Below are 57671 nucleotides of genomic sequence, written 5' to 3'. Positions count from 1 at the left end.
AGATGAAGGTCTTAAGTCTGGATGACAAGATTGAAAATATGATCATGTCATCGGTGAAGAAGGTGGATACAGGGTCCTATCTGGCCCTGGAACCGTCGGCTATTCAGAATATTGTGACATCGGCCACCGGCGAGATTAACAAGATTAAGGATCTGGTCAATGTGCCGATCGTGCTTACGTCCCCGGTGGTACGGATTTATTTTAAGAAGCTGATCGACCAGTTTTACCCCAATGTGACGGTGGTGTCGTTCAGTGAGATCGATAATAACATACAGATACAGGCTTTGGGGAATATTGCCCTGGGCCAGAGGTAACGGTTTATGCAGATGGAACAGATGAGCAGAGAAGAAGGAAAGACGGTACTTTCGGTTTACTTAAAAAACGGAAGCCAGGAGCTGCGGAATAAGCTTATCGTCCATTTCCTCCCCATCGTCCGTTCCGCGGCGGCGCAGCTTCGCGGCATGGCGGGCAGCTTTACGGAAGAGGAGGATTTGATCGACCAGGGAGTTCTGGCGCTGATGGAGTGCCTCGACCGGTACGATGCGTCGAAGGGAGCCCAGTTTGAGACATACGCATTTATCCGTGTGCGCGGGGCGATGATTGATTATATCAGAAGTCAGGACTGGGTGCCTCACCGGGCCCGCAGTTTTCAGAAAAAGGTGGACGAGGCGTATTCCATGCTGGCCCACGAGAAGATGCGGGAACCGGAGGCGGATGAAGTCGCGGACTTCCTGGATATTCCCGTGGAAAAGGTGGAGAAGCACTTAACGTATATGAACCATGCGGCGGTTCTCTCCTTTGAGGCAGTGCTGCAGGATATGACAGGTGTGATTGCAAAAGACGAACTGGAAGCCACGGACATTGGCACGAAGCCGGAGGAAAGCCTGTTTTACAGGGACCTTCAGAGAACGCTGGCGGAGGCGGTGGAAGCGCTGGGAGATAAGGAACGGCTCGTCGTTTCACTCTATTACTATGAGGAACTGAAGTATTCGGAGATTGCCGAAATTATGGGGATCGGCCAGTCAAGAGTGTGCCAGATTCACACAAAAGCAATGAAAAAATTAAAGAGCAGTCTGGAAGAATATGTGAGAGGATAGGAAACCATATGTTTTCAGGATTTTATACGGCCGCCTCGGGCGTGCTGATGAACCAGAGGGCGCTTAACATTTCAGCCAATAATATCGCAAATGTAAAGACCAGCGGATACCGGAGCAAACGGCTGGTGAAGACCACCTTTGACGAGCAGCTGGTGCGTCAGATGAATGGACAGACCACAGCGATCGGCGGCGGATCCACCATTTCCCTGGCAGAGCGGGAGATGACGACCCACAGGCAGGGAGCGCTGGTGGATACCGGAAAGAATTTCGATATGGCCATTAGCGGCGACGGCCTCTTCGTGATTCAGGGCGAGGACCGGCAGTATCTGACACGCAACGGTCATTTTACTCAGGATGAGGACGGTTATCTGGTCTTAAAGGGCGTTGGCCAGGTCATGGGAGACGGCGGTCCGATCCAGGTGGAAGAGGGCGGTTTCCGTGTGGGAGAGAATGGAATTATTTACGATAATGAGAATGGCGAACTGGAGCAGATTCAGATCGTGGTTCCTGACAATTACGATAATCTGACCTTTTACGATAACGGTACATACGGTGCGGAAAACGGTGTGGCATTGACCCAGGTGTATCCGGAGGTCTTTCAGGGGAAGCTGGAGGAATCCGGCGTGAATTTAAACTCCGAGATGACGCGCGCCATGGAAGTCCAGAGGGCATTTCAGTCCTGCAGCCGGGCGCTTACGATTATCGATCAGATGAACCAGAAGTCGGCTTCAGAAATCGGGAAGCTGTAGGAGGAAATAACGGATGAACATATCTTATTATACTGCAGTATCAGCGATGAATGCATTTCAGTCGGAGCTTGATGTGACTGCCAATAATATGGCAAATGTCAGTACTCCGGGCTACAAGGTACTGCGCAGCTCCTTTGATGACCTGCTTTATACGCAGATGGATACGAAAAATGCAAATCAGATGGTGGGCCACGGCGTGAAGACCAATGGTGCGGAGACCGTGTTTGAACAGGGGATCTTTGAAAAGACAGAGCGGGAACTGGACTTTGCTATTCTTGGCAAAGCGTATTTTGCAGTGGAATCCGAGAATGAAGATGCAGAGGAACCATACTATACCAGAGATGGCTCGTTCCAGATATCAGCAACGGATGAAGGCAACTATCTCACAACGAGAGACGGGCATTATGTGCTGAGCCGTGACGGGGACCGGATCGAGCTGGAATATAAGACGGTCGAGGGAAGTAATGGAAAGAAGCAGTTTACCAATGAACTGGATTTGAGCGGTCTCAGTGAGGTGATCGGTTTGTATACGTGTGAGAATCCGGATGGCCTCGTCCCGGTAGGGAAAAATTTATACAGTACGGGAGCCGCTTCCGGAGAATGGATTCCTATTGAAGACATGGATGAGACTCAGGCGGGAAGCAGGCTGCTTACGGGAACGCTGGAGCTGTCCAGTACGTATGTCCCCACGGAAATGATCAATCTGCTGCAGGCGCAGAGGGCGTTTCAGCTGAACAGCCGGATCGTCAGCGCCGCGGACCAGATGGAGGAAATGATTAATAATCTTCGCTAATCGTAACTTGCAGTATTTACTTAAAAGGGGGGAATCCCATGAGCGAAAAGAGCCTGATTTTTAGCATGTTTTCAAAATTCCTCGACAATGGAGAGGAAGACGAGACAAAAGAGCGTGAAGTCCGGCCATATACGGAGGATCAAAAACCGAAGGCGGAGACGGATCAGCGTATCGAGACGGTGGAAGACTGGAATGATGCGGAAAGAACGCGCAGAGAACGGCTGGAAAGAGAGCTGGCAGGCGAAAACGGCTCTGAGGAGGCGGATCATGCGGAAGACGCGGAGGCGGAAGAAGACGTGGAAGCCGGAGAAGACGTGGAAGCCGGAACAGACCGTGATGGCGGCGGTAAAAGTTCCGGTGAGGAAGAATGCCGTGACGCCGGGATTGAACTGACAGTGTCCGATGACCGTATGGCTGTCTCCGTAATGCTGATCGAGCCGTCAGGCGGCGGCAGGGATATCACCCGGGAACAGATTGAACAGGAACTGGAAGCCCATCGAATCATTCATGGAATCGATGAGGAAAAGATAAGCACCATTGCGGCTGAACATTTATACCGCCAGATGTTTATCATTGCCAGAGGTACTCCGGCGGTCGATGGAAATGACGGTCGCATTAAGGATTATTTTCCGCGGGAGGCTAAAATAAAGTATGCGTCTAAAGGGAATGGCGGCATTGATTTTAAGAGTATGAACCTGATTCACAATGTAGGAAAGGGGGAACTCGTCTGCGAACTGACGATGCCTACCGAACCTCAGGACGGGATGGATGTCTTCGGACAGCCAGTCAGGGGAAAGAACGGCACCATGCCTCCGATACCACAGGGAAAAAATGTTGTCTATTCGCCGGAGCGCGACAGGCTTCTGACTGCCTGCGAAGGCAACTTAACCTTCCGGAACGGCAGATTTCAGGTGGAAAATGTCTTTGTTGTATCGGGAAATGTGGATAACTCCATAGGAAATATTGATTTTACCGGAAGCGTCACCATCCATGGCGATGTTTTCGAAGGATATACTGTTAAGGCCAAGGGCGACATCACGGTCATGGGAATTGTGGAAGGAGCGGCCCTGCAGGCGGGCGGAAGTATTCTGCTCCATAAGGGGATGCGGGGAATGAAGAGCGGCATTCTGGAAGCCGGAGTGGATATTACTGCAAAATTTCTGGAAGACTGCACCATTTATGCGCAGCACAATATTCAGGCTGAGTATATTATCAACTCGGAGGTCTCCTGCGGCCATGATCTTACGCTGATCGGGAAGCGAGGGGCATTTATCGCCGGAAGCTGCGCGGTTCATAACTGCATGAATGTAAAGACCGTGGGAGCCTCCAGCCATGTTTCAACGGTGGTGACGCTGGGGGTGACGCCTCAGTTGATGGAGGAAGTGGAGAAAATCAGTGCTGACCTGGTGGCCGTCTCCAGGAAGCAGGCGGAGACAGCAAAGGACATCAGTTATCTGAATGGAAAGCTGAAAGACGGCAGTATAACGCCGAGACAGAAGGAGCGTCTGGCAAAGCTCAAGCTGGAGGCTCCGATCCACAATTTAAAGGAAAAACGGTTAAAGACGCAGGCGGCTGATCTGGCGCGCCAGCTGCGGGAGGTCGGCAAATGCCGGCTGACGGCGGGCGAGGTCCATCCGGGAACCGTGATCAACATCGGGGACTGCAGAATGACCATAGTAAAACGGGAAGAAAGCTGTTCTTTCTATTATCTTGACGGAGAAATCAGGAAAGGAATCAGGTAATGGCAGATATTTTACGGGTGACGTCCCCTGTGATTAATAAGAATATCATTCAGCCCGACAGGGCGCAGAAAGACCCATCCGTGCCATTCGATATGCAGGAGATCCGGCATATCACAAAGAACCCGTCGGGAAGCGGGCTGCTGGGCCAGCACAACGTGTTCCAGAAGGAGGCCGGAGCTGCGACGCTCATGAACCTTTTGAAGGATCCGGCGGTAACGGTCAACTATCTAAAGAATATCTATATGCTGGAGGAGATTATCAGCCTTCTTCCAGTGAATAACAACACCATGACTCAGGAAATCAGACAGCTGTTTAACGCGCTTCTCATCAAACCCGATGATATTGTGGGAGAACTGGTGGATCAGGAGTATGCGTCAACGCTGTTTAAAGGGCCGCTGTTTGATTTTCTGAGGAATTTGCTGAATGAGAAGCCGGAACTGCGGCTGGAAATGGCTGATTTTCTGAAAGCGGTGAATGGAAGCGTGTCGAGAAATGATGTGCTTGATTCCGTGGCCAACAGCCTGGAATTTCTGTCCGGTCAGCTGGCAGGAAGCCGGAATTTATCCGGAACGTTTGGAATGCTGTCGGACCGGATCCGGGCCATGATCGGAGGGGACGGCGGAGCAGAGCCAAACAGCGGTGTGTTAGACCGCGGATCGGGACTTAAGAACCGCCTGACGGAATGGGAGGCAGCCAAGGCGGATATTTTAGATGCGCTGAAGGAACTGGAGAACAGTGTTTTATTCTCTCCCCAGACGGAACGGATGATACCCAACCTCCTTTATAATATGTCGCGGTATCAGGATAACGAGTCTTATCTGCAGGAGGCACTGTTAAACCTGCTGATTCATGTAAACAGCCGGGAGGATAAGGACCAGCTGAAAGATTTGCTGCAGGATTATGTAAATCAGTTTGGCAGCCCTGAACACAGGGAGAACCGTTCCCGAATCATGGATACCCTGGCAGAGATCATCAGTAAGCAGGACCGGGAGACACCCATGAACAGTTTAAACGGCGAGAAGATTGAGAAGATTATCACAAGCCTTCTCTCGTCCCCCTGCAACTATACGCCTCTGCTTCATTTTGTCATACCGGTGGAGTATCAGGGGATGAAGGCATTTTCCGAATTGTGGATCGACCCGAAGGAGGAAGGCGGCGGCCAGGAACAGGAACGTGACCGTGACGACCATGTCCATGTACTGATCACCTTTGATATTCCGGGAATCGGTCAGATGGAGGCGGAATTTAAGGTGGCCGGCAGGGAAATGCAGTTTTATCTGTACTGTCCGGAATCATATACATCCGTGTTCGGGCGGCTGGCGCCGGATTTTAGAAAGATTATGGAGGAGTACGGCTACCATGCGGCGGAAGTGGAGGTCAGCGGACTGGACCACGTGCGTTCGCTGATGGACGTATTTAAAAATCTTCCATACAGAAGGACGGGTGTGGATGTCAAAATATAAGAAAAACAAGGCGGTTGCTTTAAAATATAACGCAGAAGAAGACGCTTCCCCGGTTGTTATCGCTTCCGGTTATGGAACTGTGGCGGAGCATATCATAGATATTGCAGAGAAAAAGGGAATTCCGGTATTTAAGGATGACAGTGCGGCCTCTCTTCTCTGTATGCTGGAGGTTGGGAGCAATATACCGGTGGAACTATATGAGGTGGTGGCGGCCATTTACTGTAAGCTGATCGAAACCTCGGCGTCGATCCGGGGATCGGAGACGGCGGCAGAGGCGGCTGCACAGGTTCGCGGTAAGGAGAGCGGGGCAGGCGAAAGACTCCGCAGAAACCTGGCCTCTGGTAAGAAAAATGAAGAATCTGCAAAATAGCGCTATAGTATGACAGAATGGAAACAAAGAGACTGATGTGACAGATAAACGGGGGTACGCGATATGGTTGACTTGTCAGACGGATATGTTGGATCTTCCTGTGTGATAAAGGCTAAAAACAACGACTTAATCACCATGGGGGTTATGCACCGGATCGGAAAGAATTTTATAGATATCGGCAGTTCGAGAAATGAGCTCCCTTCCATACCGTATAATTTGCTGGTAAAGATCGAGATTTATAACACACAGATCGGTTTTAAGGTGCTGATTGGGCGTGTCTATTTATCGTCCCCAAAGCTGGCCCGCGTGATTGACTTGAACGAGGCGACCAATGATGAGCGCCGGGAGTATTTTCGTATCAGTACCAGGGATACGGGAGTGATCTATAACTGTATGCGGGGGGATGACATCCTCGACATGGAAGAGGAATCCACAGACTATAATGGTTTAAAGGTTCATCTGGTGGACATCAGCCTGGGCGGACTCATGTTCCGAAGCCGGGAAATATTCAAGATAAAAGACCGTTTTAATATTGTGATTCCCGCCATGGGAGATTCCATGCTCTTTACCTGTGAGGTACGCAGAAGCGTTGACCGGCCGGATGGAGAGTTTGGGTATGGCTGTGAGTTTATGGAGATGGCGACGAAGCAGGAGGATCTGCTGTATCGGTATATCTTGAAGAGGCAGAGTGATCAGTTGAGAAGGATTCGGTAGGCGAATCGGATACGGCTGGCAGGAGGAAACGTTACAGATGGGAAAAAAGAAGCCGGAGAACCGGAAGGTGATTAGAAACCGGCGGGTTATGATATATACATTTTTACTTATTTTTATGCTTCTTTATATTTCTGCGCATTTTACGGTGCAGGAGCGAAAGGCAGCGGAGGCAGAACGGCGTGCAGAGGCTGTGACTGCGGCAGCTGTGGAGATCAGGGAAGAGAAACTGATGCAGGAAAGTTCGGACTGGAATGCTCCGGCAGGGGAATTAAAGGAAGGCGGTTCGATGGAGGAGACTGCTGACGGAGGAAGTGCTGAATCAAAAGGGCTGGTAATCAATCCGGAAGATATGTGGTGCCTGATTCTGACCAATGCGGAGTATCCGGTACCGGAAGATTATACGGTAACGCTGAAGGATGTGCCGGGAACGGATCAAACAGTGGATGAGAGGATTTACGAACCGCTGATGAAGATGTTGGAGGCCATGAAGGAGGAAGGTCTGTCGCCTGTAGTATGTTCTGGTTACCGGACCCTGGATAAACAGGAGAAACTGTTTAACAGAAAGGTTTCGTCGTATGTGAAAAAAGGGCATTCAAAGGAAGAAGCAAATGCGCTGGCCCGTCAGACACTGTCTATACCAGGCTCGGGTGAACACTGCCTCGGACTGGCCGTGGATTTTTATACACGATCCTACCATCAGCTGGAACGGGCGTTTGAGAGGACTCCCGAAGGGAAATGGCTGCGGGAACATGCGCAGGATTATGGATTTACTCTGCGTTATGAGGAAGGAAAAGAGGAAATCACGGGGATTGGATATGAGCCGTGGCATTTCCGGTATGTGGGCGTTGAGGTGGCGCAGTATTTGAAGGAACATAATTTGTCGCTGGAAGAGTTTTATATTGAAGAAAGTCTTTATGGATAGAGTGCACAAAAATCGAAGCGATTTTTGTGCACTTTTACGATGAAGGAAAAAGTAAAATCGTACGATATATATTACAGAGTGGAAAAGATGGTATGTTTTGGAAACTCGGTCCGGTGTCAGACAGGGCCCGTCCGACATTGGAGGCACTTATTTATTATGAGGGACAGGGAAGTCCCGGTGAAAAACAATTACATGGAGGTAATTATTATGAGGATTCAGCACAACATTATGGCACTTAATTCCAACAGGCAGTTGGGGATTAACAACAGTGCAGTAGCAAGATCACTGGAGAAGTTATCATCTGGTTACAGGATTAACCGAGCAGGCGATGATGCGGCAGGCTTGGCAATTTCTGAGAAGATGAGAGCACAGATTAAAGGGTTGGAAGCAGCTACCGATAACTCACAGGATGCGATCTCATTAGTACAGACGGCTGAAGGCGGATTGCAGGAAGTTCATTCTATGTTAAACCGTATGACAGAACTGGCTACGAAGTCTGCAAATGGTACTTATACGGATGATGTTGACAGAAAGGCTTTGCAGGATGAAATCTCGGCATTGAAGGATGAGATTAACCGTATTGCTGATGGAACGGATTTTAATGGGATTAAACTTTTAGATGGAACAATGGGGGTTGGTACCACTGGTGGTGTGGCTACTGTAGCAGCAGCTAATGTACATGCATCTAATAAGAATACAATAACCTCAGCAGTTAAGTTTACGGTATCTGCACCAGAAGGTTATACAGTAAATATTCAATTGGGGGATGACGGTGGCGCTGTCAGTAAAGCAACTTGGAATGATAAGATCCTTACAATTAATTTAAAAGGTACGGCAGGCGCTGTTTATACACAGGCGGATATTGACAAGATGATTGCTGAAGCGTCTGGAGCACCAGCAGGTGCGGCAGGAAAGGTTAGCGTTAAATTATCTGAAAATGTTCAAGTATCAACCACCGCAGCTGATACGGATACCAGGTTGGCATCCGTTGTATCTGAAGTTGCAAAACAGGCAAGTGCAGTTAAGGGAACAGCAAAACCAATTACAGTAACAGCGGATAAAGCGGGTGAAGTAGATACTGCTAGAACATTCCAAATAACATCAGCTACAGGAGCCACAGGAGTTTCCGTAGATGGCGGAAATGGTAAGGTTAGTGTGAACCTTGAGACAGGCAAAAAGTATACTGCAGCAGCTATTAATTCCATGCTTGCAGATGCTGGAGCAGGTATGAGCATTAAATTTGAAGGCGAAATGACTGCAGCGGAGTTATCTGATACCACTAACGGTTTTGGTACCGCAACTGCTTTAACAGGAGGTTCAGGACTTCCTGTAGATGGTGGATTGACTCTTCAGATTGGTGATACTAATGATTCTTACAATCAGTTAGAATTGAGCATAGGTGATATGCATGTGAATGCACTGGATTTGTCTTCTGTAGACATTAGTACTCGAGATGGTGCTTCTGCGGCCATGAGCAAAATCAAAACAGCCATCAACACCGTATCTACCAGCCGTGGCAAACTTGGTGCTATCCAGAACCGTCTTGAGCACACTATCAACAACTTAGGTGTAACCACAGAGAACATCACTTCCGCAGAGTCTCGTATTCGTGACGTAGACATGGCGAAAGAAATGATGAACTACACAAAGAACAGTGTACTGGTTCAGTCTGCACAGGCTATGCTTGCCCAGGCAAATCAGCAGCCACAGTCCGTATTACAGTTATTACAGTAATATATATAAAGTATTTTACATTATATAATATAACCGTAATTCTCAAGAAGGGGAGAGTTTGTTTAAGACAAACTCCCCCTTTTTTCTAAATGCTATATAGTTTATAAGGCACCATTTATCAAAACTGGTATGACCATAAAACGCCTGTTAAATCTAGTTACTACAATTCTAAATTTTACTGTTTTATCAGCGTTTCGCCTATCTGCAAGTCTGTCCAGTCTGGATAAGTATTAATTAAGTCGATCACTTCCTTAACATAGGAGTAATCCAGTTCTAATTCATCGGAGATAATCAGTAAATTCTTCTTTTTATCATATTTCCGCCGAATCATTGCTACAATTTTGGCCTCGCCTTTCACTTCGCCTTCAGTCCGCCCTTCCACTCTGCCAGCCTCGATCATTCCCAGAATTGCTTCACACATATTGATCTTCCCCCTTTCATCCTGATACTCATTTTTCAGAAGTTCCAGCTCCTTTGAGTTGGTTACCGTTGTAATGACATCAAAGGCATCTTCGTCCAGTTCCTGGAATTTTTCTCTGTTTTCGAAAGTGAATTTGCGCTCTTCATCAGGGCTGCCGGATCGCTGAATAAATCCAAATACCTCACGTAAATCCGTTTGAAAGCAGTCGATATCGTGGAAACGTTTGATTTCCAGGACATGGATTTTGTAATTGTTTAGGAACGGCTTAAGTTTGTCCGGCAAAGTTTCGTATTCCATGATTTGGTAGAGTTCTGTTGCTCCGTTATAAGGCTTGTCACCGTAGTAAATGCAGATGGTAATGACCGGATAAACTTTATCGTGGATGGTGAAGCCGCTTAAAAATTCTTCTTTCTGCAAATCTCTTTTATTACGGTGATGCTTCTGGATTTGACGCATTTGTTTATCGTATCCGGCGGCGTCTTCCAGCATGATCCGAATGGGCATGGCATAATGGACACGGTCCTGATTTTCAAGACCTATAATGGCAAATCCAAGGCCTAATACTACTTTTCTTACAGAATCACGGTATTTCTGAACCTTAAATCCCTTTTTTATCTTTGACATAAGTCCGGTTACGCGGGAATCAAGGTCCTGAATATCATTGCCTGAAACAACCTGCTTTCCACCAAATATAAAACCGTTAATTAAATCAGCATACCGGCTTTCGTCTTCAAAGTAACGAGCCAGAGAGATGTCTTTCTGTCCCATAGAATTTCCCCTTTCCTGTTATGTCGGGAAAGAGAGCTATAGCTTCCCGGCACAGGGCGGGTGAAAGAAAGGCACTTTCGGGTTATATAGAATCATGAATCCTATAAAATCATGAATCCTATAAAATGCAGCTATCAGCGGGTCTTTTCCCAATTACCAAATTTGAAAATTCCCGGCGAAACTGCCGGTATGTGAATTAGCATGATATGACGTGTGCGGCAAAAGAAATACATAAGTAAAATATATGCAAGTAAATTATACTATAAATATATGTGAAATGCAATGATATTTTTACTGTTTTCTCTTTCTTTTTCAGCATGCGTTAATCGCACGATTCGCACATGGTAATCACACTATACACACTATAACTGGACTGGTTATTTTTGATGATTCTGGGTATTTATGACCAGTCCAATATTTGCTATACTTCACAGTAACAAGAATACGTTTAAGGAGGATTTAATGCATGAAACGAATCGTTACACTTCAGGATATATCCTGTGTTGGCTGCTGTTCCATTACAGTCGCACTTCCTGTTATTTCCGCCATGGGAGTGGAATGCGGAATTCTGCCGACGGCGGTGCTGTCTACGCATACGATGTTTAAAACTTTTACCTGTAAGGACTTATCTGACCAGATTGCGCCGATCTCCCAGGCATGGAAGGCGGAACAGATTTCGTTTGACGGTATTTATACAGGTTATCTGGCATCTGCAGAGCAATGCGAACAAATCTGTGATTTCTTCGATCAGTTTGCCACAGGGGAAAATCTGGTATTGGTTGATCCGGCCATGGCTGACAACGGGAAGCTGTATCCAGCATTCGATGAGAATTTCCCGGCTGCGATGGCGAAAGTATGTGCGAAAGCGGACGTGATTCTGCCGAATATTACAGAGGCCGCTCTTCTTACCGGTATGCCTTATCGAACGGATTATGATGAGTCTTATATCAGGGAAATGCTGGAACGGTTGCTGGCGCTTGGGTGTAAAACGGCTGCCCTGACCGGCGTCAGCTTTGAACCTAACAAATTGGGTGTGGCTTATCTGGATCGTGAGGGGGAGAGCTTTTCCTATTTTACGCACCGCTGTCCACAGAGCTACCATGGAACCGGCGATCTCTACTCCTCGGTAGTCCTGGGAGGTATGATGCGGGGCTTAAGTCTCGGAAGCGCGCTGACGCTGGCCGCGGATTTCGTTGTTCTCTGTATTGAGGGAACCGCCGCAGCCGGCAGTTCCCGATGGTATGGCGTCGAGTTCGAATCCCAGATTCCGAGGCTGTGCGAAATGCTCGAGAAATGCCTTTGACCGGAAGAAAAATCCAATTGTATGTTTCCCGGATTCTTGCTATAATAACAATAATGTCATATTGTGTGGAAAATTGTAAGTTATGGGGGAATTCTTATGGCAGCTACTGTTGTGTTGTCAAATCAAAAGGGCGGTGTTGGAAAAACGACATCGGCATACGTACTGGCCTCGGTTTTTAAATCCAAAGGTTACCGGGTGCTGGCTGTGGACATGGATCCACAGGGAAATTTAAGCTTCAGTATGGGTGCTGAAACGGATGGCTGTGCGACGATCTACGATGTTCTGAAGGGGGAATTAAAACCCAAGTATGCAGTTCAGAAATCATCTCTGGTGGATTTGATTCCGTCCAATATTTTGCTCAGCAGTATTGAACTTGAATTTACAGGAGCAAGACGAGAGTTCCTTTTAAAGATGGCTCTGGATTCGCTGAAGCCCTATTATGATTACATATTCATTGATTCCCCGCCGGCATTGGGGATTTTGACGGTGAATGCATTTACAGCGGCCGACTATATTCTGGTGCCGATGCTGTCTGATATTTTCAGCCTGCAGGGAATTATGCAGTTAAACGAGACCATCGAGCGGGTGAGAAGCTACTGTAATCCGGATATTAAGGTTCTGGGGGCGTTTTTAACGAAGCATAATCCGAGAACCCGGTTCAGCAGGGAAGTCGAAGGGACGCTGAATATGGTGGCGGCTGATTTGGATTTTTCGGTTATGAACACTTATATCCGGGAAAGCGTGGCGCTCCGTGAAGCCCAGTCGCTGCAGAAATCGGTGTTGGAATATGCACCCGGATGCAACGCGGTGAAGGACTACGAAAAGCTGGCGGACGAACTCTTCCAAAGGGGGCTTGAAGCAAATGGCTAAAAGCAGATCAGAGATTGATAAAGAGATGATGTACCGGAAGATTATGCCTTCCGCGGCAAAGAAGAGCGGGAACACTGTTTCCGGACCAGATGAAAGCGCTGTTACCGTGGACATGGGGGCTGCCGGACTTATGGGGAGTACGGCAGCGGTTCCGACGGCTGCCAGTATGGCGAAGGCCATTCGGCGGCCTGCCGTATCCTTACCGGTAAAGGAAGAACAGAATATGGTTCTGATCAACCTGATGGAGGAACTGGTCTTATCAAAACTGGATGCCACTCTGGATCGTTTTAACTGCTGTAAATGCGATAAGTGTAAAAAAGACATTGCAGCCCTGGCGCTGAATCGCTTAAAACCACATTATGTGGTGATGAGTGAACAGGACGAGGATCACAGAAGAAAGAATGAGGAGATGTATGCCTCTGAGGTGACCAGTGCGCTGATCCAGGCAATTTTGATGGTGAAGAAGGAGCCTCGTCATTAAAAACTGCAGAGAACAGTTTCAAATCTGACGGGCTGATTGAAACGGAATAAGTAATTGAAAAACGGACCAGACAGATGGTGAAGGCTTCGGGAAACAGCCCTGGAGCAAACACTGCGGGATCAGGTTCGTTTTTTGTTTGTGAAATATAAAAAAAATTCCTGCAAACTGTAAAGTATTTACGGTAACGTACGATAAATACTATAAGAGTTAGCAGATCAAGCAGTGAGAGAAAGGAAGTCGGGGATATGGATGTGAAGGTTACGAGGAATTATTCCGTTTATCAAAACGCGGTAAACAGTGGCAGGCATGCAGAAAAATCCGTTTCTGTCCCGGCATCGGCCGATAAAAAAGTGCGTGGTGACGCCATCTGCATCAGCAGTGACGGCGCGAAAAAGAGCGAGGCGTCGTCATTTGCGGCAGCGCTCAGGAAGTCCATGGACGAGGGCGCCCCGGCGGATCGAATCGCGGCGTTAAAACAGCAGGTGTCCGAAGGTACGTATCAGGTGTCGGCGGAACAGATTGCGAAAAGGCTGATGAGCGGTTTATAGAGAGGGAAAAACATTGGAAGAATTAATTCGTTTTCTGACGGAATATACAGAAATGTTTGAAAAAATGGAACAGAAGCAGGTGGAAAAGCTGGGACTTCTGATGACAAAGGAGCTCGACAAGATCGAGGAATCCATTATGATGCAGCAGGCTATGGATAAGCAGCTTCAGAACATGGAGCAGCGGCGCCAGGAACTGTTTGCGAAAGCAGGTCTTAACGGTAAGACACTGCAGGAGGTTGCGGAACTGTGCGGGGGAGAGGAACGGAAACAGCTGACAGACTTATACAGGCGTCTGGATGGGGCTATCGGAAATATCCGTTTTTACAATGAAAAGGCAGAGAGTCTGGCAAAGTCAGAGCTGGAAAAGATGGGACTGGATGCGAGGCTGGTGGGAAATCCAACCGGAATTTACGGGAAATCCATAGGCCCCAAGGGCCAGCGGTTCGAGAAAAAGGTCTGATGCGGGACCGGTATAGGAGAGTGAAGAATTGAGACCGACATTTATGGGGCTGGAGACGGCCAAACGCGGACTGATGGTAAACCAGAAGGCGCTCGATATCATTGGCAACAATATCAGCAATATCAATACAAAGGGCTATACGAGACAGCGGCTCGATACGGTTTCTGTGCAGGTTTACGGCAGTGACAGGTTCCAGTACAGTTCCATACCGCTGGCGGGACAGGGTGTGGATGCAAGAGGCGTAAGTCAGATCAGAAATCCGTATCTCGACACGAAATTCCGGGAACAGTATTCCGACGTGGGATATTTTGACCAGAAGGCTGCTATTATGGAGCAGATGGAAGGTATTTTGAGTGATCCCGAGGTGGAGGGAACCGGTATCAAAGATGCGCTGACCGTGCTTTCCCAGGCGCTGGCAGATTTCAGCCAGCATCCATATCAGGAGACTAACGCCAATATTGTGCTGAATGCATTTAAAGGCGTGACTCAGGTGCTGAATGAATATGATACCAATTTAAAGAGTCTGGAGGAACAGACGAAAAATGATCTTTCGATCGCGGTGGATGACATTAACACGAAGCTGCAGCAGCTTAGTGAACTGAATCAGACCATTGCCCATGAGATCTTTGTCAACGCCGATTATGACGGTGTAAATTATGGTCCCAATGATCTGCTGGATCAGAGAAATACCATCCTTGATGATTTATCGCGATATGGAAAGCTGGAGGTCATTTCTCTCGATCAGGGAAGAATTCAGGTGAAATTAGGCGGCAAGCTGGTGGTAGACGCCAACGGCGGAAGCTGCAGCAATGAATCAATAAGGATTGGACTGGATGGCACGACGCTTTCCTGGGGAGACGGAACGGCGGCCAACTTAGGAGCCGGAGCGATCAGGGGATTTGAAGATATGCTGACCGGCAGCAATTCACTGAATGCGGGAATCCCCTATTATGAACGCAAGCTGGATGAGTTCGCGCAGACCATGGCAAATGTGTTCAACAGTATGGTTCACGAGGATGATCCGGATAAACCCGGCCCATTTAAGACTCTGATACAGGGGGATTTTAACGGGAAGGTCAGCGCCGGCAGCATCCGGATCAGCGATCTGTGGACAAAGGATTCATCCTACATAATCCGAAAAAAGAATCCGGACGGAGATCTGGACAACGAAGATATTCTTGCCATGAAGGCGGCGCTGGAGAAGGATTTTGAATTCGGTGACGGCAGCGACAAATTTACCGGAACATTCAGCGAATTTATTACGGGATACACCAATACACTGGGAACCGATAAAAAGACGAATGATTCCAGACTGAAGGCGTCTCTTGCAATTGCGGAGAGCGTGGAATCAGACCGCATGGGCGTATCGGGAGTGTCACTGAACGAAGAAGGCATTAACATGATGACGTATAACAAGGCATACTCGGCGCTGGGCAGACTGATGACAACCATGGATGAACAGCTGGATATGATAATCAACCAGATGGGGCTGGTAGGAAGGTAAAGAGGGGCGTATGAGAATTACAGAAAATATGATGACGGCAATGTATAACAGGAATCTTCAGAGAAATGTAGCGAATCTGGCGTCCTCAAACCTGAAGCTGACCTCTCAGAGACAGTACAATCACGTTTCCGAGGACCCGGCGGCGGCTGCCAAGGCATTTACCGTGCGTGATCAGATCGCCAGGAGCGAGGAACATATCAACACCGTGAAAAATGCGGTGGGAGAGCTGGATACTGCAGATTCCAATATTGCAACGATTAATTCGATTCTGGAGACTGTCTTTGAGAAGGCGACCAGGGCGGGCGGCGCCAGCAGTCAGGACAACCTGGACGCGATCGCCGAGGAGCTTGGCGGACTCAAGGAAGAGATTCTTCAGACCATGAATGCCAGATATGGAGATAAATTTTTATTTTCCGGTTCAGCGAACGGCGAGGCACCGTTTACACTGGATGCGGAGGGGAATCTGCTGTTTAACGGCAAGGCGGTAGATGCCTATAATCCGGATGATCCGGCTACCCATTTCAATGAAAATAAACCGGTGTATCTGGACATCGGTTTCGGAACCTACGCCAGCGGTACAAATACGGCGGGAACCGGAATCCGGATATCCACATCCGGTGTCGATGTATTGGGCTATGGCACCGATGATCAGGGAATTCCCAATAACATCTACAGTCTGATCGGGAAGATAGAAAGCCAGTTAAAGGATGGAGATAAGAGCGGTGCCATGGATACGCTCTCACAGCTTAAGAAGAAACAGAGCAATATTTCGATAGCGACCTCTGAAATCGGTACCAGAGAAAAACTCTTAGACCGCACCAAGGACCGGTTAGAGAGCGGTCTTGTCAATCTCAAAGAGACACAGAAGAATCTGGAAGCGGTAAGCGTGGAGACGGAGGCCGTTAACAACAAGTCTTATGAGACTGCCTGGATGGTAACACTGCAGCTGGGGTCCAGCATCATACCACCCTCGATTTTTGATTTTATGAAATAATATCAGGAGAAGAGGTGTCATTACATGAATGTATTGAAAATTACGACTACACCCATCAAGTTGTCCATGACGTCACAGCGAGCCAGGCTGGACAGCCAGATTCCGGATCCGGAAATCGGCATTATCCAGAACCCGGGACGCCTGAATATGAAATCCGAAACGATTAAAGTAAACATCGATACCTCACGCTCCAGAGACAGCATGGGATTTAAGACGGCCCGGGGTCTGATGAGCGATGCGGCCCAGGCGGGGATCAAAGCCGCTGCCGATGCAACTGCCCAGTATTCGCGGGTTGGCAATCAGATGATGCAGATTCAGGATGGAGTCACTGTGGCGGATATCATGAAAAACCAGATGCTTGCCCAGACCAGTGTGACAACGGGAATCGGTTTTATCCCCTCCGTGGGAGCAGATATTTCCTGGACTCCAGCGGATCTGGCCGTTGATTTTACACCGGCCTCCGTGGATTTTAAGCCGGTGGTACAGAAGACGGAAGCGGTCTACGTACCCGGCGAGCTGAATGTAAATGTGGAGCAGTATCCCAAAGTGGATATCGAGTACATAGGTGAGCCCATGTATGTTCCGCCGAGTGCAAACCCGGCTTACGAGGAATAACAGGGGTTAAAAAGGCGGAGGGAAAAACTTGAAGATTGAGACAAGGGATTTTGGAATCCTCGAAATAGAAGAGAAAAATATCATAACGTTTAAGCAGCCGATCTTTGGCTTTGAGGAGTTCACCCAGTTCGTCCTGGTCAATGATTCCAATATGGGAAATGGGATCTGCTGGCTGCAGTCAATTGAACAGAAAAACGTCTGTTTTATCATGCTGAATCCGCTGGAGGTGAGGCGGGATTATGCACCGGTGGTCATGCAGGACGTTCTGATTATGCTTCAGGCGGTACCCGAGGATGATCTGGACTGCTGGGTCCTTATGGTCATAGGGGAAACCTTCCGTAAATCTACAGTCAATTTAAAGAGTCCGATTATCATCAATCATAAGACAAATCTGGCAGTACAGGTGATTCTGGAACAGGACTATGCCATACGGCAGCCCATTTTCGATGAGGAAGCGGAGGATGACGTATGCTGATACTAACCAGAAAAAAGGGTGAGTCCATCAAAATCGGTGATGATATCGAGATATTTGTAACCGAGGTAAAGGGAGACAAGGTACGTCTGGGGATATCGGCTCCCGAGGACATGAAGATCTGCCGTACAGAGTTGTATTTAACGGTTGAAAATAATAAAGAAGCTTCGGATAAGGTCGACTTGTTAAAGGTGTTCCAGCTGTCCAGAAATTTACGGGCCATGTCATCTGAGGAAGAGGAAGAGAAGCAGCAGGAGGAAAATCATGGAGATGATTGATGAGATGCGGAAACTGCTCCATGAGAAGAAAGCCTGCTTTCTTCAGTATGAGGAGGAGACACGCCGGATTGCCTCACAGGAGTGCAGAGAGGCGGAAGAGTTTGAGGCCGGAATTGCTGCAAGACAGTGGCTGATCGAAGAGATAGACGGGATTGATGAGCGGCTGAAGGCAATGAAGAACTTTTCGGAGGAGGGAGAACGGCTCTTTGAGATTTCAAAAAACAGGTGGGATTTCAGGAAGCTAAGTGAAGAGGAGCAGGCACTTTTTTCGGAAGGGCAGGAAATTTTTACGGTTATGACCCGAATCCGGGAGCTGGAGCCCGGAGCCCTGGCTGAGATGGAACGAGTCAGAAACCTGCTTCAGGATAAAATCAGGAAAAACAACACAAATACCAGATTCACCGGTTATTTAAAGCAGATGGACCAGGGAACGAAGGGCATGCTCTATAATCAGAAAAGATAGGGGGAGGCGTGATGTCATCGACGTCATCAATTAATACAGTCAGCAACAGCGGCAATAAAAACTATATAGCGGGGCTTGCTTCCGGCATGGATACGGAAAGCATGGTACAGAGCATGCTGTCTGGAACCCAGTCCAAGATCGACAAACAGACGGGACTAAAACAGCAGCTGGAGTGGAAACAGGATATCTACCGAAGCCTTATTACGAAGATCAACACGTTCAGTGACAAATACTTTTCCTATTATGGAAGCGGCGATACGAATCTGCTGAGCAGCAGCTTATATAATACGATGACTGGTGTCAGCAGTTCTTCGAATATTAAGGTTACATCGGTTTCAGGGAATGCAGTCAGCAGTATGAAGATTGATTCGATTGAGCGTCTGGCTACGGCGTGTACAGTGAAAACGGCAGGAACGGTGACGGGAACGCCAGTGGGAAGCGGCGCTGATATGAGCCAGTTTACCAATGGAGATACGTACTCATTCTCCGCGACACTTGACGGGGTGAACCGGACGATCACATTTACTGCAGGTGCAAATGATGCGGATACAATAAAGAATATTAACCAGGCGCTGTACCGGAATTTTGGTACGGCAGTCGGTATGAAATATACGGCTGGAACGGGAAGTGATAAAGGAACGATGGAGCTGGTGCAGCTGGATGCGGCTGGAAACCCAACCGATGTTCCCGTGGACTCTTCAAGAAGAGTCATTATTCAGTCCTCCGGGGATGCCGGTACGGTGGAGAATCTCGGATTCGGGACTGGATTTTCCAATAAACTGGACTATGGCACCTCCCTGAAAAACATGAACTTTGCCAATAAACCGCAGGGCGGCAGATACGAATTTGAGATTAATGGTGTAACCATTAAAGGATTGACTGAGGATTCTACTCTGAGTGATGTGATCAGTGCCATCAATAACAGCGGAGCGGGAGTAAAGGTGTCGTATTCTTCGGCGGCGGATAAGTTTATTATGGAATCGACTTCGACCGGGTCCATATCCAATATTACCATGAAGCAGACCTATGGAACGCTGCTCACTTCCATGTTTGGTGTGGAGGCTGCAGGAGTTCAGTCATCACTGTTTTCAAAGGAACTGACAGGAGACACTGCAATCGGTTTAGAGGATGTCAGGAGAGTTTTAAACAGCGGAAATGATGAAAAGCTGGTGTTTCAGGTTGACGGAAAAGATGTAGAGATCACACTGGAAGGGAAAACCGGTAACAGTAAATACGAGTCTTCTCAGAGCGTTCTGGATGCCATCAACTCTCAACTGGATCGAAAATTTGGTACCGAGGCAGTACGATTTTCCATGAAGGAGAATCCTGCTGTACCCGGGACAGATATGGTAGTTTTGACATCTAAGGAACATAAGGTAGGCTTTACTTCGGATAACCTGACAAAAGGATTTGCTTCTGGCCTTGGATTTGTAGCGGGTGATAACCTGTTAACAGGATCTGATCTGACGGGCTTGCAGGGTGAAATTACAGTAACGGGAGCAGCAGGAGATGTTACCATTGATTTAAACACAAGTATCGATATGCTGGTTCAGAATCTGAATGCAGTGGCAGGAGTCAGTGCCTCCTTCCAGGACGGCAGACTTAATATTACCGGAACTTCCGGATCTCTGGAAATGAAAGCACGTGTGGATTCGACGGGAACGGACAGTGCGGGAAAAGAAGCAATTAAAAAGTTGTTTGGTACAGACAGCATTTTATTGGAGCATAAGGACCGTAAAGTTCAGTCCAATGTTGTATCTTCCAGACCAAATTCCGGTGAGCTTCACATAACGTCTCCTGACGGTACGTTAAAAGTTGTAAATCTGGCAGACTCAGATGCAGAGACAAAAATTGTGGATGCAATTCATGACGCTTCTGGAGCCAGTGTGACATTTTCCAATGGAAAACTGGAGATTACCGGAGGCGGGAAAAGTGTCTCAATATCCGGAACAGATGATGCAGTTAACCAGTATATCAAAGACCTTTTTGATACACCTGTTTACACCTACGATCCCCAAATGACCGCCCAAATCACCGCCGGCCAGAACGCAAAACTTACCGTTGACGGCGTCACCATGGAGCGTAATACCAACACATTTGAGCTGGATGGAATTACCATGGAATTAACGGGCACAACCGGTGCCGGAGACCCCCCAATTAGCTTGACTACCTCCCGGGATACTGATAAAATAATAGATAGTTTAAAGAGTTTTGTAGAGGATTATAATACTCTGATTGAAGAACTGAACAGTTATGTATCGGAGGAGGCGACTTACAAGAAGTACGCTCCGCTTACAGACGCCCAGAAGAAAGAGATGAGCGACCGGGAGATCGAACTCTGGGAGGAAAAATCGAAGAAGGGACTCCTTCATAACGATTCCAACGTCTCCAGCTTTTTGAGTGATATGAGAATGGTGCTTTACAGCAGTGTAGAGGACGCGGGGCTTGCGCTTTACGATATCGGGATCGAGACTTCGGACAACTGGCGCGACAACGGAAAACTGGTTATTGACGAAGATACGTTAAAGTCCATGGTGGCTACCAATGCGGATAATATCCGGAAGCTGTTTACGGACAAGGAGCAGGGCGTGGCGGTAAAGCTGCAGCAGGCTATCAGGGATGCGGCGAATGTCAGCAGCGGAAGTCCGGGAAGTATGGTTCGTTACGCGGGTACCAAGGATGTACTGATTACCAGCAACACGATCTATGATGAGATGAAGCGCATATCCGAGACACTGTCCAAGTTAAATACCAAGTATGAACTGGAGCGGACCCGTTACTGGAAGCAGTTTAATGCCATGGAGCAGGCCATTTCCAACATGAACAGCCAGAGTTCCTGGCTGACCCAGCAGTTCTCTTCATAATAAAGGAGTATAATTATGCAAAACCCATATGCAAGATATAAAGAGCAGTCTGTCATGACCATGACGCAGGGCGATATGATCAATCTGCTGTTTGACGAGGTGATCAACCGGTTAAACAAAGGGCTTGTGAGCCTGGAGCAGAATGATTATGAGGGAAGCAATGCGCATTTTAAGAAGGCGCAGGCCATCGTTGCCCACCTGTCCTCCACGCTGGATCACCAGTATGAGGTGGCGGGAGGACTGGCCTCCCTTTATGAATATTTTAACTATCAGATTCTTCAGGCGAATATTAAGAAGAGCCCGGAACCGGTGGAAGAAGTGCTCCCCATGATTGCCGAGCTGAAGGAAGCGTTTTCCCAGGCGGATAAGCAGGTTCGAATGGGACACACAGGATGAGATAAGGAGTGTATCTATGCCATTATTTGAGGATGCGGCGTTTCGGGCGCTGCAGAGCGGACTGGACGCCATGTGGCTGAAGCAGCAGGTTGCCGGCCATAATATCGCCAATGTCGAGACGCCGGGATTTAAAGCGAAAAAAGTAGAATTTAAACAGGTGTTAAAAGAGGCGGCGGACGGAAGCGGTCCTGTCTATAAGGCGGTTGTCGGAACGGATAACGATACGGAGGCCAGGCCGGACGGGAACAATGTACAGGTGGAAAAAGAGGAGCTGGACTTATGGAAGGCGTATACCGAGTATTCGGCCATGACGTCCCGGATGTCGGGAAAGCTTTCCACACTTAGATATGTGATTAACAATACGGGTAAATAAAAGGAGCGGCTTATGGGGTATTTGGATTCTCTCAATATAACGGGTTCGGCCCTGACAGCGGAACGGTTCCGCACGGACATTATCCTGCAGAACCTGGCGAACCAGAATACGACAAGAACGGCAGAGGGAGGCCCCTACCGTAGAAAACAGGTGGTGCTGCGGGAAAATCAGCTGGATTTCAAGTCCGAGCTGGGCAAAGCCATGACAAAGGCAGACCGCGGCGGAGTCTATGTGGAGGAAGTGGTGGAGAGCCAGAATCCTCTCGTACCGGTCTACGATCCGGATCATCCCGACGCCAATGAGGACGGGTATGTTATGATGCCGAACGTGAACAGTGCCGAGGAGATGGTGGATTTGATGGCCGCCACCCGTGCCTATGAGGCCAATGTGACAGCACTGAACATTGCAAAAAGCATGGCATTAAAAGCCCTGGAGATTGGGAAATAACATGAAGAAACGAAGAGAAGAAGGAGGAGGTCAGGAGTGGTTAAATACCTACGCGGATATGATAACCCTTGTCCTGACCTTCTTTGTACTGCTATACAGTATTTCCAATGTAAATATCAGCAAGCTGGAAGAGATCGCGGCGGCGATGCAGCGCCAGCTGGGAATTGAATCGACCAATGACCTGGAGGATGTGCCGCAGGATCTGAAATATCCCAGTATCAGTGAGGGAGCCAGTGCTCCGGAGGGAGAAGGATCCCAGTTTAACACCGGAACCGGCGGCGGAGCGCGGTCTGCCTCCTCTCTTGCCATGGCCGATATGGCGAAGGATATCCAGTCGTATTTCCAGATGGAAAACCTGGATGCGGTTGTTTCCGACAGTGAGAACGCGGTCTATATCCGGTTTAAGAATGATCTGCTGTTTGCACCTGACAGCGCGGTCTTACAGGAGAACAGCAAATCCATGCTGGATGCCCTTGGGATCATGCTGAAGGACAGGCAGGATGAGATTATGGCGATCTATATTAACGGACACACCGCCCAGGCGGCCAATTCTCTGATCAATGACCGGCTGCTTTCTTCTGAGCGAGCCGACAATGTGGCAATCTATCTGGAGGATCACGTCGGTCTGGAGCCGAAAAAGCTGATTTGCCGCGGTTACGGCAAGTATTATCCCATCGCGGATAACAGCACGAAGGAGGGCCGTGAACTGAACCGCAGGGTGGACATGATCATTCTGGGCAACGATTATGAGGTCTCCCAGGATAACCTGGATGGGATAGAGACGATGGATCCGCTGTTTCCGGTTGACATGCCGGCGGACATGAGCGGGGGACAGGAAGGTACAGCGCAGTGATAAAGACATACGATTTTAAATCGCCCAAGAAATTTACGAAAGAGCGCATGAGCACGGTGGAAAACTTATATGACAGTTTTGCACGTGCGCTTGCACCGTATCTGACGGGATTGATGCAGTCCTACTGTGAGATAAGTGTGACGGGGATCGTGGAGAGACGGTATCAGGAATTCAGCAATTCTGTTCCTGACCGGTCTCTTTTTGGCATGATTACCCTGATCCCGGACAACAAGGATTACAATGAGGCTCCTCTGGTACTGGAAGTGGATACCAGACTGGCCTTTTTCATGATTGAACGCCTGCTCGGCGGCGCTGGCACCGAATATGAACTGAGCCGTGATTTTACGGATATCGAAAAAGCGATTCTGCAGTATTTACTTGGGAAGATAACGGAATTTATCGGCGACTCCTGGAAGGAATATCTGGATGTAGATGCGGCGCTGACCGGCCTTCAAACGAATCCTCATCTGCTTCAGGTGAGCGCCCCCGAGGACGTGGTGATACAGGTGGAGCTGGAGGTGCGGATCGATCAGCTTTCGGCAGTGTTAAATCTGGTGATGCCTGCACCTAATGTGGAGGAACTGACTTCGAAGTTCGGTTACACATACGCGGTCAGCCAGAAGAAGGATGAGGCGAAGCAGCTGGCAAAGAGAGGCTATATTGAACAGCATCTGCTGGAATCTGAGGTGGAACTGCGGGCTGTTTTCCATGAATTTTCACTGGATGCCCAGGACATTCTCCAGCTGCAGCCGGGGGATGTGGTGCCTCTCAATAAAAAAGTGGACAGCAGCATTGATATTTACGTCGAGGATATAGCCTGCTTCGAGGCCAGGCTGGGGCACACGAAGCTGCGCAAAGCGGTTGAGATTAATAAGGTATTATAGCCGGGAGGAAGAGTATGGGATATTTGGATCAGGAAGCGTTGACAGAGCTTCTGGATATGGAGGCGGTGCCTGTCTGCAATACGCTGGCTTCTCTTCTTGGCAGAAATGCCAGGGCGGCGGTGACAGAGCTTGGCGAGACAGATATGGAGACCCTGACGGAATATCTGCCCCATTTTAATGTGGTGATCGAGGCGGAGCGGACGGCTGAAGGGCTGCGGGTTCCGCAGCTGTACGTATTTGACCGGGCGGATATGTTAAAGATTTCGAATTTTATTATGGGTCTGCCGGTGAATACGGAGAGTCCCCTTGATGAGATCGCTTTAAGCACCTTAAAAGAAGTCGCGTCCCAGTGCATGGGTGCGGCCATGGAGAATCTGGGTGATTTTCTGGGGCGTGAGATGGGGGAAGTATTGACACGCGTTACGGCGTTTGACAGTGCGGAACGGATTCTGGATACGATTAGCCTGTGGGATAAAGTGCCTCATCTGCTGCTGATCCGCTTCCACCTGGAGATTGAGGGTGTTTTGTCAGCGGAGGTATTGGGCATCGCCACGGAAGAGCTTCAGGAGATTTTCGGGATTCCGGTCATGGGACAGGAGCCGGCGGCAGAGGAAGCGGTACATACGGAGGAGCTGCCTTTCAGGAAAAAAGAGAAGACGGTTGCGTTCCGGGAGGTGTCATTTCCGGAATTTAAGTATGTCCCTTTGGATAATCAGGTGGATCATATCGGTGAGGAGAGGAAAAAACTCCGGGATATTACACTTGATGTGTCGGTCAGGATTGGCGGAACGGTATGCAGTGTGAAAGATATTCTGGCGCTGCAGAAGGGACAGATTCTAACACTGGATAAACAGGCGGGATCGCCTGCGGATGTGGTGGTCAATGGAAAACTGATCGGAAAAAGCGATGTTTTAGTGACAGATGACAAGTTTGCCGCAAGAATTATTGAGATAATCGGCAAGAGGGATTAATATGGCGGTTCTTAAAGTGTTATTTTATCTGATTGTACTGATACTGGTCCTTATTCTGGCATACGTGACGACAAGGATGCTGGGAAGAGGAATGAATGGAAGACAGCAGTCCGGCGATATGAAGATTCTGGACCGTCTGGCCGTGGGGCGGGACAGCTATCTGATGATTGTTGATGTTCAGGGACGGATTCTGCTTGTGGGAGTATCTCCGGCCGGTATCACCAGACTGGAGGAACTGGAAACTTATGAGAGAAAGAGTCCGGCGGAGGTTTCGCCGGACTTTGCGTCTGTATTTACGGAACAGCTCAAAACACTGGTCAAAAAAGATGGGCGGCAGCAGGACGAACGACAGAAGAAAAACGGGAGAGATCTATGATGAAGGGGATAAGGAAAATTGCCGGGGGCGTACTTGGCCTGGCGGCGTTTATCAGGGTGTCCGCTGCATGCGGACAGATCGCGTTTGCATCGGACATTTCTCTGACACTGGAGGGAAGCTCCGGAAGCGGAAAGCCCATGGACATGCTGGATATCATGTTCCTGTTTCTGTTTCTTGCCGTAGTGCCATCGCTGCTGATTATGATGACAAGTTTTACACGGATTGTCATTGTTCTGTCATTTCTGCGCAATGCACTGGGGACGCAGCAGTCCCCGCCCAACCAGGTGATGATCGGACTGGCGCTGTTTCTGACACTGTTTATCATGAGTCCGGTGTTTGCCAAAGTGAATACACAGGCGTACGAACCCTATAAAGCGGGAGCAATCACGAGGGAAGAGGCGTTTACCAGGGCGCAGGAGCCCATGAAAGAGTTTATGTTAAAACAGACAGAGAAGAAGAGTCTGGATTTATTTCTTTCCATCTCAAAGACGGAGGTTCCTGATGTATCGGGGGGACCGGAAGGCTATATGAAGCTGGGCTTGACAGTGCTGGTTCCGTCTTTTATTTTGAGTGAGCTTAATAAGGCGTTTACGATGGGATTTCTGATCTATATCCCGTTTCTGATTATCGATCTGGTGGTGTCCAGCACGCTGATGTCCATGGGAATGGTGATGCTGCCTCCTACCATGATCGCGCTGCCATTTAAGATTATGATGTTTGTTCTGGTAGATGGCTGGAGTCTTGTGATTAAGACGCTGGTTACCGGATTCCGATGACGAGGGGGTACATAGTATGACTGCAGACCAGGTAATGGAAGTGATGAAGGAAGCCATGATGGTTGCATTTGAAATAGCGGGACCGCTGTTGATCATCAGTATTGTCGTGGGGCTGATCGTAGCGATCTTTCAGGCGGCGACGCAGATTCATGAACAGACTCTTACGTTCGTCCCGAAGCTGCTGGTGATTGCGCTGGTGCTTTTGGCGCTGGGATCCTGGATGTTTAAGGTGATGGATGAGTTTGTGGTGGAGCTGTTTGCGATTATGGCATCGCTTTAACACGGGGAATATGTGATGGATAGCGGCGTTTTAGAGTATTTTGATGTGTTTTTGTTGGTGTTTGCGCGGATGGGAGGACTGATCTTTGTTCATCCGGTGTTTGCCAGGAGGGGAATTCCCGCCATGGTGAAGACAGGGCTGGTGCTGACGCTCAGCCTGGTGATCGCGCCGACAGCGGTCCAGGGCAGCGCCGCCATACAGGCCTACAGTACCTTTCAGATGGCGGAGGCACTGATGCGCGAGGTGATCATGGGGCTGGTGATCGGAAGCGTGTTTCAGCTGTTTTTCTATATGATCTATGCAGCGGGAGATTTGATGGACACGGTGTTCGGGCTGTCCATGGGCAAGATCATGGATCCGGCAGGAGGCGTACAGACCGCGATTCTGGGACAGTTTATTCATGTCTTCTTTTTCCTGTATTTCTTTGCGACCGGCTGCCATCTTCTGACGGTGAAGCTGTTTGCCTATACGTACGAGATGATACCCGTGGGAGCCGCCAGGCTGGTGACTCAGGATATTGCCTGGTATCTTGTGAGCATATTCGGCAGTGTCTTTTTAATGGTGATCAAGCTGGCTCTGCCGTTTGTGGCGGCAGAGTTTGTGCTGGAGGTATCCATGGGCGTGCTTATGAAGCTGATTCCCCAGATTCATGTATTTGTGATTAATATCCAGTCGAAGATTCTGCTGGGTATTTTATTGATGATGCTGTTTGCGCGTCCCATCGGGGCGTTTATCGACTCCTATTTCGGAATGATGATGAGCGAGGTACAAAAGGTCATGATGATGTTTGCATCATAGACGCTTAAGGGTTTAGTCTGCAGACAGAAGGGAGTGATGAGCGTGGCGGCAGATGAAAAGACCGAGAAAGCCACACCGAAACGACGGCAGGACGAACGGAAAAAAGGAAATGTGTTTCAGAGCAGCGACGTAATTGCCGTCTGCTCTCTTCTGGTGCTGTTTAATTCCTTAAACGCTCTGGCACCCATGATATACCGAACGCTGAAGGCGTCCATGGAACTGTTCTTTTCTTATGCCGCTTCGACGGAGCCATTGACAGCGGAGGATTTGCCGGACAAGCTGTTAAAAGCCATGTTCCTGTTTGGGCAGGCGGCTCTGCCGCTGCTTTTTATCGGGGTGGCGGTGGCGGTTGTCACGACATTCTTTCAGACACGACTGTCGTTCTCTGCGGATGTCATGAAATTTAAAATGGACCGGATCAGCCTTTTAAAGGGCTTTAAGCGGATGTTTTCTATCCGCTCGGTGGTGGAACTCTTAAAAGCGCTGATTAAGATTACCATCCTGGCCTGGGTGATCTACAGTTACATAAAGGGGAGAATCCACGAGTTTGCACGTCTGATGGATGGTACGGTACAGGCGGCTTTTGTGTATGTCGGGGACACTGCGGTGTCGCTGGTGAACACGGTGGGGGCCGCCTTTATTTTTCTGGCTGCGTTTGACTATCTCTACCAGTGGTGGGAGTATGAGAAGAATCTGCGCATGAGTAAACAGGAAATCAAGGACGAGTATAAGCAGACAGAGGGCGATCCGCAGATCAAAGGACGGATCAGGGAGAAACAGCGCCAGATGGCGTCCATGCGTATGATGCAGAATGTCCCGAAGGCAGATGTGATCATCAGAAATCCCACCCATTTTGCGGTAGCCCTTGGATATGATTCCAATGCCAACCGGGCTCCGGTGGTTCTTGCGAAAGGCGCCGATCATCTGGCGCTTAAGATCGTAGAGGTGGGAGAGGCCAACGGGGTCTATATTATGGAGGACAAACCTCTGGCAAGAGGGCTGTATGCCAGCGTTGAGGTGGATATGGAGATTCCGGAGGAATTCTATCAGACGGTGGCAAAGGTGCTTGCTTTTGTTTATAAGCTGAAGAAGAAAGACATCTGATCCCGAAGAAAGACTGTTTATTTCGTGGATAACTGCGATGGAAAAGGGGAGTACTGTGGATAACACTATGATTTCATTTGACAGAGTGACAAAGACATACGGAACGGGGCAAAAAGCGCTTGATGACGTGAGCCTGCAGATAGAAAAAGGGGAATTCGTCTTCCTTGTGGGGAACAGCGGGGCGGGAAAGACGACGCTTCTGGAACTGATTCTGCGGGAGACGGAGGCGGATCAGGGAAATATTGTGGTGAACGGCATTGATTTGAGGCAGCTGAAGGAACGGCAGGTCTGCCGTTACCGCCGGTATATTGGTATGGTATTTCAGGATTTCTGCCTGTTTCCCGATTTTACTGTCTATGAAAATGTGGCGTTTGCCCAGCGTGTCGTCGAGGCAGACCATAAACGGATGCGCAGCCGGGTGATGGAGGTTCTGGGACAGGTGGGGCTGGAGAAAAAAGCAGGCTGTTATCCGGGGCAGCTCTCCGGCGGAGAAAAACAGCGGACGGCATTGGCCCGTGCGGTGGTAAACCAGCCGGTACTTCTGCTGGCTGATGAACCTACGGGGAATCTGGATCAGAAGAATGCCGAAGAGATTATGCGCCTGCTGGAGAAGATTAACCGTCAGGGCACGACTGTGCTTGTGGTATCCCATAATCAGGAGCTGGTGAAGTACATGCACAGGCGTCAGATTGCGCTGAGGTATGGAAAGGTGATTAAGGACAGCAGCAGGGGAGGTCTGATGTATGGCTGTTAGGACATGGCTGTATTTATGCCGGCTTGGATTTAAAAATCTGTGGCATAACAAGGTGTACACGGCGGCATCCGTCCTTACCATGGCGGCGTGTATTTTTCTGTTTGGCATTTTTTATATTGCTGTTTTAAATCTGGACGGTGTGCTTACGAAGACGGAGGAAGATGTCTATGTGGCGGTATTCTTTGAGGAAACGGCAGCCCCCGAACGGGTGGAGGAGATCGGAAATTTAATCCGTGAGAGACCGGAGGTTGAGCGAACAGTTTATACCTCTGCAGATGACGCCTGGGAAGGATTTCGGAATGATTATTTTGAAGACGGGGAACTGTTAGATGGAGTCTTTGACGGGGATAACCCGCTGGCGGCGTCCAATCACTATCAGGTCTATGTCAAAGGAATCGAGCAGCAGGAGGGCTTCGTGGAGTATGTGAAGGGGCTGGAAGGGGTCCGCAAGGTGACACATTCGGCGGATACGGTGCGTGCGCTGCTTCGTATCAAGACGGTGATATCGAGACTGACTGCGGGGAGTGCGGCGATTCTGCTTCTGATTTCCATTCTGCTGATTCACAACACTCTTTCTGTCGGTATTGAATCTCAGAAGGGGAAGACCCGGGTTATGCGGCTGATGGGGGCCAGGGAGGAATTTATCAGTGTTCCCTTTCTGGTGGAGGGACTCGTTATGGGGCTTGCAGGAATGTGCATTCCCCTTCTGCTCCTGCTGGCGGGGTACCGCTGGGGGCTGGAGCTGGTGGCAGCAGGGCTCAGTCTGTCCGGCGGCACCGTGAGTCTGCTGCCGCCGGCGGAGGTATTTCCGAAACTGACGGCTGCATCTGTGATTCTGGGGCTGGTGACGGGAGTTGCGGGTGGCTGGTCTGTCATGGGAAAATTGAAGAAGTAATATCCCAATCCGGTGAAAAAAGGGTTAAGGCCTGGTGAATTAAGATGGATATACTTGAATCTGATGTCATATTAAAATATAATAAAAGAAGAAAGATATGAGTGAAATCGCATCTCAGAATAAGAACGCGGCAGCGAATGTGACCGATAAAATGTAAGTGAGAAAGGCGGTGCTTTTTGGCATTTGTTGAACTTAAGGAGGTAAGAAAAAGTTACCATATGGGCGAGATTACCATTCATGCGGTGGACGGAATCAGCTTTGCCATCGAGAAGGGCGAATTCGTGGTGATCGTGGGGCCCAGCGGGGCGGGAAAGACTACGGTATTAAATATTCTGGGAGGGATGGACACTGCTACCTCAGGGGAAATCCTGGTGGACGGCGTCAACATTGCTTCGTACCCGGAGAAAAAGCTGACGGGGTACCGGAGAAATGATATCGGCTTTGTATTTCAGTTTTATAATCTGTTACAGAACTTGACAGCTCTGGAAAATGTGGAGCTGGCGCTTCAGATCTGCAAAAATCCCCTCGACGCGGAGCGGGTTCTGATCGATGTGGGACTGGGGGAGAGACTTAACAACTTTCCTGCGCAGCTTTCGGGCGGGGAGCAGCAGCGGGTGTCCATCGCCAGGGCGCTGGCGAAAAATCCCAAACTGCTGCTCTGTGATGAGCCCACGGGAGCGCTGGATTATCAGACCGGAAAGGCTATTTTGAAACTGCTTCAGGATACGTGCAGGGAGAAGAAGATGACGGTGATCGTGATCACTCACAACTCGGCGCTGGCACCGATGGCGGACCGGGTAATACAGATTAAGAACGGGAAGACGGCAAGTATTGTGCTGAACGAAAAACCGCTTCCGGTGGAGAAGATCGAGTGGTAAGTGGAATGCCTCAGATCGGATGGTGTTTGTATGAAGAATGCAAAACGCAAAGACTTTATGGTGGAAATAGGGCGCAGCATGAACCGGTTTTTATCGATTCTTTTTATTGTCGCGCTCGGAGTCGCGTTTTTTGCCGGCATTCGTTCTACAAGGCCGGACATGGAGCTCTCTGCTGATGTTTACTATGATGATACAAATTTAATGGATATCCGTATTGTCGGCACCCTGGGTCTGACAGAGGATGATGTGGAGGCGGTGCGCCAGCTCCCGGAGACAGAGCATGCGGAAGGCGCCTATACCACGGATGTGCTCTGTGAAAGCCCGGACCGGGAGCAGACCGTACGGATTTTTTCGATGAGCGGGCAGATTAACCAGTTTACGCTGCTGGACGGCCGTATGCCGGAGCGGGCAGGGGAATGTCTGATGGACCGGGGAAAGGCTTATAAAGGCCAGTTTGAACTGGGGGATACGGTGAAAGTCTGTTCCGGTACGGCTGAGGAACTCTCTGACACGCTGAAGTGTGATACTTTTACGATTGTGGGCATCGGTATGTCCTCCCGGTACCTGTCGCTGGAGCGGGGGACGACGACGATTGGGAATGGGAGTCTCGATACCTTTATGGCCGTGACGCCCGATAATTTCAGCATGGATGTATTTACGGACATCTATGTCCAGACGAAACAGGGAAAATCCTTTCTGTCCTATTCCGATGAGTACCAGGACTATATCGATCTTGTAACGAAAGAGATTGAGGATACGCTTTCCGAACAGCGGTCCGCGATACGGTACCGCGATGTGACAGACGAGGCGAACAGAGCGTTAAATGACGCCAGAAGGGAACTGACGGAAAAGACGGCGGAGACCGACCGGAAGCTGGATGATGCGGCCCGGCAGATTGCAGATGCACAGAAGAAAATCGACGAGGGAAAGGACGATATTAAAAAGGGCCGTGCGGATCTGGAAAAAGGGAAAACTGATTTAGAAAATGCCAAAAACGATCTGGAAGACGGAAAACGGACATTGGCGGAAAAGGAACAGGAGTTAGCGGACGCTAAGGTAACGCTGGCGGAGAAAGAACAGGAACTGGAAGACGGGAAAGTGACACTGGCGGAAAAGGAGCAGGAGCTGGAGGACGCCAAAAAGGAAGTTGCGGACAAGGAAAAAGAGCTGGAGGATGCCCGTAAAAAATTCGACGAGGAGCTGCCGGGGGCCCGTATGGAGCTGGATGACGGATGGCTGGAATACGAGATTGGGCTGGAAGAATACGAAGATGGAAAGGCGGAGCTGGAGGAACAGCAGGAAACCCTGAAGGAGGGCTGGAAAGAGTACCGGAAAAATGCGCCGGAGGTGGAACGGAATTTAAAGAAAGCCTTAAACGGGCTGATCGCCATGGGGGTTCCTCTGGATATCACGCCTTCTGAAATCAGCCGTATCCAGGTGGAGGAATTTGAGATTGACGCGTATGCACCCTGGCTGGAGATGATACCGGGCGGTGAGGGGGCAATGCTGGTGGAGGGGGTACATACGCTGCAGGCCTCCTATCAGGAGCTGACTTACGGTGATGCGGCCGTGAAAGAGGGAAAAAAGGAACTGGCTAAGGCAAAAAGAGAACTGGCAAAAGGAAAAAAGAAGCTGGACCAGGGAGAAATGAAGCTTAAAAATGCCAGGCGTAAACTGGATGAGGGAGAAGAGCAGCTGGCGGATGCCAGACAGAAAATCATCGATGGTGAGCAGAAGGTAGAGGATGCGAAGCAGAATATCGTGGATGGCGAGGCAAAGATTGCAGATGCCCACCGGGATATTGCCGATGGGGAAGAAAAGATTGCAGATGCCCACCGGGACATTGCCGACGGCGAGGCGAAGATTCCGAAGGCGGAGAAGGACATTGCGAAAGGGGAGGCGGATATTGAGGAAGCGCAGAAGAAGCTGAATGATGGCGAGGCGGACTTGGAGGAGGCGAAGGGCAAATACGAGGATTCCAGGCGTGAGGCGGAAGAGAAGATCGCGGACGCCGGAAAGAAGATTGACGACGCTCAGAAAGAAATTGATGACATTAAGGAGCCGGAGTGGTACGTTCTGGACAGAAATTCCATCCAGACTTATGTGGAGTTCGGAAGCGACGCAGAACGCATCGGCGCGATCGGAAAGGTATTTCCGTTTATATTTTTCCTGGTGGCGGCTCTTGTCAGCCTTACTACCATGACACGTATGGTCGAGGAACAGCGTCTGCAGATCGGAACATTAAAGGCGCTGGGGTACGGGAAATGGAGTATTGCCTCCAAATATATTGGCTACGCCCTGGCCGCTACCCTGGCCGGAAGTATTCTGGGAGCGGCAGCGGGGGAAAAGCTGCTTCCCTATGTGATTATGACTGCGTACTTTATTCTGTATGAGAACCTTCCGGTGATGCTGACCCCGTTCAACCTCCATTACGCGCTTCTGGCCTCCGGCCTGGCGCTGGCGTGTACAGTTCTGGCTACCGTATTTTCCAGTTACCGGGAGCTTTTGTCGTCACCGGCTGCGCTGATGCGGCCTGTTCCTCCAAAGCAGGGGAAACGGGTGCTGCTGGAATACGTGACTCCGCTGTGGAGGCAGCTTACGTTTATCCAGAAGGCCACGGTGCGCAATTTGTTCCGCTATAAAAAACGGTGTCTGATGACGATATTCGGAACCGGCGGCTGTATGGCGCTGCTCCTCGTTGGCTTCGGCCTGAATGACTCCATATCCACACTGGGAGAAAAACAGTATAACGATATCTGGACGTACGATGTGCTGGTACAGACTGACGACGAGGCAGATGAGGCGGAGCAGGAGAAGCTCCGGTCCTTTGTATCACAGGGAGATGTGTCGGCGTGGCTCCGGGTGGAGGAAACGATTCTGGATGTGTCGGCGGGTGATGTGACGAAGGAAGCCTATCTGTTTGTACCGGAAAATCTGGATGAGGTGAACCGGTTTGTTCACCTGCGCAGCAGGGAAAGCAGAGAGCCGTATGTTCTGGCTGACGACCACGTGCTGGTTACGGAGAAAATGGCGGGACTGCTGGATGTGAAGGTGGGAGATACCATTTTCTTAAAGGAGGATGAAGGAACTCATCATCCGGTGGTGGTGGGAGGAATTGCGGAGAATTATCTTCACCATTACGTGTATATGACACCGGCTCTGTATGAAAAGGTCTATGGAGAGGCGCCTGAGTATAACACAATGTTTCTCAATTTAAAGGATTTGAATGAGGAGACACAGAACCGGCTGGGAACGGAACTGCTGTCCTTTGATTCCGTGATGGCGGTGACCTTTATCGGTACCATGCGGGGGCAGATAAACGACATGCTGGACAGCTTAAATGTGGTCATCTGGGTGCTTATCATCTCGGCGGGACTGCTGGCCTTTGTGGTGCTCTATAACCTGAACAATATCAACATCAACGAACGCCAGAGGGAGCTTGCAACCATGAAGGTGCTGGGCTTCTATAATCCGGAACTGGCCGCCTATGTATACCGGGAAAATATTATGCTGACAATACTGGGCAGCATGGTGGGAATCGTCATGGGGTATTTCCTGCACAGATACGTCATGACTACCGTAGAAGTGGATATGCTGATGTTCGGAAGGCAGATCAGGCCCGTAAGCTACGCGTACAGCGTTTTGATGACGTATGCGTTTTCCGCGTTTGTCAACCTTGCCATGTATGATAAGCTGAAGGGAATTGATATGGTGGAGTCGCTTAAGAGTGTGGAATAATCGGTTTTTTTGTGTTATACTAGGGGCACTTAATAAAAAAACAGAGGAGAAGCATTATGAAGAATACGGCATTAGTGATTATGGCGGCAGGTATCGGAAGCAGGTTTGGCGGTGGAATCAAGCAGCTGGAACCGGTAGGACCCAGTGGTGAGATCATCATGGACTATTCGATTCATGACGCGCTGGAGGCCGGATTTAACAAGATCGTGTTCATTATCCGGAAGGATCTGGAAAAGGATTTTAAGGAGATCATCGGGCGTCGTATCGAGAAGATTGCTCCGGTTGAGTACGCATTTCAGGAGCTTACAGATCTCCCGGAAGGCTATGAGAAGCCGGCGGACAGGACGAAGCCATGGGGAACCGGCCAGGCGATCCTGTGTGCGAAGCAGGTGATTCATGAACCGTTTATCGTTATCAATGCGGATGATTACTATGGCAAAGAGGGATTTAAGAAGATTCACGAGTATATGGTGAATGAGATGGATACGGAATCGGACGTGTTCGACATCTGTATGGGCGGATTTATCCTGGGCAATACGTTGAGCGAAAATGGCGGTGTTACCAGGGGCGTATGCCGGGTGGATGAGAACGGCGTGCTGATAGACGTCACTGAGACGTATGAGCTTCAGAGGGACAAGGAGGTGGCGAGAGGCCGTGACGATGACGGCAATCCGGTGGAAGTGCCGATCGGCCAGCATGTATCCATGAACATGTGGGGAATTGCGCCTTCATTTTTAGAGGAGCTGGAGAGAGGGTTCCCTGAGTTTTTAGACAGTCTGAAGGAAGGAGATATCAAGACAGAGTACCTGCTTCCAAGGATTATCGACCGCCTTGTACGCACAGAGCGTGCACGGGTGACGGTTCTGGAGACGCCGGACAAGTGGTTTGGCGTTACTTACCGGGAAGATAAGCCGGCGGTAGCGGCGGCGATTAAGGAACTGGTGGCAGACGGAGTTTATCCGGAGAAGCTGTTCGAAGATTAAGAGGATAGAACGGGTGTGGCAGGAAACGGATTTTGTAAACCGGTATCTGGAGAGCAAAATTCATTTCCTGCCACACCCGTTTTTTATGGGTAGCGTTATAGGCAGCCTTTGTGACCAGTCTCTGAGAGTGGCTTAACGGTTTTGGTCTGTGTTGTTTAGGATACTGCAGTTCCGCCAGAGGGCGCTTCTGTTTGAGAACTGCAGCTATTATAAGGAGTATCAGGAGCTTCTGACTGATTATACAAAAAAATCAGGCAGTTGGCGCAGCAATCCTGATCGTGACAGCGGGGAAATCCGCCGGCGGAAATCATGTTACCGCTGGCGGATTCTGTATTTACGCGCAAAATCTATGGGGCAGTAGGACAGCTTGGCCTGTCTGAGACCCGGGTCACCTAAGTCATCCTCGCGGTTTACAAGGACCGCGTCAGGAAATTCGTGAATGAGAAACTGCTGGTTGATGAACTGATACAGCCCTTTTATCTCAGGATTGGCTTTTTCAATGTGTATGACGGCCATCTGCTCCAGAGGGTTGTAGCTGCCAATCGTAAATGCTTCCAGACTGCCATCGATATAAATACCTGCCATGGTAATGTCGAGGAGGGAGCAGCAGCGCAGAATCTCGTGAATTCCCAGGATTTCATGCTCCAGCTGGCCTTCCATACGCTCTTCTCTGGCGAGACCCCAGCGTGCGAGGAAACTCTTGATTTCCGGACCGTCCGCACAGGACAGTCTGCGGTATTCGAAACGGCCTTCCCAGCTCTTTACGAAGGAGTTGACCAGATTTTTCTTTTTATGCAGCTTTCTGCCGGCCAGAGAGCGAAGGGCGTCTCCGGAGTATAAGTAGTCCCGGGCATCCTCCAGTTCTTCGATCTCAAATTCATCCTGCGGCAGATTTAAGAGGCGGACTGCGGCTTCATCTGCCAGAAATATATTCAGCTTTAATCCCAGGATTCGGTTAAAATAATCCTTCAGCACGTCAAAGGAGTGGGGCAGATCAGCCGCCTGGCAGATGGGAAGAGCTGCGTACTCCTTTCCGTCGGCAGTGATACGAAGGAATATGTTGTTTTCAGCGCCGATCGCATAGCGCACCTGATAGTAATCCTTCCAGAGGAAGAGGCCTAAGAAGACGCTGTCACAGGTTTTGTTTTCTCTGAATGTAAAATGGGGTGCCAGTGTTTTCAGTGCGTCAGAGTCTAAATCTTTAAATTGCAGTTCCATATATTGCCTCACTTTATCTTTCAATGTTTTTCTATCCCCCTATTATTTCCAGATAAGGCCTTCGCCATTCCCGGAATTATAATAAGAGGCTGTTTACTGGGGTAATCCACGGTAAAGGATGTCCGTATACGGGAATTACACGTAAAAATTTTATTATGATGAAAAAATATTACAAAAATTCATTATAGGATAAAAATGTAATAAAATCTACCCTTTTTCGTATATCCGCGCGGCAGGCATACGGATATTATATAGTGGACAGAGGAGGGGCTGCTTAAATGAACGGTACTTCTGGTTCCGGTTGAATGACTTCAGGGGCCGTATGAAAATACTGGAAGACAGATAAAATAAAGGGAAAAAGTCCTGTTTCTCATCACATCCAACTGAAACGTGCATAAGATGATTATGTATAGAAAGAAGCAGGGAGTGATAACCGCTGTGCAGGATAATTTAGAGCATACTTATGGAAACAGCTTCCAGGTTCTGGAACCGTATATGTTGTATGGAGACAGAAGTACTGTGGAGGATCTGCCGAAGATGCAGAGGGAACATATGGTACAGGATTTAGAGTATCTGCAGGGAATGTATCCGGGACATATGAAGCGGATTCAGGAATATGTGATGGCAGCCTGCGATCGTCTGGATTATAAAAACAGTCCGATGTATGATGAATTTCCGGACCGCATTATGGTGAATCAGGTGTGCGATTCCGTAAGCCGGCAGATTCTGGAAGATGGAGTGGTGAACGGATCGGAGCTTGGACTGCAGAATACGCCGGAACAGACAGGAGAAGAAACTGCGGAAACTGTAGAAGAGGTGGAAGAAGTAGAGGTGTACGAGGTAAACAGCGTCAATACGCAGGATGCAGATTGGAGAATGCAGCAGGTGGTGTCGCAGAACCCGCCCGCATGGGGCCCGCCGCCAGGCCAGAGGCCGCCTCAAGGTCCGCCGCCGTGGGGGCCGCCGCCACGTCCGCAGCCGCCGCCGCCGCGCCCCCCGCAGCCGCAGCCGCCGCGCCCCCCGCAGCCGCCGCGCCCGGAACCACCGCGTCCACCGCAGCCGCCGCGCCCGCCGCAACCACCGCGTCCCCCGCAGCCGCCGCGCCCGCCGCACCCCCCGCGCCCGCCGCAACCCCCGCGTCCACCGCAACCCCCGCGTCCACCGCAGCCGCAGCCACCACGCCCACCGCAGCCACCGTGGGGGCCGCCGCCATGGGGACCACCGCCTCGTCCACAGCCGCAGCCCCCGCGTCCGCCTCAGAATCCGGGAAATAACTGGCTGAATGATATTGTTAAGATTCTGCTTTTAAATGAGATGCATCGCAGACGGTGCCGTTCAGGCATCTGTTTCTAGATATCCTTTAAAATGGCATTATAATAGAATATCCGGAGACGGCAGCCTGCAGATAACAGATTAGGCATTAAAGAAAAAAGCCGTATATATATGGCCCGGGATTTCCTTTTCATTACAGGATATCCCAGGCCATATTTCATGTCTGTTTGTCCATTTATGCCCTCAAAACGGCATTGGGGAAGTCAAGTTCATATGATGTGTAAATCAAATTGAGCGGAGGCGGATAGAACGGGAGCCGGTTTCTTACCGGGTTTCAGAAGATATGGTATCTTGTGACGACTGTGTGCTCATAAACAGCCATGTTGGAAGCACCAAATTTTTCCAAATAAAATATACAGTTTTACATAAAACTGATAAAATAAAACATTAGAAACTTAAAAACTTGATATAACTCTTTTCCGTAGTAAAGAGCAGCAAAAAAGCACATGCGCCGTAAGAAGCCGTGTGTGGCGACTGCCCTCTGAAACCGAAAGCAGATGTGTCAGCCGCAGGCATTCAAGCGATCGTATACAATACGGATCATGTGATGTGAAATGTTTTATGTATAAAACAGCAGTTAATGACAACTTTTATGATCTGCCAAATCTTTTTCTTAATTCTTCCCTGATTTGTGGTACGATGTTTCTTTTTTTCATCTCCGCAATTATTTTTTCGAATTCACCTTTGGGAGCAGGCGGTATTGCGGTGTCACAGTACCCGTCCACGCGATCAAATTCCTGCATCAGCTCCCTCTCCTCTTTTGGTGTGAGTTCTCCCGTTTTTTTTCTTATCATGCTGTATCAATCCTTTCTATATCACTAATATATTACATAAACGGACAAAATATGACTGGATTAAAATAGTAAATGAATAATGCTCCGTATATAGAGCAATTATAGAACCTGGATAAGATAGAATCAATTGAAAATGTTCGTTATAAGGAGCAAAACAGGATGGAGCAGAAGATTAAGCAGGATATGGTAATTGGCTACAATATCAGAAGATTAAGGAAACGGACGGGTCTCACGCAGGAACAGACGGTGGCGAAAATGCAGTTGATGGAATGCAACATAACAAGGGGGAATTATGCAAAAATTGAGGTCGGGCTGTCAAACATCAGGGCTACGGAAATGATGGCATTAAAACGGATTTTCGGGGTGGATTACGGTGAATTTTTCGTACCTGTCCCAGAAGAACGAAAAACGTGATGCTGCCGGAAAATGTCAGCTTTATCCCCCTTCCGGGCCGCAGATTAATAAACTTTTAAGTTGTAGTTTTGTTGGATATTGTATAGAATAAAAGGGAAACATAGGGAAAATAGAGGAAGTCTGACATGAAACGATTAGGAAAAAAGATAGGAATACTATTTATTATATTTATTGCGGCCATTGCAATCTACTTTGTATGGAACCAGAAACGAACGGAAAAACCGGATTCCATTGTGTATACTGCCATGGATGAAGCGGCTCTTCCGGTGGTCTCAGCCACCATGTACGGGAGAGACGTTAATTTTCTGCACGGTTATACGCAGGATATGAAGCAGGCGGCGGCGAGAGATTCGCTTACCGTTCTCCCGCCTGACCGCGCGCTGAATATACGGATCGCGGATTATGACGGCAGTATACGCGGGATCAGCTACGAGGTGAGAAGCTTAAACCTGGAGCGTCTCGTGGAACGCACGAGTCTGACGGAATGGGATACGGCGGATGGGAATACGACTGCTGTTCTGCCGATACAGAATCTCCTTTCCAAGGACAGGGAGTATTTACTGATTCTCTCTCTGGATACGGCGGAGCGGGGAGAGGTACGTTATTATACCCGGATTCTGTGGACGGATAATGAAAATGCTAAAGAGATGATTGATTTTGCCGTGAATTTCACCACGAAAACCTTTGACTATGACCAGGCGAGAGAACTGACGACTTATCTGGAGACGAATGCATCCGAGGACAACAGCTCCCTGGGACACGTGACCATACGGTCCAGTTTTTCCCAGCTTACGTGGGCCGGTTTAGATGTAAAGCCTGTGGGTGATATCCGTGTAACGCTGAAGGATCTGGACGGAATCATGTGTAATGTCCGCCTGGATTATCAGATAACGCGAACTGCGGACAACGGCATGAATGAACTCTACGAGGTGGAAGACGATTTCACCATGAAATGGGACAGCAAGCGCATTTATCTGATGGATTTTGAGCGCAGTACCAACCAGATCTTTTCCGGCCAGCGCGATCTGTTTTCCGGAAAGCGCATTATGCTCGGGATTATGAATGATAACGAGGTAAGAACGAAAGCAAGCCCGGATGGCCGCCACATTGCGTATGTGGTCAATCGAGATTTGTGGTCTTATGACCAGTCTTCCGAAAAGGCAGTCAAGATCTTTTCCTTCCGCAGCGGCGATGAAGATGAGATCCGGAACAGTTATGACCAGCATGATATCAGGATTCTGTCCATCGGCGATAACGGTGACGTGAATTTTATCGTATACGGTTATATGAACCGCGGCATACACGAGGGGGCCATGGGAATTGCCATGTACCAGTACACCAGTGATGAGAACGCCATCAACGAAAAATTCTTTACACCGGTAACGCAGTCGTTCGAGATGCTGAAAGGCGATATTGATAAGCTGGCTCATCTGGGGAGCAATGGGATGCTGTATATGATGGCGGATCACGCCGTATACGGTATCGATTTAAACAGCAACGAGTACATGGTTCTGGCAGATTCCCTTACAGAGGGGAGTTTCGCGGTAAGCAGAAGCGAACGGCGTTTTGCATGGCAGGAGGGAAATGATCCCTACGGTTCCCGGGTGATTCATCTGATGGACTTAGACACGGGAAGCAAGAAGGAGATTACCGGGGAAGACGGCAGTCTCTGCCGGCCTCTGGGCTTCGTAGGAGATGATTTTATCTACGGTCTGGCGAGAGAAGGCGACATGTGGATTGAAAACGGACGAGTGAAGGATGCCCCCATGTACCGTCTGGAGATCATGGACGATACGGGCGCAATCGTCAACCGGTACGAATATCCCGACACCTATATTGCCGATGTGGAAGTGGAGGAGAACCGGATCCGTCTGACGAAGATTGCCAGAACCGGGGATCAGACCTATACGGAGTTAAAAGATGATATTATTGTTTGCAATGAAGCGCTGAAGGAAGATCCTTTAAAGGGAATCGGCTGGTATGCCTCCGAAGACCGGAGAAAGCTGTATTTTGTTCAGCTCGATAAGGAGGCCGCTTCTCACGATGTGAAAGTTTCCGTGCCTAAGAAGATGGCGTATGAGTCCTCCGAGGTGGTGGAGCTAAAGTCTGCCACCGGAATCACGGAAAATCTGTTTTACGCCTATGGCGGCGGCCATTATCTGGGAAGCAGCAGAAGCTTTACGGAAGCGCTCAATCTGGCATACGACAAGATGGGAGTGGTGACGGATGAAAACCAGGAGATCGTATGGAACCGTGTCAACCGTCTGCCTGCCCGCAATATCAAGGATCCGGAGAACAAGGGGGCACTTTTAATCCGGCATATGGAAGAATTCAGCGGAAGTAAGAACTATGATGATGGGATTTTGATGCTGGATGCCCGCGGATGTATTTTAAATCAGGTTCTGTACTTTATCAGCAAGGGATGTCCCGTGGCTGTGTATACGGAAAACGGCGGTTACGAGCTGATTGCCGGATACGATCAGTACAATGTAACCATTTTTAATCCGGAGACAAAAGAAGCCCGTAAAATGGGCTTAAACGACGCCTCTCAGTATTTTTCCAGTGTCGGAAATGACTTCGTCTGCGGCGTATTTACGGAATAAGAAAGTGCGTTCTCTTTACAAATCCGCAGGATATGTTATAATCATTAAAGACGCAAAAGAAAAACTTAATAATTTTGTAATAGATTAGATCATAATCAGAGGTGTGGAATGGAACAATATATTATGAAAGGCGGCAATCCGCTGGCCGGAGAAGTAACCATCGGCGGAGCCAAGAATGCCGCCCTGGGTATTCTTGCTGCTTCCATCATGACAGACGAAGACGTAGTGATAGAGAATCTTCCTGACGTCAGGGATATCAATGTATTACTGGAAGCCATCGAGGAAATCGGAGCTGATGTTGAGCGTATTGACAGACATACCGTCCGTATTAATGGGAAGTATATCCACGAAGTTTCCGTGGATGACGAATATATCCGTAAGATCAGAGCCTCTTATTATTTTATCGGGGCAATGCTGGGAAAATATAAGAGCGCCCAGGTACCGCTTCCGGGCGGCTGCAATATCGGCAGCAGACCGATTGACCAGCATTTAAAGGGCTTTCGTGCGTTGGGCGCGGAAGTGAAGATTGAGCGCGGCGCAGTGATTGCGCATGCCATCGATCTGGTTGCCAGCCATATTTATCTGGATGTGGTCTCAGTTGGTGCGACGATTAATATTATGATGGCGGCAACGCTGGCGGAAGGACAGACTATTTTAGAAAATGTGGCCAAGGAGCCTCATGTCGTCGATGTAGCGAACTTCTTAAACAGCATGGGCGCCAATATCAAGGGAGCCGGTACGGATACGATTCGTATTAAAGGTGTCAGAAAGCTTCATGGAACGGAATATTCCATTATTCCGGATCAGATTGAGGCGGGGACTTTTATGTGCGCGGCGGCGATTACCCGCGGCGACGTTACAGTAAAGAATGTAATACCGAAGCATTTGGAGGCTATTTCCGCCAAGCTTCTTGAGATGGGCTGTGAAGTGGTAGAATTCGACGACGCGGTTCGTGTGGTAGGAAAGACGCTTCAGAGACATACCGATATCAAGACACTGCCATATCCGGGATTTCCGACCGATATGCAGCCGCAGATGACGGTGACCCTTGCTCTTGCAGAGGGAGCCAGTGTCGTAACCGAAAGTATCTTTGAAAATCGTTTCCGCTATGTAGACGAGCTGTCCCGTATGGGCGGCAACGTCAAAGTAGAAGGCAATGTGGCCGTGATCGACGGCGTAAAGAAGCTTACCGGTGCATCTGTAAACGCGCCTGACCTGCGCGCCGGAGCCGCTCTCGTGATTGCGGGGCTGGCGGCAGAGGGATATACGATCGTGGAAGAGATCGGATATATTCAGCGTGGTTATGAGTGTTTTGAAGAGAAGCTTCAGGGGCTGGGAGCGATGATTGAGAAAGTGGATTCCGAAAAAGATGCGAAGAAATTCAAGCTGAAGGTCGGATGAGTGATTGAAAAAAGCAGTAAGGGAAAAAGGGAGGAGCGCTGTGTTGAAAAGAGATATCTGATTTTCAATACGGCGGCTCTTTGTTATGAATGAATATAAAATCGTACAGAAACAGGATTGCAAATTTTGGATAATCGTGCTATACTGTGCAAGGTAAGGGGCATTAGCGCAGCTGGGAGCGCGTTCGCTTCGCATGTGAAAGGTCGTGGGTTCGAATCCCATATGCTCCACGGTAAAGGTCTGAGTTTTTCAGACCTTTTTTCTTTTTGTACAGAAAGTTTATGCAGGCAGAACCCCATGTAACAGTGAGCACTGCTGTCAGCCTCTTCACCTGTTTTCCAGGACTCTGACCCCGTCCGCTCCGCCGATTATCAGCTTTTCGCAGAAATCCGGAAACAGTCCGGTTTCGACAACGCCGGTTAAGGACTTCAGCAATGCCGATTTTTCCCTGTAATCCATGGACGAATCACCGGCCGGCGCGGTATCGGTTGAGAGCAGAGGGAGGTTAAGCTGACTGGCAAGACTCCGGGTTTGTTCTGAGGTTGGCAGGACGTGAATGGTAAGTCCTTCTTTTACCAGCCTGGCGATTTCCTGTATCAGATAATATACGGTTGTACCGGTCCCCAGGCCTGCGACCATGCCGTCACGCAGTTCACCCGCGGCCATAACGGCCGCGGCTTTTTTCTGTTCTTTTATCTGTTTGTCTTTTGTATCTGGCATCATGAGTTCCTCCTTATTCCAGCCAGTGGTGGCCAAAGGTATTTAAGAGTGTTTCCGCCTCTCTGGGGCCCCTGGTGCCGGGAAGGTAGGGATAAAGCGGCAGGTTCCGGGAGGCCGCCAGCTGTTTCAGCTGTTTGATGTAATTCCAGCTGATCTCGACCTGGTCCCATTGGGAGAACCAGGAGCGTTCGCCTTCGATACAGGCGGTGAGAAGCCGTTCGTAGGCCTCCGGTGTGTTGACCTGATTTTCTAATATACAGTTCTGGCAAAAGTCCATACTGGCGGTAATCACTTCCTCGGAGTCGCCGGGCCGTTTGATATTGAACCGGAGATAGATGCCTTCTGTCGGCTGGATCTTGATCAGAAGAATATCGGGCTCTGTCTCCGCATCGGGGCGGCGGAAGATAACCGCCACCTCGGTTTCACGGAGACCAGTCTTTTTGCCGGTGCGGATATAGAACGGCGTCCCGCTCCAGCGCTCATTGTCGATAAAGAGCCGCATACAGGCGTAAGTTTCCGTGACGGATTCCGGTGAGACCAGAGGTTCCTTTCGGTAGCCGTCGTACTGTCCCAGGACGAGAGACTGTTCGATATCCTCCGGCGATACCGGTCTCAATGCTTTTAAGACCTCCAGCTGCCGGGCGTGCATTTCCTCACCTGTGAAAGCTTCGGGCCGCTCCATTGCCAGAATGGACAGGATTTGAAACAGATGATTCTGAACCATGTCTTTGAGCGCGCCGCTGGCGTCATAATAACCGCCCCGGGTCTCTACCCCCACATCTTCCAGTGCGGAGATTTCCACTGCCTCGATCGTTTTCCCATTCCATGCGTTTGCAAATACAGGGTTGGAAAAACGGATTGTCTGAATATTTCTTATCATTTCTTTGCCGAGATAGTGGTCAATGCGGTAAATGTTGTCCGGCCCAAAGCAGGATTCCAGCTGCCGGTTTAACTCTCTCGCTGAGGCCAGCGTTTCCCCAAAGGGCTTTTCAATGATGATCTTCCCGTCTGTTAACCCGGTGATCGTTTTAAGGCCTGCCGCGATGACGGAGAAAAAGCGGGGGGCGACGGCAAAATAGAAGATGTGGGATGCCGCCTGCATGGCCTCATAGGCCTGTCCCAGCCCTTCATAGGCGGATCTGTCTGAAAAATCCATCCGGTAATACTCCAGATGGGCGGCAAAATCCTCCAGCAGCTCCTCAGAATAGGGGAGGCGGGAAAATTTGCGGATCCAGTCCCGGGCCTGGGAAATATAGGCGGCGGTATCGTAATCGCGGCGTCCGATGATAAGAATTTTGCTGTGGACAGGCAGTTTTCTCGTCCGGCTCATGGTATACAGCGCCGGAAGCAGCTTGCGGAAGGTCAAGTCGCCGGTTCCGCCGAAGATGGTAATGCAGACGTCATAATTCATGGCCGGCCCTCCATTCATGATGGAAGATACCTTTCCTGTCGGTGCGTTCAAAGGTATGTGCCCCGAAAAGGTCGCGCTGTGCCTGGATCAGGTTGGCTCCGGCCGCCTTTGTGCGGAAGCTGTCGAGATAGGATACGGCATTGAAGAGGGCGGGAACAGGCAGGCCGGAGGAGACGGCCAGACCCGCTGTCATTCTTAAATTCTCCTGATACCGGTTGATGCGGGATAAGAAGAAATCGTCAAAGATCAGACTCTCCAGATCCGGCGCCTTTAAAAAGGCCCTGGTGATATCATTTAAAAATTCAGCCTGTATGATGCAGCCGGCACGGAAGATGGAGGCGATGCTGCCGAGGTCTAAATTCCAGCCAAAACGGCGGGAGGCATCCTGCAACAGGGAGAATCCCTGGGCGTAGGCGATGATTTTACCGATGTAAAGTGCTTCACGCACCATTTCTGTGAAAGCCTGCTTATCCCCGGCAGCCGTGATGACAGGGGCTGCGATAAGGGAGGAGGCTTTTTGCCGCCGCTCCAGATGGTTTGACATGATGCGGGCGTTGCAGGCGGCGGTGATCATGGAGATATCCACACCCTGTCTTAAAGCCTCGATGCTGGCCCAGCGGCCGGTACCCTTCTGACCTGCGCTGTCGAGAATATGATCGATTAAATCTCCGTCAGCCATGTCGTCGGCTTCGAGGAAGATGTCAGCGGTAATGCCGATGAGATAGCTGTGCAGCTCTCCCTCATTCCAGGTACGGTAGATCTCCGCCAGTTCCCGGTTGGTGAAGCCGCCGGCATATTTGAGCAGAAGGTAAGATTCTGCGATCAGCTGCATATCGGCGTACTCAATGCCGTTATGGACCATTTTCACGTAATGCCCGGCGCCGTCAGGACCGATATAGGCACAGCAGGGGGTGTTGTCAGCTTTTGCGGCAATGGTTTGAAAGATCTGGCCCACAGCTTCGTAAGCCTCACGGGAGCCGCCCGGCATGATGGAAGGACCGAACCTTGCACCTTCCTCACCTCCGGAAATGCCGACGCCTAGGTAGTGCAGTCCCTTTTCTTTCAGCAGCCCGGCCCGGCGGTTCGTGTCTCCGAAATAGGAGTTGCCTCCATCCATGATAAAATCGCCTTCCTCTAAAAGTGGGATCAGCTGGTCAATCACAGCGTCTACAGGAGCACCGGCCTGAATCATTACCATGATTTTCCTGGGCTTTCGCAGAGCGGATACCAGTTCCGGGAGACTGAAAAATGGTGTCAGATTAGGATGCGGGTATTCTTCCATGACCTTCTGTGTGACTTTAGGGCTGCGGTTATAACCGGCCACCCGGAAGCCGTGATCGGCCATGTTCAGAGCCAGGCTGCGTCCCATGACGGATAAACCGATCAGGCCGATATCCAAAAGCTCATGTTCCGGTGTTGTTCTCTTTAAATTTTCATTCATAGGGGTACGTCCTTTCTTTTATGAGGTTCTTCATTTATGAGGTTCTTTTTGCTTTTTTGCTTTCAAAGGGTATGGGGCCCGTCAAGGACCACCGCTACGGCTTCGGGAGCAGCGATTCTGGAGCACAGCCCGGTAATCATACCGGTGCCGGGATTTATCCGGAAGCTCGCCAGTCCGCCTTCATAGCGGTTGGCTGCGAGCAGAAATCGGCCGTCGCCGGTGAGTATGAAATCTCTGGGATGGGAGCCGCCGCTTTCCGTCTGCTGGATCTTTACAGCTTGAAAGCCATCTAACTGGTAAACCGTGATGAGATCTGCAAAACGGGTTGACAGATAGAGAAAGCGTTCATCAGGGGATAACCGGACAGCTGCTGAGGCAGCGGCCGGAGACCAGACTCTGCCCTCCGGAAGAATCTTTTGTACGCTTCTTAATGTAAATTGCGGTCCGGTTCCGGCCTCATACAGGAATAGTTCATTGGAGAGCTCGCTGACGAGGAAAAAGCGCCTGTGAGCCTGGTCAAAGACTCCGTGTCTTGGCCCGGTCCCCTGTGGGAATGTGATGGAACCTGCCGGGGCAAAATCACGGTCCATATCGAACAGCAGGATCTGGTCGCGGAGAAGGCAGGGAACCATCATGATGCGCCCGTGAAACAGAATCTGGTGACAGCCCGCCTGATATCCGGTCTCAATGCGTTTGCTAAGAGAGATGGCGTGGGCTTCCTTCCGGTAAATAAGGATACTTCCCTCATGGTAATTTGCCGTGTAGATAAATGTGTCATCCTGAATGACGTAACAGGCGCTTTTCGTCTCCTCAAATAATTCACCTGCCAGAAGCGGGCGCTCTCCTGTAGTGTCAATCAGGCAGACGCCTGCTCTCCCCTCTTTGACCAGCGGGGATGCAAGCAGCCCATGGGAGAGGGATAAGTATTTGGAATCGGGTGCTGTATAATACAATTCCGGTTCGGTTATGATACCGGTATCAGAATCAAACTGAAAACGGTAGATACCGGCACTTTGTTCAGAGAAATATGTTCCGAGATAACCATTTTGTACTTGCAAACTTTTGCCTCCTGACGTATAATGAGATATGTAATAAAAAAAGTTACAGTTTCTTAACTGTTATTATAATGATTACAGTTAAGAATGTCAATGGTTTTTCCTATAATTTCTATAGGAAAGGAGGGGATTAATACGATATCATTAATTTGGGAGTATTTCGGCAGCCATATGGACGACTATCTCACCGTACTCCGGGAGCACGTGGCGATCAGTCTGATGGCGCTGGCCATATCCGTGATTCTGGGAATATCCGCAGGATATGTCTGCGTCCGGTCTCCCAGGCTGGAAAAATGGCTGACAGGTACGTTCCAGACGCTGCGTATCGTTCCAAGCCTGGCGATTCTGATTCTGCTCATTCCGTTTCTGGGGACGGGAGTGAAGCCGGCCCTGGTCGCACTGGTATTGCTGGCAATTCCGCCGATCCTGCTCAATACAGTTACAGGGTTGACGGAAGTACCGGATTTTATGCTGGAAACGGCGAGCGGGCTTGGGATGACAGAAAAACAGGTGATGTACCGCGTGAAGTTTCCGATGGCATTTCCACTCATTATGACTGGTGTAAAGACCGCCATGATTGAGATCGTGGCCAGCGCTGCTCTTGCAGCCAAGATCGGAGCCGGCGGGCTCGGAGGCCTGATCTTTACCGGGCTGGGATTAAACCGCCTGGATTTACTCCTGGTGGGGGGAATCTCTGTGGCACTGCTGTCTCTTGTATCAGGAGCGATTCTGGACGGGATCGAGAAAATGATGACTCCATATCTTCAGACTGCACCGAAACGAAGAATCAGGGGGAGGAGAAAGGCCGGGAGACTTCAGACAGAAGGAAAACAGCGGGGATAATGCCGCATCAGGGATGGCAGAAACAAAAAAGAAAGAGAGAATTTTTATGAAAAAACAGGATGGAATAAAAGCATACGATGGATTAAAAAAACAGGACAGAATAAAAAGAAGTAGTGGATTAAAACGACACAGCAGTATAAAAACAGCGGCAGCCATGGCACTCACCGCCGTGATGGCGGCAAGCCTGACCGCGTGCGGGGCTTCCTCTTCCGGGAAGGACGCCATCCGGGTGGGCTCCAAAGACTTTACCGAGAGTCTGGTCGTTTCGGAAATCTACGCGCTGGCCCTTCAGGATGCCGGATATAAGGTGGAAAGAAAACAGGACATTGCGGGATCAGTCGTTCACACCTCTCTGATTAACAACGAGATCGATCTGTATCCGGAGTATACGGGAACCGGCCTGCTTTCGATTCTGCAGATGGACATGATAACGGATCCGGAAGAAGTATACCGGACTGTTAAGGATGAATATGAAAAGCGTTTCCAGGTGACATGGCTGGATTATTCGAAAGCCAACGACGGACAGGGACTGGTGATCCGGACGGATGTGGCAGAACAGCTGGGAATCCGTACCATTTCTGATTTGCAGAAGCATGCCAAAGAGCTGCGCTTCGCCTCCCAGGGAGAATTTGACGCGAGGGAGGATGGTCTTCCGGCACTGGAACAGAAGTACGGAGCCTTCGACTGGAAATCCAGCCGTGTCTATGACGGCGGATTAAAGTATGAAGTGCTTTCTAACGGAGAAGCTGATGTGGCGCCAGCGTATACGACAGAAGGTCAGCTGGCACAGAAGGACAAGTACATGCTTCTGGAGGACGACAAACAGGTGTGGCCGCCTTATAATCTGGCTCCGGTGGTTCGTGACGATGTACTCGAAAAGAATCCGGGGATTGCAGATATTCTGAATAAGATCAGCGCGTCTCTGGACACGGATACGGTTACCGCGTTAAACGCGGAGGTCGACGTGGACAAGCGGGAATACGAGGAAGTCGCCCGGGAATATTACGATTCACTAAACTAAGGAGAGGAGGGACTCATGTCTCAGACTGCCATTGAATTTCAGAATGTAACGAAAAAATTTAATAATGCTGCCCTCCCTTCGGTCGACCGGGTCAGTCTGACCATTGAGGAAGGCGAGTTTATCACGATTCTCGGCTCATCGGGAAGCGGAAAAACCACTCTGCTGAAGATGGTGAACCGCTTATATGAGCCGACAGAGGGAAAGATTTTTCTGTTTGGCGAGGATATATCTACGGTGGATGTAGTCAAAGTACGCAGACGAATCGGTTACGTTATCCAGCAGATCGGTCTTTTTCCCCACATGACCATAGCAGATAACATCTCCGTTGTTCCCAAACTGCTTAACTGGGACAAAAAGCAGACGGATGAGCGGGTGGACGAGCTGTTAAATCTGGTGGGACTTCTGCCGGAGGAATTTAAGCGCCGGTATCCCTCCCAGCTCTCCGGAGGTCAGCAGCAGCGGGTGGGGCTGGCGCGGGCGCTGGCAGTAAATCCGAAGATTATGCTTCTGGACGAACCGTTTGGAGCGATCGATGCGATAACCCGCATGAAGCTGCAGGATGAACTCCTTCGAATCCACGGTGGGCTTAAGAAGACCTTCCTGTTTGTGACTCACGATATCAATGAGGCATTTAAACTGGGAAGCCGCGTGATTGTGATGAATGAGGGAACGGTCAGGCAGTTCGATACTCCCGCCCGTATCGTGAAGAATCCGGCGGATGATTTTGTGGCCTCCCTGATCCGTTCGGCCAGGGAGCAGGAAGAATTCTGGAGGATGACCATTGATTGAATATGCGCTTAAATATCCCGAAAAACTGTATGGGGCGCTGGGACAGCATCTAATGCTGGTTGCTGTTACGCTGGTGCTCTCCCTGATTCTGGCAGCCGCGCTGACGGTCTGCGCCATGTATTTTAAGACGGTGTCGAATGGTCTGATCCATCTGTTTTCCGTCATCTATTCCATACCAAGCCTGGCCATGTTCGCCATGCTGATTCCCGTCACAGGGCTGGGAACGAAAACGGCATTGATTGTACTTACCCTTTATAACCAGTACCTGCTTCTGCGCAATTTTACGGCAGGGCTAAACGGAGTCGATTCCTCTGTCATTGAAGCGGCCGCGGGGATGGGGATGACGACGATGCAGATCCTGTTAAAGATCCGCCTGCCTCTGGCAAAGCGGTCCGTCTTTACCGGAATCCGCCTTGCCATCGTCTCGACGACAGGTATCGCCACAATCGCGGCCACCATCAACGCCGGCGGTCTGGGCACAATTCTTTTTGACGGCCTGCGGACGCTGAATGTAGTAAAAATACTCTGGGGAACCGTGCTGTCGGCCGGACTGGCGATTGTGCTGAACGCCGGACTGGAGCGGGTTGAGAGGAGACTTTAATGCGAGAGCGCCTGCGGGTCAGATGGTTCCAAACACGGACTGAAGCAGTACCGTGGTCTCCCTCCCTGTGATCAGTCTCTGACCATCGGAATAACCTTCCTCCCGCTCCTTCAGCTCCTCGATCAGCAATCCCCGCAGCAGCCCGATCCGTTCCTGATACTGCGTATCGGCGATGCCGTTGTGCAGTTCCCGCCGGTCTTCGTCGAGATTAAAATACTGCTCCCGGCCTGTCTGCGAGTACCACACGTATTTATCGTGTTCCGTGACAATGAAATGATTGGAATTGACTCCCGCCTCGTGTTCTCCGTGAAGCCATTGCCGGATCACGGGGAGCGTTCCGTCGGGATCCGGGATCATACTTTTTCCGTCCACGGTCTCTGGTATGGGAGCACCGGCTGCGTCGAGAAGGGTCGGCATCACATCCTGGAGCTCCACCACACTGTGGCATACGGTGCCCGGAGCCGCATGGATCAGCCTCTCAGGGCCGGAAAGGAGCATGGGTATGCGGCAGCTTCCCTCATAAGGCCTGGACTTACGGAACAAATGGTGGTCGCACAGCTCCTCGCCGTGATCTGAAGTGAACAGGATGATGGTGTTGTCCATCAGCTTATACTCCACCAGTGCCTGAATCAGACGTCCGATCTGGTGATCTAAATGTGTAATGCAGGCATAGTAACCAATCTGGGCCTGGCGGATCAGTTCCGGGTCCACAGGGCCGGTCGCGGAATCATAGATTCTTCCCAGACGCTGGTAATCCCCTGTAAAATCTTCATCTTCCCAGTCCCCCACTGCCGGCGGCGTCAGCTGTTTATCCCGATACAGATCGAAATAATACTGCGGTGCATCGAACGGCGGGTGCGGCCTTAAGTAGGAGGCCATCAGGAAAAATGGCTTCGACGTGTCACGTCGCCTTAGAAAATCGATGGAGCGCGTGCTGACCCAGTTGGTCGGATGGTATTTCTCTTCGTAAATCCAGGGTCTGGAGACCCAGGAATTGCATTCCATGCCAGTGTCCGTCACATCCGCATCGGCTCCCAGCTCCTGTTTCAGCCAGTAGAAATAGTCATCCGCCTGCTTCTGGGACTCTTCCCAGGTAGCTGCCGGATCACGGTAGGCGTGGAGATAACCGTCGTGAAGCTCTATATTGTGGAACCCCATTAAATTGCGGAGGGGATGCACGTGCATTTTCCCCACACACTGGGTATAATAGCCGGCGGCTGCCAGTTCACCGGCCATGGTATGGGGATAATTCCAGTTTACCATATCCTGGTATCCCACACGGCCGTGGTGCTCCTGTCTCATGCCGGTATGCAGTGCGGCCCGGGCCGGAACACAGCTGGGGCACGCGGAATAGGCGTGATCAAACAGGATTCCTTTTGCAGCGATGGAATCGAGATAGGGCGTCTTGACATCGGGATGTCCGGCGATGCCCAGACAATCCCCCCGCATCTGGTCGGTCATGATGAGGACAATGTTAGGTGGTAATTCTCTGTTCTGTGACATAATAACTCCTTTCTGACGTAAAGCAAATATTCTGTATTTCTCAATCTTTCTGTCAGCCTTCTTCTTTCCTGTTTCCAAATGTACTGTACTCTGACAGGCGCCGAATGGAGGTGGCATACTCGGAAGGCGTCATCCCCGTCAGCTTCTTAAACTGTCTGGAAAAGTAGTGTACCGAGGTATAGCCCAGCCGGTCCGATATTTCGGTGAAATTTAAGTGATTGTCTCGAATCAGCTGTTTGGCTGTGTCAATCTTCATGGAAGAAAAATAGTCGATCACCCCGCACCCATGCGCTTCCCGAAAGATTTTCTGGAGCTGGGAACGCCCTGTCAGCGTATCGCGGCAGATGGTGTCAAGGGAGAGCCGCTCTCCGATGTGTTCCTCCATGTAGCGGATGATCCGGTTGTAGGCATCGCTCTTAATGTGCACCTCCGGCTGCCGCCTGGTTTTAAACTGCCCGGGATTTTCGAAGTATCTTCGGTAGAGATGAATGATCAGTTCTTCCAAGTAGTTGGCGATCATCTGTTCAGCTCCGAATGCAAGGGGAGAAGGATTCCGTACCAGTTCTTCCTGATATGGGTCGTCCATCCGACCGGAAAACGCATTGCGGGCTTCTATGATAATTCTCGCCAGCAGTTCCCGTTCTGTCTCCGATACAGTGAGTATCTTCCTTTCAAACGCCTTCATGCAGGGGGAATGGCACTCAAATCCGATGACCACCAGATTCGGCGCCACTTCGCCGTTGGTAATAATGTTATGAAATTCTCCCGGTTGATGGAAAATAATATTCCCGCGTTTTAAAGGAATCCGTTTCTCACCGGCCACAACGTCAATCACTCCCTTGTCCACACAGACGAATTCCCAGAAATCGTGACTCTCTCCCGGAAATGAGAAATCGCTCATGTATTCAAAATAGTGTATGGAAATAACTCTGTGTACAACGGCACTGGGCCGAAGCACCGTGCTCTTGTATTCCATGACTGCCTCCCTTCGTGAAAAGACCTCGTTAAGTGTTTACAGTATATCACATTCTGTGGTAAAATAGTGAAATGTGTACGATAATGCAAATAAAATAACAGATAGTGCAAATATATTTTGCTGGATATTCACTATACTGGAGTTAGTAAGAAGTGTATGAAATTCTCGAAGGAGGCAGTTGCGATGAGTAAGAAACCAGTTCTGGTAATTATGGCAGCAGGGATGGGGAGCCGTTACGGCGGTCTGAAGCAGATCGACCCGGTGGACCCATATGGTAACAAGATCATTGACTTTTCTATTTACGATGCGGTGGAAGCAGGATTTGAGAAGGTGGTATTTATTATAAAGAAAGCCATCGAACAGGAGTTTAAGGAGCAGATCGGAGACCGCATGGCAAAATACGTGCAGGTGGAATACGTGTTCCAGGAACTCGATAAGCTTCCTGAGGGCTACAGCGTACCGGAAGGCCGTGTGAAGCCATGGGGAACGGCTCATGCGATCCTGTGCTGCAAAGATGTGGTAGACGGACCGTTTGCGGTAATCAATGCCGACGATTACTACGGCAAGAGCGCCTTTCAATCCATTTACGATCAGCTGGTTGCATATTCTGACAATGAAAAGTATCAGTACACGATGGTTGGATATAAGCTTTATAATACCCTGACAGAGAATGGCCATGTGGCGCGCGGCGTCTGCACGACGGACGAGAACAGCCGCCTGGTGGACATCCATGAGAGGACGAGAATCGAAAAACACGGCGACATCGCAGAATTTACGGAGGACGACGGTGCTACATGGACGGAGCTTCCTGAGGAGACGATCGTATCCATGAACATGTGGGGCTTCACAGCCAGCGTGTTAAAGGAGATCGACGCCAGATTCGCCGCCTTCTTAGACCGGGAACTGCCGAAAAATCCGATCAAATGCGAGTATTTTCTGCCCTTCGTGGTAGATGAACTGTTAAAAGAGGGAAAAGCAGACGTGACGGTGCTTAAGAGCATCGACCGCTGGTATGGAGTTACCTATAAAGAAGATAAGGAAACGGTAGTGAACGCCATAAAAGGACTGAAGGAAGCCGGATTCTATCCGGAAAAATTATGGGAGGAAGCGTAATGGGAGACGCACAGTGTGGTAAGATCAGAGAGGCAATCGGCCTCTTAAGCTTTGAGGGGGAGCCTGTTTCCTGGGAACGTTACGGAAGCGGCCATATTAATGATACGTTTCGGCTGGTATGCAGAGACGGGGAGAAGGAAAATCTATACATACTCCAGAGAATTAACCATGAGATCTTTACGGACCCGGTGTCTCTGATGCGGAATATCGCCGGCGTCACCTCCTTCCTGCGTGAGAAAATCACTGCCCAGGGCGGAGATCCGTACCGCGAGACGTTAAACATCGTTAAGGCAAGGGATGGCAGGGATTACGTACAGGACAGCGACGGAAATTACTGGAGAGGTTACTTATTCATCTCCGGAGCCACCTGTTTTGACAAGGTGCGCAATCCGGATGACTTTTACCAGAGCGGCAAGGCCTTTGGCCATTTTCAGCGCCAGTTAGCCGAATATCCGGCGGAGGAGCTTACTGAGACGATCGTAAACTTCCATAATACACCGGTCCGTCTGGAGACATTTAAGAAGGCGGTGGAAGAGGACGTGTGCGGACGCGCTCATCTGGTGCAGGAAGAGATTCAGTTTGTCATGGACCGCGCCGATGAGGCAGGAGCTGCCATGAATATGCTGAAGGAGGGGACGCTTCCTCTGCGCGTCACCCATAACGATACGAAATTAAATAATATTATGATCGACGACATTACGGGAGAGGCTCTCTGTATCATCGATCTGGACACCATTATGCCGGGGCTGTCCATTTTCGATTTCGGTGATTCCATCCGGTTCGGAGCCAATACAGCCGACGAGGATGAGCCGGATGTAAGTCTTGTGTCCCTTTCCCTTCCGTTGTTTGAGATATATACAAAGGGATTCTTAGAAGGCTGCCAGGGCAGCTTAACCCAGGCGGAGCGCGATATGCTTCCGATGGGTGCCAAGCTTATGACCTTTGAATGCGGCGTGCGCTTCCTGACGGATTTCCTGCAGGGAGATACGTATTTCCGCATCAGCCGTGAGAACCATAACCTGGACAGAACCAGAACCCAGTTTGCCCTTGTTGCAGACATGGAGAAGAAATGGGCCGATATGGAAGCGATTGTGCGTAAATATTAAGGATAGCAGGAGGAAAGTAAATGAGAATTTTAGTGACCGGAGGCGCCGGATATATCGGAAGCCATACATGTGTGGAACTGTTGAATCAGGGACAGGAAGTCGTTGTTGTCGATAATTTATGCAATTCTTCGGAGGAATCCTTAAACAGGGTAAAACAGATTACAGGAAAAGACGTGACCTTCTATAAGGCGGATTTACTGGACAAAGACGCCATGGAAGAGATCTTCAGCAAAGAGACGATAGACGCGGTCATTCATTTCGCCGGCTTAAAGGCGGTTGGGGAATCCGTGGCAAAGCCGTTGGAATACTATCATAACAATATTACCGGCACGCTTGTCCTGTGTGACGTGATGAGAAACCATGGCGTGAAAAAGATCATTTTCAGCTCTTCCGCCACCGTGTATGGAGATCCGGCATTCGTTCCGATTACTGAGGACTGCCCGAAGGGAGCGATTACCAATCCTTACGGCCAGACGAAGAGCATGCTGGAGCAGATTCTGACCGATTTACATACTGCAGACCCGGAATGGAGCGTGATCTTACTCCGTTACTTCAATCCGGTGGGAGCTCATAAGAGCGGCCTGATCGGAGAAGATCCGGCGGGCATTCCGAATAACTTAACGCCATACATCACTCAGGTTGCCGTAGGCAAACTGAAAGAAGTGGGCGTATTCGGCAATGACTACGATACGCCGGATGGCACGGGCGTCCGTGACTACATTCACGTTGTGGATCTGGCCATCGGTCACGTAAAGGCAGTAGATAAACTGGCTCAGTCGGAGCCGGATGTACGTATCTATAATCTGGGAACCGGCAAGGGATTCAGTGTGCTTCAGATGATCGAAGCATTCTCGAAAGCCTGCGGAAAGCAGATTCCATATGTAATCAAACCACGGAGGCCGGGCGATATCGCCGAGTGCTACGCGGATGCGGCGCTTGCAAAGAAAGAACTGGGATGGGAAGCAGAAAGAGGAATTGACGAGATGTGCGAAGATTCCTGGAGATGGCAGTCCAATAATCCAAACGGATACAGATAAGTTTAATCCCGGGAAGAAGAACTTCTTCCCGGGATTTTGTTGGTGCGCCCGGCGGCGCACGTTTCTAACCGGTGCAAGTCCGGAATCCGCCCGGTGGTGGGAAGGATATAGCCGAAGGCAAGGGTGTCCATCGTGAGGTGGAATCTGAAGGAAGCTGGATAT

General features: G+C 49.8%; 58 protein-coding genes and 1 tRNA gene (1 of these 59 running past the window's edge). 50 read left to right on the top strand and 9 right to left on the bottom strand.

The window, feature by feature from the left end:
- The 10 genes from flhA to NE473_RS23640 form a co-directional block, all read left to right on the top strand.
- A protein-coding gene (flhA, locus tag NE473_RS23685; RefSeq protein WP_055649411.1) for a flagellar biosynthesis protein FlhA crosses the window boundary here: on the top strand, positions 1-314 show its 3' end. 1741 nt of this gene lie to the left of the window's left edge; only the last 314 of its 2055 coding nucleotides appear in the window; its start codon lies off the left edge, out of view; the stop codon is at positions 312-314.
- Positions 315-320: 6 nt separating this feature from the next.
- The gene (locus tag NE473_RS23680; RefSeq protein WP_022030494.1) at positions 321-1097 is read left to right on the top strand and encodes a sigma-70 family RNA polymerase sigma factor; all 777 of its coding nucleotides are present in this window, start codon (positions 321-323) and stop codon (positions 1095-1097) included.
- Positions 1098-1105: 8 nt separating this feature from the next.
- A complete protein-coding gene (locus NE473_RS23675) occupies positions 1106-1846 on the top strand; it encodes a flagellar hook-basal body protein (protein ID WP_006773608.1) in 741 nt (246 codons plus the stop codon).
- A gap of 13 nt (positions 1847-1859) precedes the next feature.
- Positions 1860-2639, top strand: coding sequence for a flagellar hook-basal body protein (locus NE473_RS23670; protein ID WP_055649410.1), 780 nt, complete (start codon positions 1860-1862; stop codon positions 2637-2639).
- 38 nt (positions 2640-2677) lie between these two features.
- A complete protein-coding gene (locus NE473_RS23665; RefSeq protein WP_055649409.1) occupies positions 2678-4381 on the top strand; it encodes a flagellar assembly protein A in 1704 nt (567 codons plus the stop codon).
- Positions 4381-5844, top strand: a complete 1464-nt coding sequence (locus NE473_RS23660) for a hypothetical protein (RefSeq protein WP_055649408.1) — start codon at positions 4381-4383, stop codon at positions 5842-5844. The genes NE473_RS23665 and NE473_RS23660 overlap by 1 nt, the downstream gene beginning before the upstream one ends.
- Positions 5831-6214, top strand: a complete 384-nt coding sequence (locus NE473_RS23655) for an EscU/YscU/HrcU family type III secretion system export apparatus switch protein (protein ID WP_055649407.1) — start codon at positions 5831-5833, stop codon at positions 6212-6214. The genes NE473_RS23660 and NE473_RS23655 overlap by 14 nt, the downstream gene beginning before the upstream one ends.
- 63 nt (positions 6215-6277) lie before the next feature.
- Positions 6278-6928, top strand: coding sequence for a PilZ domain-containing protein (locus tag NE473_RS23650; RefSeq protein WP_006773603.1), 651 nt, complete (start codon positions 6278-6280; stop codon positions 6926-6928).
- A gap of 37 nt (positions 6929-6965) precedes the next feature.
- On the top strand, positions 6966-7850 hold the full coding sequence (locus NE473_RS23645) for a M15 family metallopeptidase (protein WP_055649406.1): 885 nt from the start codon (positions 6966-6968) through the stop codon (positions 7848-7850).
- Between the two features lie 207 nt (positions 7851-8057).
- On the top strand, positions 8058-9584 hold the full coding sequence (locus tag NE473_RS23640) for a flagellin N-terminal helical domain-containing protein (RefSeq protein ID WP_055649563.1): 1527 nt from the start codon (positions 8058-8060) through the stop codon (positions 9582-9584).
- 175 nt (positions 9585-9759) lie between these two features.
- Here the strand turns inward: NE473_RS23640 and NE473_RS23635 are convergent, their stop codons facing one another.
- Positions 9760-10773 (bottom strand): hypothetical protein, encoded by a 1014-nt coding sequence (locus NE473_RS23635; RefSeq protein ID WP_055649405.1) that lies wholly within the window; start codon positions 10771-10773, stop codon positions 9760-9762.
- Between the two features lie 466 nt (positions 10774-11239).
- Here NE473_RS23635 and NE473_RS23630 point away from each other — a divergent pair, with 466 nt between their 5' ends.
- From NE473_RS23630 to NE473_RS23495, 28 genes are all read left to right on the top strand, one after another.
- Positions 11240-12076 carry a pyridoxamine kinase gene (locus NE473_RS23630; protein WP_055649404.1) on the top strand — a complete coding sequence of 279 codons (837 nt, stop codon included), beginning with the start codon at positions 11240-11242 and terminating at the stop codon, positions 12074-12076.
- 96 nt (positions 12077-12172) lie between these two features.
- A complete protein-coding gene (locus NE473_RS23625) occupies positions 12173-12946 on the top strand; it encodes a ParA family protein (RefSeq protein ID WP_055649403.1) in 774 nt (257 codons plus the stop codon).
- A complete protein-coding gene (locus NE473_RS23620; RefSeq protein WP_055649402.1) occupies positions 12939-13427 on the top strand; it encodes a late competence development ComFB family protein in 489 nt (162 codons plus the stop codon). Before NE473_RS23625 ends, NE473_RS23620 begins: the two co-directional genes overlap by 8 nt.
- A gap of 245 nt (positions 13428-13672) precedes the next feature.
- Entirely contained in the window at positions 13673-13975 is a 303-nt protein-coding gene (locus NE473_RS23615; RefSeq protein ID WP_006773596.1) for a flagellar biosynthesis anti-sigma factor FlgM, read from the top strand.
- A gap of 13 nt (positions 13976-13988) precedes the next feature.
- Positions 13989-14435: a flagellar export chaperone FlgN gene (gene flgN / locus NE473_RS23610; protein ID WP_022031810.1), complete on the top strand. Its 447-nt coding sequence runs from the start codon at positions 13989-13991 to the stop codon at positions 14433-14435.
- A 28-nt stretch (positions 14436-14463) separates the two neighbouring features.
- Positions 14464-15939 (top strand): flagellar hook-associated protein FlgK, encoded by a 1476-nt coding sequence (gene flgK, locus NE473_RS23605; RefSeq protein WP_055649401.1) that lies wholly within the window; start codon positions 14464-14466, stop codon positions 15937-15939.
- A 10-nt stretch (positions 15940-15949) separates the two neighbouring features.
- Entirely contained in the window at positions 15950-16933 is a 984-nt protein-coding gene (locus tag NE473_RS23600; protein WP_055649400.1) for a flagellin N-terminal helical domain-containing protein, read from the top strand.
- 24 nt (positions 16934-16957) lie between these two features.
- Positions 16958-17548: a DUF6470 family protein gene (locus tag NE473_RS23595; protein ID WP_055649399.1), complete on the top strand. Its 591-nt coding sequence runs from the start codon at positions 16958-16960 to the stop codon at positions 17546-17548.
- Positions 17549-17576: 28 nt separating this feature from the next.
- Entirely contained in the window at positions 17577-18023 is a 447-nt protein-coding gene (gene fliW / locus NE473_RS23590; RefSeq protein WP_006773590.1) for a flagellar assembly protein FliW, read from the top strand.
- Positions 18017-18298 carry a carbon storage regulator CsrA gene (gene csrA, locus NE473_RS23585; protein ID WP_055649398.1) on the top strand — a complete coding sequence of 94 codons (282 nt, stop codon included), beginning with the start codon at positions 18017-18019 and terminating at the stop codon, positions 18296-18298. Before fliW ends, csrA begins: the two co-directional genes overlap by 7 nt.
- Positions 18285-18761 (top strand): hypothetical protein, encoded by a 477-nt coding sequence (locus NE473_RS23580; RefSeq protein WP_055649397.1) that lies wholly within the window; start codon positions 18285-18287, stop codon positions 18759-18761. The genes csrA and NE473_RS23580 overlap by 14 nt, the downstream gene beginning before the upstream one ends.
- Positions 18762-18772: 11 nt before the next feature.
- Positions 18773-21625 carry a flagellar filament capping protein FliD gene (gene fliD / locus NE473_RS23575; protein ID WP_055649396.1) on the top strand — a complete coding sequence of 951 codons (2853 nt, stop codon included), beginning with the start codon at positions 18773-18775 and terminating at the stop codon, positions 21623-21625.
- Between the two features lie 15 nt (positions 21626-21640).
- Positions 21641-22021 (top strand): flagellar export chaperone FliS, encoded by a 381-nt coding sequence (gene fliS, locus NE473_RS23570; protein ID WP_006773586.1) that lies wholly within the window; start codon positions 21641-21643, stop codon positions 22019-22021.
- Positions 22022-22037: 16 nt separating this feature from the next.
- Positions 22038-22394 (top strand): flagellar basal body rod protein FlgB, encoded by a 357-nt coding sequence (locus NE473_RS23565; protein ID WP_006773585.1) that lies wholly within the window; start codon positions 22038-22040, stop codon positions 22392-22394.
- 12 nt (positions 22395-22406) lie between these two features.
- Positions 22407-22841 (top strand): flagellar basal body rod protein FlgC, encoded by a 435-nt coding sequence (gene flgC / locus NE473_RS23560; RefSeq protein WP_002605080.1) that lies wholly within the window; start codon positions 22407-22409, stop codon positions 22839-22841.
- A 1-nt stretch (position 22842) separates the two neighbouring features.
- The gene (locus NE473_RS23555; protein ID WP_055649395.1) at positions 22843-23694 is read left to right on the top strand and encodes an OmpA/MotB family protein; all 852 of its coding nucleotides are present in this window, start codon (positions 22843-22845) and stop codon (positions 23692-23694) included.
- Positions 23691-24578 carry a flagellar motor switch protein FliM gene (locus tag NE473_RS23550; protein WP_055649394.1) on the top strand — a complete coding sequence of 296 codons (888 nt, stop codon included), beginning with the start codon at positions 23691-23693 and terminating at the stop codon, positions 24576-24578. Before NE473_RS23555 ends, NE473_RS23550 begins: the two co-directional genes overlap by 4 nt.
- Positions 24579-24592: 14 nt before the next feature.
- Positions 24593-25549, top strand: coding sequence for a FliM/FliN family flagellar motor switch protein (locus NE473_RS23545; RefSeq protein ID WP_022031803.1), 957 nt, complete (start codon positions 24593-24595; stop codon positions 25547-25549).
- 1 nt (position 25550) lies between these two features.
- Complete coding sequence (gene fliO / locus NE473_RS23540; protein ID WP_006773580.1) at positions 25551-25925, top strand: flagellar biosynthetic protein FliO; 375 nt, start codon at positions 25551-25553, stop codon at positions 25923-25925.
- Positions 25922-26701, top strand: a complete 780-nt coding sequence (gene fliP / locus NE473_RS23535) for a flagellar type III secretion system pore protein FliP (protein ID WP_006773579.1) — start codon at positions 25922-25924, stop codon at positions 26699-26701. Before fliO ends, fliP begins: the two co-directional genes overlap by 4 nt.
- A 16-nt stretch (positions 26702-26717) precedes the next feature.
- Positions 26718-26981: a flagellar biosynthesis protein FliQ gene (fliQ, locus tag NE473_RS23530; RefSeq protein WP_006773578.1), complete on the top strand. Its 264-nt coding sequence runs from the start codon at positions 26718-26720 to the stop codon at positions 26979-26981.
- Positions 26982-26996: 15 nt separating this feature from the next.
- Positions 26997-27779, top strand: a complete 783-nt coding sequence (locus tag NE473_RS23525; RefSeq protein ID WP_055649393.1) for a flagellar biosynthetic protein FliR — start codon at positions 26997-26999, stop codon at positions 27777-27779.
- Positions 27780-27821: 42 nt separating this feature from the next.
- Positions 27822-28883 (top strand): flagellar biosynthesis protein FlhB, encoded by a 1062-nt coding sequence (gene flhB / locus NE473_RS23520; protein ID WP_055649562.1) that lies wholly within the window; start codon positions 27822-27824, stop codon positions 28881-28883.
- Positions 28884-28920: 37 nt separating this feature from the next.
- Positions 28921-29637 carry a cell division ATP-binding protein FtsE gene (gene ftsE / locus NE473_RS23515; protein WP_055649392.1) on the top strand — a complete coding sequence of 239 codons (717 nt, stop codon included), beginning with the start codon at positions 28921-28923 and terminating at the stop codon, positions 29635-29637.
- Positions 29627-30532, top strand: a complete 906-nt coding sequence (locus NE473_RS23510; RefSeq protein WP_055649391.1) for a cell division protein FtsX — start codon at positions 29627-29629, stop codon at positions 30530-30532. The genes ftsE and NE473_RS23510 overlap by 11 nt, the downstream gene beginning before the upstream one ends.
- Before the next feature lie 218 nt (positions 30533-30750).
- Positions 30751-31410, top strand: a complete 660-nt coding sequence (locus NE473_RS23505) for an ABC transporter ATP-binding protein (protein WP_055649561.1) — start codon at positions 30751-30753, stop codon at positions 31408-31410.
- Between the two features lie 30 nt (positions 31411-31440).
- Positions 31441-35148, top strand: coding sequence for an ABC transporter permease (locus NE473_RS23500; RefSeq protein ID WP_055649390.1), 3708 nt, complete (start codon positions 31441-31443; stop codon positions 35146-35148).
- A 56-nt stretch (positions 35149-35204) separates the two neighbouring features.
- Positions 35205-36131: a sugar phosphate nucleotidyltransferase gene (locus NE473_RS23495; RefSeq protein WP_055649389.1), complete on the top strand. Its 927-nt coding sequence runs from the start codon at positions 35205-35207 to the stop codon at positions 36129-36131.
- Positions 36132-36443: 312 nt separating this feature from the next.
- On the opposite strand, the gene NE473_RS23490 is transcribed toward NE473_RS23495, so the two are convergent.
- Positions 36444-37349, bottom strand: a complete 906-nt coding sequence (locus NE473_RS23490; protein ID WP_022031794.1) for a DUF2156 domain-containing protein — start codon at positions 37347-37349, stop codon at positions 36444-36446.
- A gap of 438 nt (positions 37350-37787) precedes the next feature.
- Here NE473_RS23490 and NE473_RS23485 point away from each other — a divergent pair, with 438 nt between their 5' ends.
- Positions 37788-38702, top strand: a complete 915-nt coding sequence (locus NE473_RS23485) for a hypothetical protein (protein ID WP_256265399.1) — start codon at positions 37788-37790, stop codon at positions 38700-38702.
- A 569-nt stretch (positions 38703-39271) separates the two neighbouring features.
- On the opposite strand, the gene NE473_RS23480 is transcribed toward NE473_RS23485, so the two are convergent.
- A complete protein-coding gene (locus NE473_RS23480; protein WP_006773629.1) occupies positions 39272-39475 on the bottom strand; it encodes a hypothetical protein in 204 nt (67 codons plus the stop codon).
- A 159-nt stretch (positions 39476-39634) separates the two neighbouring features.
- Between NE473_RS23480 and NE473_RS23475 the strand changes: the two genes are divergently transcribed.
- The 4 genes from NE473_RS23475 (at position 39635) to NE473_RS23460 (ending at position 44123) form a co-directional block, all read left to right on the top strand.
- Positions 39635-39889 carry a helix-turn-helix domain-containing protein gene (locus NE473_RS23475; protein WP_055652351.1) on the top strand — a complete coding sequence of 85 codons (255 nt, stop codon included), beginning with the start codon at positions 39635-39637 and terminating at the stop codon, positions 39887-39889.
- 125 nt (positions 39890-40014) lie between these two features.
- Positions 40015-42492: a hypothetical protein gene (locus NE473_RS23470; protein WP_055652352.1), complete on the top strand. Its 2478-nt coding sequence runs from the start codon at positions 40015-40017 to the stop codon at positions 42490-42492.
- 108 nt (positions 42493-42600) lie between these two features.
- Positions 42601-43893 (top strand): UDP-N-acetylglucosamine 1-carboxyvinyltransferase, encoded by a 1293-nt coding sequence (murA, locus tag NE473_RS23465; RefSeq protein ID WP_002605048.1) that lies wholly within the window; start codon positions 42601-42603, stop codon positions 43891-43893.
- Between the two features lie 157 nt (positions 43894-44050).
- A tRNA-Ala gene (locus NE473_RS23460) sits at positions 44051-44123 on the top strand.
- Positions 44124-44220: 97 nt separating this feature from the next.
- On the opposite strand, the gene NE473_RS23455 is transcribed toward NE473_RS23460, so the two are convergent.
- The 4 genes from NE473_RS23455 to NE473_RS23440 all read right to left on the bottom strand — a co-directional run bounded on the left by NE473_RS23455 (position 44221) and on the right by NE473_RS23440 (position 48523).
- On the bottom strand, positions 44221-44616 hold the full coding sequence (locus NE473_RS23455; RefSeq protein WP_242866271.1) for a hypothetical protein: 396 nt from the start codon (positions 44614-44616) through the stop codon (positions 44221-44223).
- A gap of 10 nt (positions 44617-44626) precedes the next feature.
- On the bottom strand, positions 44627-46024 hold the full coding sequence (gene zwf / locus NE473_RS23450; protein WP_055652354.1) for a glucose-6-phosphate dehydrogenase: 1398 nt from the start codon (positions 46022-46024) through the stop codon (positions 44627-44629).
- A complete protein-coding gene (gnd, locus tag NE473_RS23445; RefSeq protein WP_055652355.1) occupies positions 46014-47465 on the bottom strand; it encodes an NADP-dependent phosphogluconate dehydrogenase in 1452 nt (483 codons plus the stop codon). Before gnd ends, zwf begins: the two co-directional genes overlap by 11 nt.
- A gap of 62 nt (positions 47466-47527) precedes the next feature.
- Positions 47528-48523: a lactonase family protein gene (locus NE473_RS23440; protein WP_055652356.1), complete on the bottom strand. Its 996-nt coding sequence runs from the start codon at positions 48521-48523 to the stop codon at positions 47528-47530.
- Between the two features lie 168 nt (positions 48524-48691).
- Between NE473_RS23440 and NE473_RS23435 the strand changes: the two genes are divergently transcribed.
- The 4 genes from NE473_RS23435 to NE473_RS23420 all read left to right on the top strand — a co-directional run bounded on the left by NE473_RS23435 (position 48692) and on the right by NE473_RS23420 (position 51774).
- The gene (locus NE473_RS23435) at positions 48692-49363 is read left to right on the top strand and encodes an ABC transporter permease (RefSeq protein ID WP_172682316.1); all 672 of its coding nucleotides are present in this window, start codon (positions 48692-48694) and stop codon (positions 49361-49363) included.
- A 154-nt stretch (positions 49364-49517) separates the two neighbouring features.
- Complete coding sequence (locus NE473_RS23430) at positions 49518-50384, top strand: glycine betaine ABC transporter substrate-binding protein (RefSeq protein WP_055652359.1); 867 nt, start codon at positions 49518-49520, stop codon at positions 50382-50384.
- A 15-nt stretch (positions 50385-50399) separates the two neighbouring features.
- Positions 50400-51173, top strand: a complete 774-nt coding sequence (locus NE473_RS23425; RefSeq protein ID WP_022030552.1) for an ABC transporter ATP-binding protein — start codon at positions 50400-50402, stop codon at positions 51171-51173.
- Positions 51166-51774, top strand: coding sequence for an ABC transporter permease (locus NE473_RS23420; RefSeq protein WP_006773619.1), 609 nt, complete (start codon positions 51166-51168; stop codon positions 51772-51774). Before NE473_RS23425 ends, NE473_RS23420 begins: the two co-directional genes overlap by 8 nt.
- 18 nt (positions 51775-51792) lie before the next feature.
- On the opposite strand, the gene NE473_RS23415 is transcribed toward NE473_RS23420, so the two are convergent.
- Positions 51793-53277 (bottom strand): arylsulfatase, encoded by a 1485-nt coding sequence (locus NE473_RS23415; RefSeq protein ID WP_055652360.1) that lies wholly within the window; start codon positions 53275-53277, stop codon positions 51793-51795.
- A gap of 52 nt (positions 53278-53329) precedes the next feature.
- The gene (locus tag NE473_RS23410; RefSeq protein ID WP_055652358.1) at positions 53330-54253 is read right to left on the bottom strand and encodes an AraC family transcriptional regulator; all 924 of its coding nucleotides are present in this window, start codon (positions 54251-54253) and stop codon (positions 53330-53332) included.
- Between the two features lie 183 nt (positions 54254-54436).
- Between NE473_RS23410 and NE473_RS23405 the strand changes: the two genes are divergently transcribed.
- Genes NE473_RS23405 through galE form a run of 3 tightly spaced genes read left to right on the top strand, consistent with a single transcriptional unit; the run spans position 54437 to position 57509 of the window.
- On the top strand, positions 54437-55366 hold the full coding sequence (locus tag NE473_RS23405) for a nucleotidyltransferase family protein (protein ID WP_039891627.1): 930 nt from the start codon (positions 54437-54439) through the stop codon (positions 55364-55366).
- A complete protein-coding gene (locus tag NE473_RS23400) occupies positions 55366-56472 on the top strand; it encodes a phosphotransferase enzyme family protein (protein WP_022030548.1) in 1107 nt (368 codons plus the stop codon). Before NE473_RS23405 ends, NE473_RS23400 begins: the two co-directional genes overlap by 1 nt.
- Before the next feature lie 20 nt (positions 56473-56492).
- Positions 56493-57509, top strand: coding sequence for a UDP-glucose 4-epimerase GalE (gene galE / locus NE473_RS23395; protein ID WP_006773614.1), 1017 nt, complete (start codon positions 56493-56495; stop codon positions 57507-57509).
- Positions 57510-57671: the final 162 nt, after the last annotated feature.

Source organism: Hungatella sp. SL.1.14 (assembly GCF_024460495.1).
GTDB classification, from domain to species: domain Bacteria; phylum Bacillota; class Clostridia; order Lachnospirales; family Lachnospiraceae; genus Hungatella; species Hungatella hathewayi.
This window is presented reverse-complemented; position numbering and strand designations above follow the sequence as displayed.

What these genes read in the sequence shown, in the direction of transcription:
- NE473_RS23475 (WP_055652351.1), top strand. Translation starts at nt 39,635, where the DNA reads ATGGAGCAGAAGATTAAGCAGGATATGGTAATTGGCTACAATATCAGA.
- NE473_RS23675 (WP_006773608.1), top strand. Translation starts at nt 1,106, where the DNA reads ATGTTTTCAGGATTTTATACGGCCGCCTCGGGCGTGCTGATGAACCAG.
- NE473_RS23640 (WP_055649563.1), top strand. Translation starts at nt 8,058, where the DNA reads ATGAGGATTCAGCACAACATTATGGCACTTAATTCCAACAGGCAGTTG.
- gnd (WP_055652355.1), bottom strand. Translation starts at nt 47,465, where the DNA reads ATGAATGAAAATTTAAAGAGAACAACACCGGAACATGAGCTTTTGGAT.
- fliQ (WP_006773578.1), top strand. Translation starts at nt 26,718, where the DNA reads ATGACTGCAGACCAGGTAATGGAAGTGATGAAGGAAGCCATGATGGTT.
- NE473_RS23455 (WP_242866271.1), bottom strand. Translation starts at nt 44,616, where the DNA reads ATGATGCCAGATACAAAAGACAAACAGATAAAAGAACAGAAAAAAGCC.
- NE473_RS23510 (WP_055649391.1), top strand. Translation starts at nt 29,627, where the DNA reads ATGGCTGTTAGGACATGGCTGTATTTATGCCGGCTTGGATTTAAAAAT.
- NE473_RS23680 (WP_022030494.1), top strand. Translation starts at nt 321, where the DNA reads ATGCAGATGGAACAGATGAGCAGAGAAGAAGGAAAGACGGTACTTTCG.
- NE473_RS23435 (WP_172682316.1), top strand. Translation starts at nt 48,692, where the DNA reads ATGGACGACTATCTCACCGTACTCCGGGAGCACGTGGCGATCAGTCTG.
- flgC (WP_002605080.1), top strand. Translation starts at nt 22,407, where the DNA reads ATGGGGTATTTGGATTCTCTCAATATAACGGGTTCGGCCCTGACAGCG.
- NE473_RS23430 (WP_055652359.1), top strand. Translation starts at nt 49,518, where the DNA reads ATGGCACTCACCGCCGTGATGGCGGCAAGCCTGACCGCGTGCGGGGCT.
- murA (WP_002605048.1), top strand. Translation starts at nt 42,601, where the DNA reads ATGGAACAATATATTATGAAAGGCGGCAATCCGCTGGCCGGAGAAGTA.
- NE473_RS23645 (WP_055649406.1), top strand. Translation starts at nt 6,966, where the DNA reads ATGGGAAAAAAGAAGCCGGAGAACCGGAAGGTGATTAGAAACCGGCGG.
- NE473_RS23505 (WP_055649561.1), top strand. Translation starts at nt 30,751, where the DNA reads ATGGGCGAGATTACCATTCATGCGGTGGACGGAATCAGCTTTGCCATC.
- zwf (WP_055652354.1), bottom strand. Translation starts at nt 46,024, where the DNA reads ATGAATTATGACGTCTGCATTACCATCTTCGGCGGAACCGGCGACTTG.
- NE473_RS23665 (WP_055649409.1), top strand. Translation starts at nt 2,678, where the DNA reads ATGAGCGAAAAGAGCCTGATTTTTAGCATGTTTTCAAAATTCCTCGAC.
- fliD (WP_055649396.1), top strand. Translation starts at nt 18,773, where the DNA reads ATGTCATCGACGTCATCAATTAATACAGTCAGCAACAGCGGCAATAAA.
- NE473_RS23480 (WP_006773629.1), bottom strand. Translation starts at nt 39,475, where the DNA reads ATGATAAGAAAAAAAACGGGAGAACTCACACCAAAAGAGGAGAGGGAG.
- ftsE (WP_055649392.1), top strand. Translation starts at nt 28,921, where the DNA reads ATGGAAAAGGGGAGTACTGTGGATAACACTATGATTTCATTTGACAGA.
- NE473_RS23580 (WP_055649397.1), top strand. Translation starts at nt 18,285, where the DNA reads ATGGAGATGATTGATGAGATGCGGAAACTGCTCCATGAGAAGAAAGCC.
- NE473_RS23405 (WP_039891627.1), top strand. Translation starts at nt 54,437, where the DNA reads ATGAGTAAGAAACCAGTTCTGGTAATTATGGCAGCAGGGATGGGGAGC.
- fliS (WP_006773586.1), top strand. Translation starts at nt 21,641, where the DNA reads ATGCAAAACCCATATGCAAGATATAAAGAGCAGTCTGTCATGACCATG.
- NE473_RS23615 (WP_006773596.1), top strand. Translation starts at nt 13,673, where the DNA reads ATGGATGTGAAGGTTACGAGGAATTATTCCGTTTATCAAAACGCGGTA.
- NE473_RS23545 (WP_022031803.1), top strand. Translation starts at nt 24,593, where the DNA reads ATGGGATATTTGGATCAGGAAGCGTTGACAGAGCTTCTGGATATGGAG.
- NE473_RS23635 (WP_055649405.1), bottom strand. Translation starts at nt 10,773, where the DNA reads ATGGGACAGAAAGACATCTCTCTGGCTCGTTACTTTGAAGACGAAAGC.
- csrA (WP_055649398.1), top strand. Translation starts at nt 18,017, where the DNA reads ATGCTGATACTAACCAGAAAAAAGGGTGAGTCCATCAAAATCGGTGAT.
- NE473_RS23555 (WP_055649395.1), top strand. Translation starts at nt 22,843, where the DNA reads ATGAAGAAACGAAGAGAAGAAGGAGGAGGTCAGGAGTGGTTAAATACC.
- fliO (WP_006773580.1), top strand. Translation starts at nt 25,551, where the DNA reads ATGGCGGTTCTTAAAGTGTTATTTTATCTGATTGTACTGATACTGGTC.
- NE473_RS23655 (WP_055649407.1), top strand. Translation starts at nt 5,831, where the DNA reads ATGTCAAAATATAAGAAAAACAAGGCGGTTGCTTTAAAATATAACGCA.
- NE473_RS23630 (WP_055649404.1), top strand. Translation starts at nt 11,240, where the DNA reads ATGAAACGAATCGTTACACTTCAGGATATATCCTGTGTTGGCTGCTGT.
- NE473_RS23650 (WP_006773603.1), top strand. Translation starts at nt 6,278, where the DNA reads ATGGTTGACTTGTCAGACGGATATGTTGGATCTTCCTGTGTGATAAAG.
- NE473_RS23490 (WP_022031794.1), bottom strand. Translation starts at nt 37,349, where the DNA reads ATGGAACTGCAATTTAAAGATTTAGACTCTGACGCACTGAAAACACTG.
- NE473_RS23525 (WP_055649393.1), top strand. Translation starts at nt 26,997, where the DNA reads ATGGATAGCGGCGTTTTAGAGTATTTTGATGTGTTTTTGTTGGTGTTT.
- galE (WP_006773614.1), top strand. Translation starts at nt 56,493, where the DNA reads ATGAGAATTTTAGTGACCGGAGGCGCCGGATATATCGGAAGCCATACA.
- NE473_RS23620 (WP_055649402.1), top strand. Translation starts at nt 12,939, where the DNA reads ATGGCTAAAAGCAGATCAGAGATTGATAAAGAGATGATGTACCGGAAG.
- NE473_RS23495 (WP_055649389.1), top strand. Translation starts at nt 35,205, where the DNA reads ATGAAGAATACGGCATTAGTGATTATGGCGGCAGGTATCGGAAGCAGG.
- NE473_RS23600 (WP_055649400.1), top strand. Translation starts at nt 15,950, where the DNA reads ATGAGAATTACAGAAAATATGATGACGGCAATGTATAACAGGAATCTT.
- NE473_RS23595 (WP_055649399.1), top strand. Translation starts at nt 16,958, where the DNA reads ATGAATGTATTGAAAATTACGACTACACCCATCAAGTTGTCCATGACG.
- NE473_RS23500 (WP_055649390.1), top strand. Translation starts at nt 31,441, where the DNA reads ATGAAGAATGCAAAACGCAAAGACTTTATGGTGGAAATAGGGCGCAGC.
- NE473_RS23400 (WP_022030548.1), top strand. Translation starts at nt 55,366, where the DNA reads ATGGGAGACGCACAGTGTGGTAAGATCAGAGAGGCAATCGGCCTCTTA.
- NE473_RS23410 (WP_055652358.1), bottom strand. Translation starts at nt 54,253, where the DNA reads ATGGAATACAAGAGCACGGTGCTTCGGCCCAGTGCCGTTGTACACAGA.
- NE473_RS23425 (WP_022030552.1), top strand. Translation starts at nt 50,400, where the DNA reads ATGTCTCAGACTGCCATTGAATTTCAGAATGTAACGAAAAAATTTAAT.
- NE473_RS23625 (WP_055649403.1), top strand. Translation starts at nt 12,173, where the DNA reads ATGGCAGCTACTGTTGTGTTGTCAAATCAAAAGGGCGGTGTTGGAAAA.
- NE473_RS23415 (WP_055652360.1), bottom strand. Translation starts at nt 53,277, where the DNA reads ATGTCACAGAACAGAGAATTACCACCTAACATTGTCCTCATCATGACC.
- NE473_RS23660 (WP_055649408.1), top strand. Translation starts at nt 4,381, where the DNA reads ATGGCAGATATTTTACGGGTGACGTCCCCTGTGATTAATAAGAATATC.
- fliP (WP_006773579.1), top strand. Translation starts at nt 25,922, where the DNA reads ATGATGAAGGGGATAAGGAAAATTGCCGGGGGCGTACTTGGCCTGGCG.
- NE473_RS23670 (WP_055649410.1), top strand. Translation starts at nt 1,860, where the DNA reads ATGAACATATCTTATTATACTGCAGTATCAGCGATGAATGCATTTCAG.
- NE473_RS23470 (WP_055652352.1), top strand. Translation starts at nt 40,015, where the DNA reads ATGAAACGATTAGGAAAAAAGATAGGAATACTATTTATTATATTTATT.
- NE473_RS23565 (WP_006773585.1), top strand. Translation starts at nt 22,038, where the DNA reads ATGCCATTATTTGAGGATGCGGCGTTTCGGGCGCTGCAGAGCGGACTG.